This window comes from Phenylobacterium sp. VNQ135, from assembly GCF_049445735.1.
GTDB lineage: Bacteria > Pseudomonadota > Alphaproteobacteria > Caulobacterales > Caulobacteraceae > Phenylobacterium.
Map to the genome: position 1 here is coordinate 592142 of NZ_JBMSDS010000001.1, position 54901 is coordinate 647042.

At 69.0% G+C, this 54901-nt stretch carries 55 protein-coding genes (2 of these 55 cut by a window edge); 23 read left to right on the top strand and 32 right to left on the bottom strand.

Going from position 1 to position 54901, the window contains the following annotated elements; all coding sequences use genetic code 11:
• Both ACO2Q0_RS03170 and ACO2Q0_RS03175 read right to left on the bottom strand, forming a co-directional pair.
• Window positions 1-345, bottom strand: the 5' portion of a protein-coding gene (locus ACO2Q0_RS03170; RefSeq protein ID WP_423350023.1) for a hypothetical protein. 222 nt of this gene lie to the left of the window's left edge; the window shows 345 of its 567 coding nt (coding positions 1-345); the start codon lies at window positions 343-345; the stop codon falls past the left edge of the window.
• Window positions 346-364: 19 nt separating this feature from the next.
• Window positions 365-562 (bottom strand): hypothetical protein, encoded by a 198-nt coding sequence (locus ACO2Q0_RS03175; RefSeq protein ID WP_423350024.1) that lies wholly within the window; start codon window positions 560-562, stop codon window positions 365-367.
• A 315-nt stretch (window positions 563-877) separates the two neighbouring features.
• On the opposite strand from ACO2Q0_RS03175, the gene ACO2Q0_RS03180 reads away from it, so the two are divergent.
• The 3 genes from ACO2Q0_RS03180 to ACO2Q0_RS03190 are packed head-to-tail and all read left to right on the top strand — an operon-like array spanning window position 878 to window position 2494.
• Complete coding sequence (locus ACO2Q0_RS03180; RefSeq protein WP_423350025.1) at window positions 878-1522, top strand: LexA family transcriptional regulator; 645 nt, start codon at window positions 878-880, stop codon at window positions 1520-1522.
• Between the two features lie 47 nt (window positions 1523-1569).
• Entirely contained in the window at window positions 1570-1902 is a 333-nt protein-coding gene (locus tag ACO2Q0_RS03185) for a hypothetical protein (protein ID WP_423350026.1), read from the top strand.
• A gap of 40 nt (window positions 1903-1942) precedes the next feature.
• On the top strand, window positions 1943-2494 hold the full coding sequence (locus ACO2Q0_RS03190; protein ID WP_423350027.1) for an SOS response-associated peptidase: 552 nt from the start codon (window positions 1943-1945) through the stop codon (window positions 2492-2494).
• Here ACO2Q0_RS03190 and ACO2Q0_RS03195 read toward each other — a convergent pair whose 3' ends face one another.
• The 3 genes from ACO2Q0_RS03195 to ACO2Q0_RS03205 all read right to left on the bottom strand — a co-directional run bounded on the left by ACO2Q0_RS03195 (window position 2495) and on the right by ACO2Q0_RS03205 (window position 4237).
• Window positions 2495-2701: a DUF3126 family protein gene (locus tag ACO2Q0_RS03195; RefSeq protein WP_257838872.1), complete on the bottom strand. Its 207-nt coding sequence runs from the start codon at window positions 2699-2701 to the stop codon at window positions 2495-2497.
• 64 nt (window positions 2702-2765) lie between these two features.
• Window positions 2766-3593, bottom strand: coding sequence for a serine O-acetyltransferase (gene cysE / locus ACO2Q0_RS03200; RefSeq protein WP_423350028.1), 828 nt, complete (start codon window positions 3591-3593; stop codon window positions 2766-2768).
• A gap of 29 nt (window positions 3594-3622) precedes the next feature.
• Entirely contained in the window at window positions 3623-4237 is a 615-nt protein-coding gene (locus tag ACO2Q0_RS03205) for an NUDIX domain-containing protein (RefSeq protein WP_423350029.1), read from the bottom strand.
• Between the two features lie 95 nt (window positions 4238-4332).
• Between ACO2Q0_RS03205 and ACO2Q0_RS03210 the strand changes: the two genes are divergently transcribed.
• Window positions 4333-4944 carry a nitroreductase family protein gene (locus tag ACO2Q0_RS03210; RefSeq protein WP_423350030.1) on the top strand — a complete coding sequence of 204 codons (612 nt, stop codon included), beginning with the start codon at window positions 4333-4335 and terminating at the stop codon, window positions 4942-4944.
• 193 nt (window positions 4945-5137) lie between these two features.
• Here the strand turns inward: ACO2Q0_RS03210 and queF are convergent, their stop codons facing one another.
• Entirely contained in the window at window positions 5138-5593 is a 456-nt protein-coding gene (gene queF / locus ACO2Q0_RS03215) for a preQ(1) synthase (protein WP_423350031.1), read from the bottom strand.
• 56 nt (window positions 5594-5649) lie between these two features.
• On the opposite strand from queF, the gene ACO2Q0_RS03220 reads away from it, so the two are divergent.
• The 4 genes from ACO2Q0_RS03220 (at window position 5650) to ACO2Q0_RS03235 (ending at window position 9786) form a co-directional block, all read left to right on the top strand.
• Window positions 5650-6447: an SDR family NAD(P)-dependent oxidoreductase gene (locus ACO2Q0_RS03220; protein WP_423350032.1), complete on the top strand. Its 798-nt coding sequence runs from the start codon at window positions 5650-5652 to the stop codon at window positions 6445-6447.
• 170 nt (window positions 6448-6617) lie between these two features.
• Entirely contained in the window at window positions 6618-7316 is a 699-nt protein-coding gene (locus ACO2Q0_RS03225) for a TorF family putative porin (protein WP_423350033.1), read from the top strand.
• 210 nt (window positions 7317-7526) lie between these two features.
• Entirely contained in the window at window positions 7527-9464 is a 1938-nt protein-coding gene (locus tag ACO2Q0_RS03230) for a polysaccharide biosynthesis protein (RefSeq protein WP_423350034.1), read from the top strand.
• Between the two features lie 55 nt (window positions 9465-9519).
• Window positions 9520-9786, top strand: coding sequence for a hypothetical protein (locus ACO2Q0_RS03235; RefSeq protein WP_423350035.1), 267 nt, complete (start codon window positions 9520-9522; stop codon window positions 9784-9786).
• A gap of 12 nt (window positions 9787-9798) precedes the next feature.
• Here the strand turns inward: ACO2Q0_RS03235 and ACO2Q0_RS03240 are convergent, their stop codons facing one another.
• A complete protein-coding gene (locus ACO2Q0_RS03240) occupies window positions 9799-11649 on the bottom strand; it encodes a phosphoenolpyruvate carboxykinase (GTP) (RefSeq protein WP_423350036.1) in 1851 nt (616 codons plus the stop codon).
• A 262-nt stretch (window positions 11650-11911) separates the two neighbouring features.
• Here ACO2Q0_RS03240 and ACO2Q0_RS03245 point away from each other — a divergent pair, with 262 nt between their 5' ends.
• The 5 genes from ACO2Q0_RS03245 to ACO2Q0_RS03265 all read left to right on the top strand — a co-directional run bounded on the left by ACO2Q0_RS03245 (window position 11912) and on the right by ACO2Q0_RS03265 (window position 17967).
• On the top strand, window positions 11912-12448 hold the full coding sequence (locus tag ACO2Q0_RS03245) for a sigma-70 family RNA polymerase sigma factor (RefSeq protein ID WP_423350037.1): 537 nt from the start codon (window positions 11912-11914) through the stop codon (window positions 12446-12448).
• Between the two features lie 97 nt (window positions 12449-12545).
• A complete protein-coding gene (locus tag ACO2Q0_RS03250; protein WP_423350038.1) occupies window positions 12546-13529 on the top strand; it encodes a FecR family protein in 984 nt (327 codons plus the stop codon).
• A 42-nt stretch (window positions 13530-13571) separates the two neighbouring features.
• Window positions 13572-15956: a TonB-dependent receptor gene (locus ACO2Q0_RS03255; RefSeq protein ID WP_423350039.1), complete on the top strand. Its 2385-nt coding sequence runs from the start codon at window positions 13572-13574 to the stop codon at window positions 15954-15956.
• A 101-nt stretch (window positions 15957-16057) separates the two neighbouring features.
• Window positions 16058-16870 carry a glycosyltransferase family 2 protein gene (locus ACO2Q0_RS03260; protein WP_423350040.1) on the top strand — a complete coding sequence of 271 codons (813 nt, stop codon included), beginning with the start codon at window positions 16058-16060 and terminating at the stop codon, window positions 16868-16870.
• A gap of 86 nt (window positions 16871-16956) precedes the next feature.
• Window positions 16957-17967, top strand: coding sequence for an NAD-dependent epimerase (locus ACO2Q0_RS03265; RefSeq protein WP_423350041.1), 1011 nt, complete (start codon window positions 16957-16959; stop codon window positions 17965-17967).
• On the opposite strand, the gene ACO2Q0_RS03270 is transcribed toward ACO2Q0_RS03265, so the two are convergent.
• A complete protein-coding gene (locus ACO2Q0_RS03270) occupies window positions 17964-19190 on the bottom strand; it encodes a M24 family metallopeptidase (RefSeq protein ID WP_423350042.1) in 1227 nt (408 codons plus the stop codon). The genes ACO2Q0_RS03265 and ACO2Q0_RS03270 overlap by 4 nt on opposite strands.
• Before the next feature lie 216 nt (window positions 19191-19406).
• Window positions 19407-20714: a nucleotide sugar dehydrogenase gene (locus tag ACO2Q0_RS03275; protein WP_423350043.1), complete on the bottom strand. Its 1308-nt coding sequence runs from the start codon at window positions 20712-20714 to the stop codon at window positions 19407-19409.
• A gap of 226 nt (window positions 20715-20940) precedes the next feature.
• Between ACO2Q0_RS03275 and ACO2Q0_RS03280 the strand changes: the two genes are divergently transcribed.
• Window positions 20941-21435: a DUF4402 domain-containing protein gene (locus ACO2Q0_RS03280; protein WP_423350044.1), complete on the top strand. Its 495-nt coding sequence runs from the start codon at window positions 20941-20943 to the stop codon at window positions 21433-21435.
• Window positions 21436-21438: 3 nt separating this feature from the next.
• Here the strand turns inward: ACO2Q0_RS03280 and ACO2Q0_RS03285 are convergent, their stop codons facing one another.
• The 14 genes from ACO2Q0_RS03285 to ACO2Q0_RS03350 all read right to left on the bottom strand — a co-directional run bounded on the left by ACO2Q0_RS03285 (window position 21439) and on the right by ACO2Q0_RS03350 (window position 35550).
• Window positions 21439-23328 carry an AGE family epimerase/isomerase gene (locus tag ACO2Q0_RS03285; RefSeq protein WP_423350045.1) on the bottom strand — a complete coding sequence of 630 codons (1890 nt, stop codon included), beginning with the start codon at window positions 23326-23328 and terminating at the stop codon, window positions 21439-21441.
• Window positions 23325-23678, bottom strand: coding sequence for a hypothetical protein (locus tag ACO2Q0_RS03290; protein ID WP_423350046.1), 354 nt, complete (start codon window positions 23676-23678; stop codon window positions 23325-23327). Before ACO2Q0_RS03290 ends, ACO2Q0_RS03285 begins: the two co-directional genes overlap by 4 nt.
• Window positions 23675-24481: a sugar phosphate isomerase/epimerase family protein gene (locus ACO2Q0_RS03295; RefSeq protein ID WP_423350047.1), complete on the bottom strand. Its 807-nt coding sequence runs from the start codon at window positions 24479-24481 to the stop codon at window positions 23675-23677. The genes ACO2Q0_RS03290 and ACO2Q0_RS03295 overlap by 4 nt, the downstream gene beginning before the upstream one ends.
• A 1-nt stretch (window position 24482) precedes the next feature.
• Entirely contained in the window at window positions 24483-25265 is a 783-nt protein-coding gene (locus ACO2Q0_RS03300; RefSeq protein ID WP_423350048.1) for a pyridine nucleotide transhydrogenase, read from the bottom strand.
• Entirely contained in the window at window positions 25262-26341 is a 1080-nt protein-coding gene (locus tag ACO2Q0_RS03305) for an NAD(P)/FAD-dependent oxidoreductase (protein ID WP_423350049.1), read from the bottom strand. The genes ACO2Q0_RS03300 and ACO2Q0_RS03305 overlap by 4 nt, the downstream gene beginning before the upstream one ends.
• Complete coding sequence (locus ACO2Q0_RS03310; RefSeq protein ID WP_423350517.1) at window positions 26338-27342, bottom strand: glycosyltransferase; 1005 nt, start codon at window positions 27340-27342, stop codon at window positions 26338-26340. Before ACO2Q0_RS03310 ends, ACO2Q0_RS03305 begins: the two co-directional genes overlap by 4 nt.
• A gap of 84 nt (window positions 27343-27426) precedes the next feature.
• Complete coding sequence (locus ACO2Q0_RS03315) at window positions 27427-28212, bottom strand: hypothetical protein (protein ID WP_423350050.1); 786 nt, start codon at window positions 28210-28212, stop codon at window positions 27427-27429.
• Between the two features lie 109 nt (window positions 28213-28321).
• Entirely contained in the window at window positions 28322-28741 is a 420-nt protein-coding gene (locus ACO2Q0_RS03320) for a DUF4112 domain-containing protein (RefSeq protein WP_423350051.1), read from the bottom strand.
• Window positions 28742-28784: 43 nt separating this feature from the next.
• On the bottom strand, window positions 28785-31385 hold the full coding sequence (locus ACO2Q0_RS03325) for a polar localization protein TipN (protein WP_423350052.1): 2601 nt from the start codon (window positions 31383-31385) through the stop codon (window positions 28785-28787).
• A gap of 120 nt (window positions 31386-31505) precedes the next feature.
• Entirely contained in the window at window positions 31506-31727 is a 222-nt protein-coding gene (locus tag ACO2Q0_RS03330) for a hypothetical protein (protein ID WP_423350053.1), read from the bottom strand.
• 109 nt (window positions 31728-31836) lie between these two features.
• Window positions 31837-32382, bottom strand: a complete 546-nt coding sequence (locus ACO2Q0_RS03335; protein ID WP_423350054.1) for a methylated-DNA--[protein]-cysteine S-methyltransferase — start codon at window positions 32380-32382, stop codon at window positions 31837-31839.
• The gene (locus tag ACO2Q0_RS03340; RefSeq protein WP_423350055.1) at window positions 32351-33868 is read right to left on the bottom strand and encodes an AlkA N-terminal domain-containing protein; all 1518 of its coding nucleotides are present in this window, start codon (window positions 33866-33868) and stop codon (window positions 32351-32353) included. The genes ACO2Q0_RS03335 and ACO2Q0_RS03340 overlap by 32 nt, the downstream gene beginning before the upstream one ends.
• A 94-nt stretch (window positions 33869-33962) precedes the next feature.
• Window positions 33963-34145, bottom strand: a complete 183-nt coding sequence (locus tag ACO2Q0_RS03345; protein WP_423350056.1) for a hypothetical protein — start codon at window positions 34143-34145, stop codon at window positions 33963-33965.
• 100 nt (window positions 34146-34245) lie between these two features.
• Window positions 34246-35550, bottom strand: coding sequence for a spinster family MFS transporter (locus ACO2Q0_RS03350; protein ID WP_423350057.1), 1305 nt, complete (start codon window positions 35548-35550; stop codon window positions 34246-34248).
• 282 nt (window positions 35551-35832) lie between these two features.
• Here ACO2Q0_RS03350 and cysD point away from each other — a divergent pair, with 282 nt between their 5' ends.
• Window positions 35833-36786, top strand: coding sequence for a sulfate adenylyltransferase subunit CysD (gene cysD / locus ACO2Q0_RS03355; protein WP_423350058.1), 954 nt, complete (start codon window positions 35833-35835; stop codon window positions 36784-36786).
• Window positions 36786-38690 (top strand): sulfate adenylyltransferase subunit CysN, encoded by a 1905-nt coding sequence (gene cysN / locus ACO2Q0_RS03360; RefSeq protein ID WP_423350059.1) that lies wholly within the window; start codon window positions 36786-36788, stop codon window positions 38688-38690. The genes cysD and cysN overlap by 1 nt, the downstream gene beginning before the upstream one ends.
• On the opposite strand, the gene ACO2Q0_RS03365 is transcribed toward cysN, so the two are convergent.
• From ACO2Q0_RS03365 to ACO2Q0_RS03385, 5 genes are all read right to left on the bottom strand, one after another.
• Entirely contained in the window at window positions 38687-39259 is a 573-nt protein-coding gene (locus ACO2Q0_RS03365) for a TetR/AcrR family transcriptional regulator (protein WP_423350060.1), read from the bottom strand. The two genes, cysN and ACO2Q0_RS03365, sit on opposite strands and share 4 nt — an antisense overlap.
• Window positions 39256-39675, bottom strand: coding sequence for an ester cyclase (locus tag ACO2Q0_RS03370; RefSeq protein ID WP_423350061.1), 420 nt, complete (start codon window positions 39673-39675; stop codon window positions 39256-39258). Before ACO2Q0_RS03370 ends, ACO2Q0_RS03365 begins: the two co-directional genes overlap by 4 nt.
• Window positions 39676-39750: 75 nt before the next feature.
• Complete coding sequence (locus tag ACO2Q0_RS03375; RefSeq protein ID WP_423350062.1) at window positions 39751-40770, bottom strand: zinc-dependent alcohol dehydrogenase family protein; 1020 nt, start codon at window positions 40768-40770, stop codon at window positions 39751-39753.
• Window positions 40771-40835: 65 nt separating this feature from the next.
• Entirely contained in the window at window positions 40836-41594 is a 759-nt protein-coding gene (locus tag ACO2Q0_RS03380; protein WP_423350063.1) for an N-acyl homoserine lactonase family protein, read from the bottom strand.
• A gap of 222 nt (window positions 41595-41816) precedes the next feature.
• Entirely contained in the window at window positions 41817-42980 is a 1164-nt protein-coding gene (locus ACO2Q0_RS03385) for an MFS transporter (protein ID WP_423350064.1), read from the bottom strand.
• Between the two features lie 80 nt (window positions 42981-43060).
• On the opposite strand from ACO2Q0_RS03385, the gene ACO2Q0_RS03390 reads away from it, so the two are divergent.
• From ACO2Q0_RS03390 to ACO2Q0_RS03400, 3 genes are read left to right on the top strand one after another with little or no spacing between them, the layout of a single operon-like run.
• Window positions 43061-44338, top strand: a complete 1278-nt coding sequence (locus ACO2Q0_RS03390) for an aminotransferase class III-fold pyridoxal phosphate-dependent enzyme (RefSeq protein ID WP_423350065.1) — start codon at window positions 43061-43063, stop codon at window positions 44336-44338.
• A complete protein-coding gene (locus ACO2Q0_RS03395) occupies window positions 44338-45759 on the top strand; it encodes an amidase (RefSeq protein WP_423350066.1) in 1422 nt (473 codons plus the stop codon). The genes ACO2Q0_RS03390 and ACO2Q0_RS03395 overlap by 1 nt, the downstream gene beginning before the upstream one ends.
• Window positions 45759-46100: a DUF423 domain-containing protein gene (locus tag ACO2Q0_RS03400; protein WP_423350067.1), complete on the top strand. Its 342-nt coding sequence runs from the start codon at window positions 45759-45761 to the stop codon at window positions 46098-46100. Before ACO2Q0_RS03395 ends, ACO2Q0_RS03400 begins: the two co-directional genes overlap by 1 nt.
• On the opposite strand, the gene ACO2Q0_RS03405 is transcribed toward ACO2Q0_RS03400, so the two are convergent.
• Window positions 46091-47329: a multidrug effflux MFS transporter gene (locus ACO2Q0_RS03405; RefSeq protein ID WP_423350068.1), complete on the bottom strand. Its 1239-nt coding sequence runs from the start codon at window positions 47327-47329 to the stop codon at window positions 46091-46093. The two genes, ACO2Q0_RS03400 and ACO2Q0_RS03405, sit on opposite strands and share 10 nt — an antisense overlap.
• Window positions 47330-47410: 81 nt before the next feature.
• On the opposite strand from ACO2Q0_RS03405, the gene ACO2Q0_RS03410 reads away from it, so the two are divergent.
• From ACO2Q0_RS03410 to ACO2Q0_RS03425, 4 genes are all read left to right on the top strand, one after another.
• Entirely contained in the window at window positions 47411-48391 is a 981-nt protein-coding gene (locus tag ACO2Q0_RS03410; RefSeq protein ID WP_423350069.1) for an alpha/beta fold hydrolase, read from the top strand.
• A 10-nt stretch (window positions 48392-48401) separates the two neighbouring features.
• Window positions 48402-49394 (top strand): prolyl aminopeptidase, encoded by a 993-nt coding sequence (pip, locus tag ACO2Q0_RS03415; RefSeq protein WP_423350070.1) that lies wholly within the window; start codon window positions 48402-48404, stop codon window positions 49392-49394.
• A 7-nt stretch (window positions 49395-49401) separates the two neighbouring features.
• Window positions 49402-49785 (top strand): nuclear transport factor 2 family protein, encoded by a 384-nt coding sequence (locus ACO2Q0_RS03420; RefSeq protein WP_423350071.1) that lies wholly within the window; start codon window positions 49402-49404, stop codon window positions 49783-49785.
• A 104-nt stretch (window positions 49786-49889) separates the two neighbouring features.
• Entirely contained in the window at window positions 49890-51323 is a 1434-nt protein-coding gene (locus tag ACO2Q0_RS03425) for a spinster family MFS transporter (RefSeq protein ID WP_423350072.1), read from the top strand.
• Window position 51324: 1 nt separating this feature from the next.
• On the opposite strand, the gene rodA is transcribed toward ACO2Q0_RS03425, so the two are convergent.
• The 3 genes in view from rodA to ACO2Q0_RS03440 are tightly spaced (at most 4 nt apart) and all read right to left on the bottom strand, a layout consistent with a single transcriptional unit that may run on beyond the window.
• Complete coding sequence (rodA, locus tag ACO2Q0_RS03430; RefSeq protein ID WP_423350073.1) at window positions 51325-52476, bottom strand: rod shape-determining protein RodA; 1152 nt, start codon at window positions 52474-52476, stop codon at window positions 51325-51327.
• Window positions 52473-54488 carry a penicillin-binding protein 2 gene (mrdA, locus tag ACO2Q0_RS03435; protein ID WP_423350074.1) on the bottom strand — a complete coding sequence of 672 codons (2016 nt, stop codon included), beginning with the start codon at window positions 54486-54488 and terminating at the stop codon, window positions 52473-52475. Before mrdA ends, rodA begins: the two co-directional genes overlap by 4 nt.
• 4 nt (window positions 54489-54492) lie before the next feature.
• Window positions 54493-54901, bottom strand: the 3' portion of a protein-coding gene (locus ACO2Q0_RS03440; RefSeq protein ID WP_423350075.1) for a hypothetical protein. Its footprint extends 104 nt past the window's final position; 409 of the gene's 513 nt are visible here — the last part of the coding sequence; its start codon lies beyond the right edge, outside the window; its stop codon occupies window positions 54493-54495.

The window sequence follows — 54901 nt, forward strand, 5'->3', positions numbered from 1 at the left end:
CCCGTTCGTGAAGGCGCCCTGCGGCCGGGCTTCCAGCGTCGAAGGCAGCGCCGGATCGAGCTTCGTCCGGCGGTAGGCCAGGCCGTAGCGTTCGCCCGCCGCCGCTTCCGCCGCCGTGACGCGCCCCTTCCGCATCAGCCATTCCAGGCCGGTCATCCGGCGCAGCGGCTGCGCCCGCGCCCGCCGCCCTGCGGGCTGCTCGAACGCGGCTCCTCGGCCGCGCGACAGCGCCACCGTCTCGGCGACGCCATCCATGACTGCGCGGGCCTCGGCGCGCGCCTGTTCCTGGCGCTCCAGCCGCAGCAAGGCCTCCCGCGCACGGCGGGCGACATCGTTCTTCGACATGCTGTTCTCCTGGAATTAGTCAGCGGCGCGCGCTGCGCGCCACTACGGCGTCCGCGAGCCGATAGACCGCCTCGCCCGCCTCTCGTTCGCCCTCGATGATCACCAGCCCGGCCGCCGTATGGGCCAGCAGCTCCCGCAGGAACTGGGCCCGTGCGGCCGGTTCGCGACGGCTGAGCGCCCGCGCCACCACCCGCGCCGCGTCCGGCGGAGACGTCATGACCGCAACGCCGGGTATCCGCCGGCCGCCGTGACCGATGCGACATGGCCATCATGGTCCGCGAACCGCGGCCGCATCTCGCCGCGCGTCGCGCTGCCGCGGAAGATCGCCTCCTGCTTGCGTCCGCGACTGACGCATAGACCCAGTTCAGTAGCGGCGCGCGAGGCGGGAGACCCGCCTCTCCGTAGGTTCGCATAGGCCAGCCCGGCCCAGGGATGCTGATCGCTCATGGATTTCTGTATATTATCTACATCTACATTGCGCAACGAATTTCTGCAGGTTATATACAGCGACGAGATGCCTCAGGACCTTCCCATGGACGGCCGCGCCGAACGCCTCCGCCGGGCCCGTATCGACAGGGGCTTCGAGACCGCCGCCGCGGCCGCCGACGCTTACGGTTGGAGCCGCAACACGTATGCGTCGAACGAGAACGGCAACGCGCCCTTCTCCTACCGCCGAGCGAAGGAGTACGCCGCCGCCTTTGGGGTCCGGCCCGAATGGCTCTACGACGCCGCCGGCCCGATGACCGGCGCGGCCGAAGCGGGCTTCGTCCAGGTGGTGGGCCGCGTGGGCGCCAATCCCGAGGGTGTCGTGCTCTTCGCGACCGGCCAGGATCCGGCCGAACTCGCGCCCATCCCTCCAGGCGGAACTGAGAAGGCGGCCGCTCTGAAGGTGGTCGGCCACTCCATGCGGGGCGTCGCCGACGACGGAGCCCTCATCTATTTCGAGGATCAGCGCACGCCGCCAACGCCGGACATGCTCGGCCATGTGGTGGTGGTGGAGACCGATACCGACGAGGTGCTGGTCAAGCGGCTCCTGCGCGGCTCGCGGGCCGGCCTCTACGACCTCGAGAGCGTCGCTGGGCCCATGCGCCACGACGCACGGCTACGCTGGGCCGCGCATATCACGGCGATCATTCCGCCATTCCAGGCTCGTCGCATCATTCGCGGCGCAGCTTAGATGCACAGATCGCTTGACTCGTGTTGTATATTTTATACATTAGCAGGATGAGCGAAGACGAGCGGCTTGAGGCCTTTCGCGCCCAGGCGCACGAGCGTGACTGCGCCGCCGTCCGTGGCGTCGCCTGGTCGGCTATGGGACCGGTTTCCTTTCGGCAACGCTCCACCGTCGCCCTGCAAGCAGATGCCTCCCGCCGGGCCGCCGCGCGCGACCTCTGGCGGAGCAGCGTCGCCGGGCGTGCGCTGACCGCCCTCTCCGAAGTGGAACGCCAGGCTGAGGCGATCCGGGCCGCCCTCTCCCGCGACCCAGCCCAGGACCTCGCCACCCGGGGCGCGGCGCTTACAGCTGCGGCCCAGGCCGTTCTACGCGCCCTGCGCTAGGCCGCTTGCCAACGGCGCCCCGGCCCGCCACCTCTGCCACATGTGCAACGAGTTCAGCTCCCAGCGCTCCCTCGACGATCTTCTGCTGGAGTTCGGACAGCTCAACCTGCCTCTGGAGTTCACCGGCGGTCGACCGAACCTGCAACCTCGCCCGTCCGTCCGCCCGACAGACCCTGCTCCGATCATCGTCGGCGAGGACGGCGGCGCGCGTCTCAAGGAGCTCCGCTGGGGCTTCCCAAACCCGAAGGGCGGTCCGGTGATCAACTTCCGGTCCGAAGGTCGGCGGTTCCCGACCGGACGGTGTCTCATCCCGATCGATGGCTTCTATGAGTTCACGGGCTCGAAGGCGCCGAAGTCCAAGTGGCTGTTCGAAGCGGTCGACGGGGCGATGCTGGGCGTGGCAGGCCTCGTCCGGGACGAGCGTTTCACCCTGCTGACCTGTGCGCCAGGGGCTGACGTCGCTCCCTATCACGACCGGCAGATCGCGATCCTGCCGCGCGCGCACTGGGCGGCTTGGCTGGGGCCGCCCGAGGAGCAGCCGCCGATCGAGCCCTTGCCCGTCGGCAGCCTCAAGGTGACCCAGGTCCGATGACTAGGGCAGGTCCTCGGCGAGAATGGCCATCTCGAACATGAACGAGCCGTCCTCGTCCTCATCCTGGAAGACGACGCCGATGAACTCCTCGCCGATATAGACTTCGCAGGAGTCCTTCTGCTTCGGACGCGGCACGAGGGTGATCCGCGCATTGGCGAAGGTCCCGCGCAGATGGCCTTCGATCTTGCGGATGGTCTTCTCGTCCACGCCAACGCTCCTTAAGTCCGAAAATCGGGCGCGAACCTACCGTCTCGGCGCGACCGAGGAAACCTCAGATCACGTAGTCGTACACAGCGTCGGCCAGTGTGTGGTCCATCCGCTTGGCCGGTTCTTCGCACGTGGGGCAGTTCACCAGCCGCGCCGGCACGCCGGCCGCCGTGCAGCCGGGCGGCACCGGCTTCAGCACCACCGAACCCGAGGCGATCTTGGCGTAGTCGCCGATCGTGATGTTGCCGAGCACCTTGGCGCCCGCGCCCAGCAGCACGCCCTTGCCCACTTTCGGGTGCCGGTCGCCGCGCTCGGCGCCGGTGCCGCCGAGGGTCACGCCCTGCAGCATGGAGACGTCGTCGCCGATCACCGCCGTCTCGCCGATGACGATGCCGGTGCCGTGGTCGATGAAGACGCCGCGGCCGATCTGCGTGGCCGGATTGATGTCAACCTGGAACAGCTCGCTCGAGCGGCTCTGCAGGTAGAAGGCCATCGTCTCGCGGCCCTCGCGCCAGAGCCAGTGTGCGACGCGGTGCGTCTGCAGCGCCAGGAAGCCTTTGAAGAACAGGAACGGCTGGACGTAGCCCTTGCAGGCGGGGTCCCGCTCGAACACCGCCTTCAGGTCGGCCTCGGCGACATCCACGATGCTGGGATCGCTGCCATAGGCTTCCTCGATCGTGTCCCGCAGGCTCATGGCCCGCAGCTCCTGGTCGCCGAGCTTCCGCGCCAGCTGGTACGACAGCGCGTCGCCCAGCGTCTCGTGGTTCAGGATCACCGCGGCCAGCAAGCTGGCGAGCGCCGCCTCGTTCTTGGCGGCGGCGTAGGCCTCGTTGCGCAGCGCGGCCCACACCGGCGGCGGGCTCGCAGCGCTGACCACCTCCAGACGGCTCATCGGCTCCTCCCGACCCATAGGCTTCTCCCTCAGCCTAACATGGCGCGCGCCAAGGCAGGCGCCAAATGCCCTTCACGCGCCATATGGTAAGCCCGCAGCAGCATCGCCACCGTAAGCACGTCCGGCATATGGCCGGCCAGCGCCGCCTCGAGCGCTTCGCGGAATGGGACCCGCGCCAGGGCCAGGGCTTCGGTTTCGTCGGCCTCATGCGCGCCGCCCGCCTCCGACAGCTCGAGCGCCAGGTAGCCGATCGCCCGCTCGTCGGTGATGGAGTTGGAGAGTTGGACCCGCATGAGCTCCCGCCACTCGGCGGCTTCCAGGCCTGTCTCCTCCGCCAGTTCACGTTTCGCGGCGTCCAGCGGGTCTTCCGCCGCGGGAGCGCCGCCCTCAGGGATTTCCCAGCTGTAGCCGCCGTGCGGAAGGCGGTGCTGCCCCACCAGCGTGACCGTGCCGTCGTCGTGCAGCGGCAGAACCGCGATGGCGGCGTTCTTGAAGCTGACGAGGCCGTACAGCGCTGGCCGGCCTGTGGGAGCGATCGCCTGATACTCCGTCAGGCTGATCCACGGGTTGTCGTAGATCGGTCGCCCTTCACCGCGCACCCAGGGCTTGCCGGACGCCTTGAGCCACACGGGTTTGCCGTTCATCTCTCGCCTCGGTTGCCGCCTTGTCTTGCAGATGGCGCGCGCCGCCCCATAAAGGGCGGGCCCCTTTCGGTTTCCTAAACGCAAAGTTCGCCCACTTGAGCCCTGTCCTGCCGCCCGAACCCGACTTCGGGGTCGCCCTGCCCGTCACGCCCGCCCCGGAGGTCCTGCGGTTCCTTGCGCTGCGCCGCTCCACGTCGGCGGTGACCCTCGAGGCGCCCGCGCCTGATGCGGCCGAGCTCGACCAACTCTTCCGCATCGCCGCACGCGCGCCCGACCACGGCAAGCTCGCGCCCTGGCGGTTCATCGTCCTGGACGGCGGCGACAAGGTCGCCTTCGCAGATCGGCTCGAGACCCTCGCCCGTAGCCGCGGAGACACGGGCCTCGTCGGCAAGCTGGCCAAGCTCCGCATCCCGCCGCTCGCCGTGGTGGTCGTTTCGCGGGTGAAGCCTGCGGCCATTCCCGAGTGGGAGCAAATCCTCTCGGCCGGCGCGGTCTGCACCAACTTCCTGAACGCCGCGCTCGCCATGGGCTATGGCTGCAACTGGATCACCGACTGGTACAGCTTCGATCCTGAAGCGCTCGACGTGCTGGGCCTGGGCGAAGGCGAGCGCGTCGCGGGGTTCATGATGCTGGGGACGCCGGGTGAGCCGCCGCTGGAGCGGGAGCGCCCCGACGTGTCCGGCCTCGTAAGCCGTTGGACACCCTGACCGCGAGAGGCCAGATACACAGCGGCCGGACGGCGCGCCGCGCCGCCCGGCCTGAGGTGACACGCCCGAGGAGAGTTGGGCACGTTCACCTATAGGCGTCTAAGCGCCATTTGGGAAGCCCGAAGAGCCTTTCCCGCTTTCGAGGCCTTAGCGAATGAGGCGGCGAACCGCGACCCCGCTCTGTCGCGCCCGCTCAGCCGCGACCGCGGTAAGGGGCCACCCCCTGGTCGGGCAGCCACACGCCCTCCGGCGCGGGGCCGCTCTGCCAGAACACGTCGATGGGAATGCCGCCTCGGGGGTACCAATACCCCCCGATGCGCAGCCACTGCGGCGAGAGCTCGCTCACCAGCCGGCGGCCGATGGCCACCGTGCAATCCTCATGGAACGCTCCGTGGTTGCGGAACGAGGCAAGATAGAGCTTCAGCGACTTCGACTCGACCAGCCAATCCTGAGGCACGTAGTCGATCACCAGGTGCGCGAAGTCGGGCTGGCCGGTCACGGGGCACAGCGAGGTGAATTCCGGCGCAGTGAAGCGCACGAGGTAGGCCGTGTCGGCGTGCGGGTTGGGCACGCGCTCCAAGATCGCGGCCTCGGGATTTTCGAAGCCCCGCACGTCGCGTCCGAGTTGGCTCAGATGGGTCTCTTCCATGCGCGCGGCTTTAGCGGCTACTAGGTCGCCAAACAACACGGCGCAGGGAGCGAGACATGGCTGGGGATTTTGCAGGGTTCGTGGTGGTGGTCACGGGAGCGTCCACCGGCCTTGGCCGCGCCGTCGCCGTCGAGACGGCGCGACAGGGCGCGGAAGCTGTCATCGTGAACTACGCCCGCAGCGCAGACGAAGCCGAGGAGACCGCGCGCCTCGTCCGCGAACACGGCGCGGAAGCCGTACTGGTGCAGGGAGACGTGGCTTCGGACGACGACTGCCGGCGCATCGCCGCGGCCGCCCAGCCGTTCGGTCGCATCGACGCCCTGTTCAACAACGCCGGGATCACGCGCTTCGCCGGCCATGCAGACCTCGATGCGGTTTCGGCCCAGGACTTCTTGGATCTCTACGCCATCAACGTCGTGGGGCCATATCAGATGATCCGAGCCTGCCGCAGCCTTCTCGAGGCGGCTCCTCGCCCCGGCGCTGTCGTGAACACCGCGTCGATCGCCGGCGTCACCGGCATCGGCTCCTCGGTGCCCTACGCGGCCTCGAAGGGCGCGCTCAACACCATGACGCTCTCGCTCGCCCGGGCCCTCGCGCCGAAGATCCGCGTCAACGCGGTTTGCCCCGGCTTCATCGACACGCCCTGGTTCGGCAAGGGCATGCCCGACGCCGCGGTGGAGAAGCTGCGGGCCAACGCCCAGGCGTCCACCCCGCTGCGCGCCGCGTCCACGCCGGAGGACATCGCCGCCTCGACGGTGTTCCTCGCCTCCCCCGCCTCCCGCCATGTCACGGGCGAGACCCTGCTGGTTGATGCGGGCATGCACCTGGGATTCGCGCCCACTGTCGCCCGCTGAGCGCTGCCCAAAATTGTGGCGCCGAGCCGCTGGGGCGCCCGAAGTTCGTCCAGCCCGTCCGCGGCTGGGCCTTAGCCGGCCCTCTGCGTTGATCTGACCGACCGCCGGTCGACGATGGCCGCGCACGGTCGGGCCGCGGTCGGATCGAGACATAAAAGGGGATAGAGACAATGAATAAGCTCAAAGTGTCGCTTCTGGCCGCCGTCGGCTCACTGGCCATCACGGGCGTCGCCCACGCTCAGGATGAGGGCCCCGTTTCGCTCTCGTTCAACGTCGGCGCCGCCACCGAGTACGTCTTCCGGGGCGTGAGCCAGACCGACGAGGATCCGCAGGTGTTCGGCGGCGTGGACGCCACCCTCGGCTCCATCGGCTACGCCGGCGCCTGGGCCTCCAATGTCGACTTCGGCGACAGCACCGATTTCGAGTTCGATCTGTACGCCGGCGTGAAGCCGACCGTCGGCGCGGTCAGCCTCGACATCGGCGTGATCTACTATGGCTACGCTGACCAGCCGTCCGGCGCGAACTGGGACTACTGGGAAGGCAAGGTCGCCGCTTCGGTGCCGGCGGGCCCCGCGACCCTGGGCGCCGCCGTCTATTACTCGCCCGAGTTCACCGGCAAGACGGGAGACGCCTGGTACTACGAGGCGAACGCCACTGTGCCGATCCCGAACACCAAGTTCAGCGTCTCGGGCGCTCTCGGTCACCAGACTATCGACCAGGCCGGCGACTACACGACCTGGAACGTGGGGGTCGGTTTCGCCCTGACCGACCATATCGGCTTCGACGTCCGCTATTGGGACACCGACGCCCACGAGTTCGGCAAGCTGTACGACAGCCGCATCGTCGGCGGGCTCAAGCTCTCCTTCTAGCGCCTCCAAGAGGGAGAATGGAACGCCGCCTCGGACATCACCGGGGCGGCTTTTCGTTTGCGCCGGCGGCCGCGGCTTCCTAATTAGACCCGCCGCCGGACATAGGGATCGATGCCGCTCGCGCCGTCCTATCCGTGTCTGTAGAGTTTCCTGGGCGGCCGCTTCCGGCCCCCATATTTGGCGAGTCGGAAGGTTAGCGGAGTGCGACGCATGGAGCGTGTGGCTTTCCGGGCCCAGACGGTCGTCGCGGACGTGGCTCTCGCGGCCGTGGCGTTTGCGCTCGCGTTCATCATCGCCCGCAGCCAGTTCGGTCTCGGCCTGGCCGACCTCCCCGGCGCGCATTTCGTCCAGCTTACATCCCTCTACGGCTTGCTGGCCGGCGTCTTCGCGCTGCTGTTCCGCCGCGAGCTGTCGCCTTGGCGCTATGTCTCGATTCCGGACGCCCTGGTCCTGGCGCGCAGCGCCCTGCTTACGGTCGGCGTCTTCCTGCTCGGCGTCTTTGTCCTGAACCGCGCCCAAGGCGTCCCGCGCTCGGCCCTGTTCATGGCTCCGCTGTTCCAGATGGTCTTCTCCATGGGGGTGCGCATCACCCGCCGCGCGCTGCATGAGCGGGCCCTGGAAAGCTTCTCGCCGTTGAAGACCGTCAGCGATCGGCTGGCTCAGGCGCCGACCCTGCTGCTCATCGGTCCGCCTTCGCTGGCCGACACGTACCTGCGCGATGTCGCGCGCAGCCATGATCGCACATATACGCCCGTCGGCATCGTCACGACGGAGAAGCGTGACGTCGGCCAGCAGGTCCGCGGCGTCTGCATCCTCGACACCCTCGAACGCCTGGACGAGGCGCTGGCCGAGCTCCGTCGTTGGAACCGCTACCCGCGCGCCATCCTATTCCTTGAGGAGCCCGCGCGCCTCAAGGGCCTCACCGCCGACCAGCTCGGCCGACTCAAGAACGACGGCATCCGCCTGCTCCGTCTGCCCTCGATCGTAGAGCTGCCGCAGCACGACAGCGTCACACTGCTGCCGATGCGCGACATCAACATCGAGGAACTGCTCGCCCGCGATCCCATCGAGCTTGACCGCGGAGCGATCGCCAAGCTGATCCGCGGCCGCCGTGTGCTCGTGACTGGCGCTGGCGGGTCGATCGGCGGCGAGCTCTGCCGGCAGGTCGCGGCGTTCGATTGCGCCCACCTCACCCTGCTCGACATCTCGGAGACCTCGCTCTTCGAGATCGACCGGGAAATGCGCGAGACCTTCCCGCACATCCCGCGCAAGGCGGTGATGTGCGACGTGCGTCAGGCGGCCCGGCTGACCGCCGCCTTCAAGGAGGAGAAGCCCGACCTGGTATTCCACGCCGCGGCGCTGAAGCACGTCTCGATGGTGGAGCACCATCCTTGCGACGGCGTGCTCACCAATGTCATCGGCACCTGGAACGTCACCGAGGCCTCGAAGGCCTGCGGCGCGGGCCAGATGGTGCTGATCTCCACCGACAAGGCCGTGGACCCGACCAACGTCATGGGCGCCACCAAGCGGATGGCCGAGGCGGTGATCCAGGCGCAGCAGTCCACCGGCAGGGGCACCCGCTTCTCCGCCGTGCGCTTCGGCAACGTGCTCGGCTCGGCTGGCTCGGTCGTGCCCATCTTCAAGTCGCAGATCGAACGCGGCGGGCCGGTGACGATCACCCATCCGGAGATGGAGCGGTTCTTCATGACCATCCCGGAGGCGGCGCAACTCGTGCTGCACGCGACCGCCACGTCCGCCGAGGGCGAGCGTCGCGACGCACGCCTCTTCCTTCTCGAGATGGGCGAGCCGGTGCGGATCCTCGACCTTGCCAGGCAGATGATCGCTCTCTCGGGCCGCACGCCCGGCCGCGACATCGAGATCGAGATCACGGGTCTCCGCCCGGGCGAAAAGCTCACCGAGGCGCTGCTCGACGAGACCGAGAGTTCGGTCCCGTGCGCGCCCAAGGTGTTGGAGGTCATCAGCAACTCGGCTTTGCGGGTCACGCCCAACCACCTCGCACAGCTCGAGGCCCTCGCCGCCACAGGCCAGGTGGAGGATGTACGCAACGCCCTCTTCAATCTGGTCGCGCAAGTCCGGGGCGAAAAGCCCGCGGGCTCTCCGAACCTGCGGGTGATCGCCGGCGGCTGATCGCCGCGCGCCGCCGCCCGTTTTCCGCCGCTTTCTCAACTCATAGGGGCGCGCCATGGGCTACGCCGTCGGTCTAATCGGTCTTGCCGCGCCTATGGCCGCGGTCGCCGCCATCTTCCGCTACACCAGCCGCGCCGAGCGCCGCCGCCGGCAGGCGCTCTTCCCGAGCTTGCATGCGCCGGAACAATCGGCGCCGCCCCAGCAACCCGTCAGGCTGGAAGACACTGACACCTTCGGGGCGTGGCAAGCGGGCTTCTCCAGCCAGTCGGAGAGCGGTGAATCGCAAAAGGCCGCGGACCCGCCGCGGCCTTCACGATCCTAAGCGACAGGCGGCCTACTCGGCGGCCACCACCTCGAGCGACTTGGTCCCTTCGAGGCGCTTCACCAGCGCGTCGTACTCGGCCCACAGGCCTTTGGGCGTGTGCTCGCCGAACTTCTGGTAGAACTCCGGGATCAGCGCCGCTTCCTGGCTCCAGATATCGGGATCCACTGTGAGCAGCAGGTCGAGCTGGCTGTCGCTGAGCGACAGTCCGGACAGGTCCAGGCTTTCCTTGGTGGGCACCTTGCCGATCGGCGTGTCGACCGCGTCCGCCCGCCCTTCCAGCCGCTCCACGATCCACTTCAGGACACGCGAGTTGTCGCCGAAGCCCGGCCACACGAACTTGCCGCGCTCATCCTTGCGGAACCAGTTCACGAAGTAGATGCGCGGCAGCTTGGCCGTGTCGGCCTTCTCGCCCATCGCCAGCCAGTGGGCGAAGTAGTCGCCCATGTTGTAGCCGCAGAACGGCAGCATCGCGAACGGATCGCGGCGCAGCTCGCCGATCTTGTTCTCGGCCGCCGCAGTCCCTTCCGAGGCCACGTTCGAAGCCATGAAGACGCCGTGCCGCCAGTCGCGGGCCTCGGTCACAAGCGGCACCGCCGAGGCGCGGCGGCCGCCGAACAGGATGGCCGAGATCGGCACGCCGGCCGGATCTTCCCACTCGGGCGCCACCACCGGGCACTGCGAGGCCGGAACGGTGAAGCGCGCGTTCGGGTGGGCGGCCGGCTCGTCGCTGTCAGGCGTCCAGGAGCGGCCCTTCCAGTCGGTCAGGTGCGCCGGCGGCTCGGCCGTCATGCCCTCCCACCAGACGTCGCCGTCATCGGTCAGGGCGACGTTTGTGAAGATGCAGTTCGAATGCAGGGCGTCGATGGCGTTCTTGTTGGTTTCGACGCCGGTGCCCGGCGCCACCCCGAAGAAGCCGGCCTCCGGGTTGATGGCGTAGAGGCGGCCGTCTTCGCCGAACCGCATCCAGCAGATGTCGTCGCCGATCGTCTCGGCCTTCCAGCCCTCCAGCGTGGGCTGGAGCATGGCCATGTTGGTCTTGCCGCAGGCGCTCGGGAAGGCGGCTGCGACATAGCGGACCTGGCCTTCGGGCGAGGTCAGCTTGAGGATCAGCATGTGCTCGGCGAACCAGCCCTCGTCGCGCGCCATGACCGAGGCGATCCGCAGGGCGAAGCACTTCTTGCCCAGCAGGGCATTGCCGCCATAGCCCGAGCCGTACGACCAGATCTCGCGCGTCTCGGGAAAATGAACGATGTATTTGGTCTCGTTGCACGGCCAGGCGACATCGCTCGCGCCGTCCAGCAGCGGCATCCCCACCGAATGGACCGCCGGAACGAAAAAGCCGTCCTCGCCCAGTTGGTCGAGGGCGGCTTGGCCCATCCGCGTCATGATCCGCATGGATACGGCGACGTAAGCCGAATCGGTGATCTCCACGCCGATGGCGCTGATCTTGGAGCCGAGCGGGCCCATGCAGAACGGCACGACGTACATCGTGCGGCCACGCATCACGCCCTTGAACAGGTCCTTCAGATCGGCCCGCATTTCGGTCGGATCGAGCCAGTTGTTGGTGGGGCCGGCGTCCTCGGCCTTCTCCGAGCAGATGAAGGTGCGGCTCTCCACGCGCGCGACGTCCCGCGGATCCGAAACGGCGTAGAACGAGTTCGGCCGCTTGGCGGGGTTCAGCGGCTTCAACGTGCCGGCGGCGACGAGTTCGGCCGTCAGCCGATCCCACTCCGCATCCGACCCGTCACACCACACCACGCGATCCGGCTGCGTCAGCGCGGCGATCTCGCCGACCCACTGGACGAGCTTGGCGTGTTTCGTCGGCGCGGGCGCAAGTCCCGGGACGGTGGGTTGGCTCATAGACGAAACTCCCTGGCCCCAACTGAAGCGCCGGACCGGGCCGAACGCTCCTTACACGTGAGCAACTCCTTAACCGCGGAACGCGCGTCTGCCTACCGCGAGGCGCGGCCTGGAGGCTGCGCCGTTGCATCAACGTCCGAAAACGCGGAGCGGCCCTCGCAGTTCACGCCCAATTGCACGAACTCACGTTGGGTGAGGGACGGGCGTCCGGGCGAATCGCAATCCCGTTGGCGGCATCCCCCGAATGGGGCATGTGTCGGCCATGGCCGGTCGGGGAAAGTCGGCAGCAGGCGATCCGCTCCTCGAGACATATCTCGAGCGACGGGCGAACCTTGTCCGCTTCTTCGCCGCCAGAGCCGGCTCGACCGCCGCAGCCGAGGATCTGGCGCAGGAGCTCTACCTCAAGCTGGCGGGGCGGGATCCTGGAGCTTCGACGGAAAACCCGACCGCCCTCATCTATCGGGCAGCCGTCAACCTGGTGCTGGACCGGGCTCGCGCCGAATCGCGGTCGCGCGGGCGCGAAACCGCCTGGCGCGAAACGGCCCACGCCACCCTCGGCGGCGAGGACGTGGCCGACCTGCCCCCGGCCGATCAGGTCGTGGCCTCTCGCCAGAGGCTGGCGCAGCTGGTGGATGCACTGGCCGGACTGCCGCCACAGATGCAGCGGGCGTTCCGCCTCCACAAGCTCGACGGCCTTTCCCACGCCGAGACCGCTCAGGCGATGGGGCTTTCGGTGAAGTCCGTGGAGAAGCACGTCAGCGCGGCGCTCAAGGCGCTCACGGCGAAGCTCGGCGCATGATCTACCGCAAATTGCATTGTCCAACTGGGGGGCGCTACCCGGCCGCGGCGTCTAACCTTTCAGGAGGCGACCGTTCGCGGAGTCGTGGGGAAGGACCATGAGCGAGCTGCGGCGATATGAAGGCGAGGACGCCCGGCGCGAGGCCGCGGCCGACTGGGTCGTGCGCCTCCGCGCGGACGAAATCGCCGAAGCTGACATCCTTGCGTTCGACGCCTGGCTCTCCTCGTCGCCCGAGAACGCCCGCGCCTACGATCAGGCGGTGGAGATCCTGCACGCGTATGTCCGGAACGCGGGGCGGGTCGCGGAAGGGCTGAGCCGGCGCCGCGCCGGTCTTTCAAGTCGTCGGCGAGCCTGGTTGGGCGCCGGCGCTGTCGCGGCTGCCGCGGCAGGCGCGCTATTCCTGGTTCCCCAGTTTCGCGCGCCTGAGACGCAGACCTACGCCACGGGCATCGGGGAGCGTCGCACCGTCACCCTGGCCGATGGCTCGACGGTCGACCTGAACGCTGCAACCCGGCTCTCCGTCACCCTGCGCCGCGACCGCCGGGACGTCACGCTTGAACAGGGCGAAGCCGTCTTCGACGTCGCCCATGACGCCGGCAGGCCTTTCGAGATCGCCGCCGGCGACCGCGCCGTCCGCGTGGTCGGCACCCAGTTCGACGTCCGGCGACGCGACGGCGATCTTTCGGTCACGGTGGCCCGCGGGGCCGTCGAGGTGCGCCCCGCCGGCGGCGCGGGCGGCCGGGCCTATCGCCTGCACCCGGGTCAGCAGCTCGAGCACCGCGAAGGCGCGGCTCAGGTTTCCGTCGGAGGCGTCGATCCCCAGGAAGTCCTGGGCTGGCGGACGGGCCGCCTCGTCTACCGCGAAGAGCCGCTGGGGCAGGTGGTGGCCGATCTGAACCATCAGTTCGCCACGCCGATGCGGATCGAAGATCCGGTCCTCGCGGCGACGCCGATCTCCGGCGTCCTCGTCCTGGACGATCAGGATGCGGTTATCCGTCGCCTGGCCTTGCTGGTTCCCATAAGCGCGGTACCTTCCGCGACAGGTCTGGTCCTGCGGCGCGAGGGCGCGCCCGTTCAGTGATCAGAGTCCTGATGGGGTTTAGGGGCGATCACACCTCGAGGCTTGCCTCTGCAGGCGTTGCTGGCCGGCGGACTGATCGCGTGCACCGCGACCGTCGCTGAGGCCGCCGATGCGCGCCTGCGGCTCTCCATACCGCCGAAATCCTATGCCGACGCCCTGATCGATCTCGGCATCCAGGCGAACGTTTCCATCGTCGGCACCTCGGCCTGCGGGCGCGGCGGACGAGTCGAACTCCATGGCGGCTACAGCCTGCAGGAGGCGCTTGGCCGTCTCCTGGCAGATGCGCCGTGCCAGGCCCGCCTGGTGGATCCCCGCACGGTGCGCATCACCCCATTCACTCCCGATGCCGCTCCGGCGCCGGCCCGGATCGCCGCGAACCAGCCGCTCCTGGTCTCCGAGCTCGTGGTGACCGCCGCGAAGCGGCCCGCCAGCCTCGACCTTCTGCCGGCCGGCGTCAGCGCGATCTCCCGCGAGCAGATCGCCGCAACCGGCGCCGCCGACGTCGGCCAGACGGTCGGCCAGGTCGCGGGCGTCCTCACCACCAACCTCGGCCCTGGCCGGGACAAGCTGCTGATCCGCGGGCTTTCGGACGGTGCGTTCACCGGCCGGGCTCGCTCGACGGTCAGCACCTACCTCGACGACGCTCTGATCAACTACAACGCCCCTGATCCCGACCTCCGGCTCGTCGACGTCGAGCGGGTCGAGGTGGTGCGCGGGCCGCAGGGGGCGCTCTACGGCTCCGGCGCGGTATCCGGCATCTACCGGATCATCACTCGCCGCCCCGATCTCGAGACCAAGGAGGCTGGCGCGGCCGCTACGCTCGCCCTGACAAGGGACGGCGAGCCGAGCCGCGAGGTGGAAGGCTATCTGAGCATCCCGCTCATCGGCGGGACGGCGGCGCTGCGCATCGCCGCCTACCATGACTATCGTGGCGGCTATCTCGACGACACCCGCACCGGTGAAAAGGACGTGGATCGCACGGTTCGGAACGGCGGCCGCCTGACGCTGCGGGCGCGCCTCGGCGACGACTGGGAGGTGAACCTCCGCGGCGCAACCCAGCATCTCCGCACGAAGGACGCACAGTACGTCTATCCCGCCATGGGAACGCAGCGGGTCTCGCCCTTCCGTGAAGGCCACGACAACGACTTCTCCCATGCCGCACTTGGCGTCTCTGGCCGCCTGGGCGAGGCGGAGGTCGCCTCCTACACCGCCTACGTGCGCCACACCTTCACCAGCCAGTACGACGCCACGGGCGCCGGCGTGTTCAACCGGCCTGGCGAGAGAGGGCTCTACGTCGAGAACACGCGGGTCAACATGCTGGTCGAGGATCTGCTGATCCGCTCCGGCTCCGGCGGACGCCTCGATTGGCTGGTGGGCGCCTTCGCCTCGCTGACCTTGGAGCAGTCGCCCTCGCGCGCCGACTTCATCGCCGCGAACGGCGCCCTCACCACCAGCTATCGCGAATTCCGCAAGGACCGGCTGGAGGAGGTCGCCCTCTACGGCGAGGCCGGCTACGAGTTCGCCGCCGGCTGGAAGGCCACGCTCGGCGGCCGCCTGTTCCGCAGCCGCGTCCGCACCTCGGCCGACGTCGACGTTTCGCCTACCGTGCTGCTCGCCACCTCCCGGGTCGTGGACTACGCTCGCTCATTCGACGGCTTCTCGCCCAAGATCGCCCTCCAGCGTGAGTTCGCCAACGGCAGCCTGGCCTACGCCCTGGTCTCCGAAGGCTACCGGCCCGGCGGCTTCAACACCGCCGGCGTGCAGCGCCTCCGCGCGGATCGAACGTTCTTCGAGCCCGATCGTCTGCGGAACTACGAGGTGGGCGCCAAGCTGCGCCTGTTCGAGGGCCGGATGGCCCTGCGATCGGCCGCCTACTACGACGAGTGGCGCGACATCCAGACGGACCAGTACCGTCTGACGGGCCTTTCCTACACGACGAACGTCGGCGACGCCCGCATCCTCGGCCTCGAAGCGGAGGTCGGCTACGACTGGGACTTCGGGCTCTCGCTGCAGGTCAACGCCCTGGTCACCGACTCCCGCGTCACCAACACCAATCCCTCGTTCACCGGGCCGGTCGCCAACGAGCTGCCGGGCATCCCCGAGGCCTCGGGCGGCATGGTCGCCATCTATCAGCGTGCTCTGCAGGGCGATCTGATCATGCGGTTGGTCGGGGAAGCCAGCTATGTCGGGCGGTCGGCCATCTCATTCGACGCCGATGTCACCCGCGACATGGGCGACTACGTCCGCGCGCGGCTCGCCGCCGAGGTGGCGACCGACGCCTGGAGCGCCGCCGTCTTCGTCACCAACCCGCTCGACGACGAGAGCGACACCTTCGCCTACGGCAATCCGTTCAGCTTCCGCACGGTCCGGCAGGTGACGCCGCAGCGGCCCCGAACCTTCGGCGTGCGGCTGGCCGCCAACTTTTAGACAAAATCCACCATGCCGGGCGGGGGGGCTCGCGCCTGGGCGGCGTCTTATCAGCAAGGCCCGGGAAGATCGGGCCGGGACAGGGCTGGAGGCGGGGCAAGGTGGTCAGGCTATCGGCGCTGGTTTGCGTGCGCGACGGGGAAGCCGACCTCGCCGCGTGCCTGCGCAGCCTCTCATTCTGCGACGAGGTCGTGGTGGTCATCGACCGCGGCGCCGAGCGCGCGCGCGAGGCGGCCCGGCGAGCCGGCGTCCGGGTGGTGGACGGCATCTTTCCACTGCCCAGCCAGGCGCGCACCGCCGGGGCTGAAGTCTGCACCGGTGACTGGATCCTGGAGGTGGAGCCCGACGAGCGGATCGACCGCGCTCTCGCCTGGGAAATCCGCGCCGCGCTGCAGATGCGCCCTGAGGGCGACTGGTTCGAGGTTCCGATCGACAACTACGTAGGGGAAGCCCTCGTGCGGCAAGGCTGGACGGGGGCGCTGGGCGCCGACCGGGGGGTCCGTCTGAGCCGGCGCGGGGTGAAGTCCTGGCGGCCGGGGCGGTGCGCGACCGCTGTCCTGGCGGGGGGAAGCGCCGGGGCGTTGAAGGGCGCGATCCGCCGTACGGCGGGCCGTGACCTGGGCCAGCTGGTCGCGCGGCTGGACCTTGAAACCGGCCTGGCGGCCGAGGACCTCGCGGATGTGGGCCGGGTGTCCGGCCTGGCCCGCGCCCTGCTCGCAGGAGCAGGAGCCACGCTCCGCAGCTACCTGATCCGCCAGGGTTGGCGTGAAGGGCGGCTAGGCCTCATCGTGGCGCTGCTTTCGGGCCTCCATCCCGTGCTCACGCAGATGCGCGCCGCCGAGCTGCTGTCCGCGCGGGAAGCCGAGGCCGCACGTCTTCTCGCCAATCCGCTGCGTCGCGCGGCGGTCGGCTAAACCCTCGACGCCGGTCGACTCTCCGGCATCCGGAAGCTACCCAGGCGTGCGCGCAGGGCCGCGCGCGACGGTTCTGGAGTGAGACCTTGGCCATCCTGGTGACCGGCTCGGCCGGTTTCATCGGCTTCCATCTGAGCCGGCGGCTGCTGGAGCGCGGCGAAGCGGTGGTCGGGCTCGACAGCCTGAACGCCTACTACGATCCCCAGCTCAAGGCCGCGCGCCTTGCAATCCTGGAACGCCACGAGGGCTACCGGCACGCCAAGCTCGATCTCGCCGACCGCGAGGGTGTCGCCGCCCTGTTCGGCGAGACCCGGCCAAGCGGAGTGGTAAACCTGGCCGCCCAGGCAGGCGTCCGCTACAGCCTGGAGAAGCCCGAGGCCTATGTGGACTCCAACGTGGTGGGCTTCCTCAACATCCTGGAAGGCTGCCGCGCCGTGCAGCCCCGCCACCTGATGTACGCCTCCACCAGCTCGGTTTACGGCGCCAACGGAAAGCTGCCGTTCAACGTCCACGACCACGCCGTCCACCCAATCACGCTCTACGCCGCGACCAAGCTCGCCAACGAGGCGATGGCGCACAGCTACTCGCATCTCTTCGGCGTCCCCTCGACCGGCTTTCGCTTCTTCACTGTCTACGGCCCGTGGGGACGGCCGGACATGGCGCTCTTCAAGTTCACCGACGCGATCCTCAAGGGGCGGCCGATCGACGTGTACGGCCAGGGCAGGATGCAGCGCGACTTCACCTATGTGGAGGACATCGTCGACGGGCTGGTCGCCGCGCTCGACCGTCCGCCGCAACCGAACCCCGCCTGGGATCCGCAAGCGCCCGATCCGGCGACGAGCGGCGTCGCGCCGTGGCGCGTCCTGAACCTGGGCGCCGGACGTCGCGTCGAGCTGATGCGCTACATCAAGGTGCTGGAGGAGAAGCTGGGGCGTAAGGCCGAGCTCAACCTCATGCCCATGCAGGCCGGCGACGTCGCCCGGACCGAAGCCGACACCGAGGAAACCCAGGCCGTCCTCGACTACCGTCCCTCCACCTCGGTCGAAGAAGGCGTCGGCCGCTTCGTCGACTGGTACCGCGAGTACTACCGGGTCTAGACCGGGCGATCGATCGAGGCCGGCGGCTGGGAGAACCACTTCGGCCCCTGCGTCGTCATGTAGATGCAGTCTTCCAGACGGATGCCGAACTCGCCCGGGATGTAGATTCCCGGCTCATTCGACAGGCACATGCCGGGCGCGAGACGGGTCCGCTCACCGCGCACGAAGTTGATCGGCTCGTGGCCGTCCAGACCGATCCCGTGGCCCGTCCTGTGCGAGGTGCCGGGCAGCCGGTAGTCGGGGCCATAGCCCAGCGAGGCGTAGTAGGCTCGGACGGCGTCATCCACCCTTCCCGCCTCGACGCCGAGTTGCGCCGTCTCGAACGCGATCTGCTGGCCGCGGCGCATCTGGTCCCAAACGGTCCGCTGACGTTTCGAGGCCTCGCCGAAGACGAGCGTGCGGGAGATGTCGGACTGATACCCCTCGAAGGTGCAGCCGCAGTCCATCAGCACCACCTCGCCGTCGCGCACCGCCTGCGGCTTCCCCGAACCGTGCGGATAGGCGCTGGCTTCCCCGAGCAGGATCAGCGCGAACTCCGGGGAACCGCCGAGCGCTCGGGTGGCGCCGTCCATGATCTTGCCGATGTCCCCAGGCGTCATGCCGCGCTCGATGCGCGGGACGGTGTGCCGGTAGGCCGCCACCGTGATGTCGGCGGCATGCTGCATCAGCGCGATCTCGGCCGACGACTTGATCATCCGGCAGGCGCGGACCACGCTCGCGCCGGAGCGCACCGTAAGGCCGGGCAGATGCTTCTGCAGGCCGTCCACGGCGAAGAAGCGGACGGTCTCCTCGACGCCCACGGCGCCCGAGGCGAGTTTCTTCTCCGTCAGCCAGCCGGCGACCAGCTTCAGCGGGTCCTCGTGCTCCTGCCACGTCCGGAATTCGCCGGGGATCGCCAGGGTCTCGCGGACCGACGGCTCCTCGAAGAACGGCGTGACCACCAGGATCTCGCCTTCGACGGGGATCACCGCCGCCGTCAGGCGCTCGCTGCGCCACCACTGCACCCCAGTGAAATAGACAAGGCTGGCGCCCGGCTCGATCAGCAACGCGGACAGGCCCTGCTCGCGCATAAGCCGCTGCGCCTTGGCAAGACGGGCCGCCCGCTCCGCCTGTCCGATCGGCGGCGGCGCATTTGGCAGCGGGGACAGGTCAGCGGCCGCGGCGGGGAGCGCAGCAGCGCTCAGCGAGGCGGCCCCGAGGGCGAGCAGGCGACGACGGTCCATGCGGCAAGCTGTCCCGAGTTCGCGGGCTGCGTCCAGGGTCGCCCGGAAACAAAAAGCCGCGCCCTGCGGCGCGGCCAGTTAAGGGAGGAAACGCCCCGAAGGGCAGGACCACCCTTGCGTGAGAGTGTGACAAGAGGAAGACCGGATCGCAGCATTTCGGAAGCGGCTCCGCCGGGCGCCTAAGTCTTGGGCGCCTGCCTGAAGCTTGAGCGAGGACTAGAGGCGGAGGTCGGCGGTCGCCTTCGGGAGCGCGGCTTTCACGTCGAACAGAACCGCGCCAGGTCCGCCTAGGCTGCGGATGGCGTCCGCCCCCATCTCCACGAACTGGCGGTGCGCGACGGCGAGGACCACGCCGTCATAGACGCCTGCCTGCGGCCGCTCCACCAGGTCCAGATCGTACTCGTGGCGGGCGTCGGCCGCCGAGATCCAGGGATCCCAGACATCCACCTCCACACCGTAGTCGGCAAGCTCGCGGACGATGTCGATCACCCGGGTGTTGCGCAGGTCCGGGGTGTTTTCCTTGAACGCCAGACCCATCACCAGGACGCGGGCCCCCTTCACCATGACGCCGCGCCGGATCATCTCCTTGACCAGCTCCCGGGCGACGTATCCGCCCATGCCGTCGTTGATCCGCCGACCGGCGAGGATCACCTCGGGATGATAGCCGAGGGCTTCGGCCTTGTGCGTCAGGTAATAGGGATCGACGCCAATGCAGTGGCCACCCACGAGGCCCGGCCGGAAGTTCAGGAAGTTCCACTTGGTGGCGGCCGCCGCCAGCACCTCCTGGGTGTCGATCCCGAGCCGGTGGAAGATGAGCGCGAACTCGTTGATAAGGGCGATGTTCAGGTCGCGCTGGGTGTTCTCGATCACCTTGGCCGCTTCCGCGACCTTGATGGAACTGGCGCGATGTACGCCGGCCGTCACCACAGAGGCGTAGAGCGCTTCCACGAAGTCCGCCGCCTCGGGAGTAGATCCGGCCACGACCTTGACGATGTTCTCGAGCCGGTGGTTCGGATCGCCAGGGTTCGCCCGTTCCGGGCTGTAGCCGACGAAGAAGTCGCGGTTGAACGCCAGACCTGAGACCTCCGCGACGATCGGGACGCAGTCCTCCTCGGTCGCGCCGGGATAGACGGTGGATTCGTAGATCACCACGCCGCCCGTTCCGATGGCCGCGCCCACCGCGCGGCTCGCCGCCTTCAGGGCTGTCAGGTCGGGCCGCTTGTGCTCGTCGATCGGCGTGGGCACCGTCACGACGAAGACGTTGCAGCCCTTGAGGTCAGCCGCCTCGGCGCTGAACGTCAGCTGCTCAGCCGCCGCGAGCGCCTCGGGCGGAACCTCGAGGGTGCGATCACGTCCGGAAGAGAGCTCGGCGATCCGGCTGGCGTCGATATCAAACGCGACGACCTCGTGGCCACGCGCGAAGGCCACGGCCAGCGGAAGGCCGACGTAGCCCAGGCCGATGACGGCGATCTTGGCGGGCGCCGCGACGAAGGGGTTCTGCACCATCGGGACGCTGCCTAGCACGGTTCGCGCCGCCTGCGTGAAGACCGGGGGTCTGCGTCCGACAAGACCGCCCGGCTGGGTTGCAGCGCGAGTATGTGTGGTTGGTGGCGGACGTGTGCGCTGTAAGCCTATTTTCAGGAGGCTGAGCTAATGCTTCGGCGCTCAATGGCCGCCCCTTCGCCGAGCGGCGAGCAGTGGAACGAAGCTGGTGTCGCCTCACATGCACGTGCTCCGAGCTGTCGCCGCCATGGCCGTTCTCGCCGCCGCAGGCCAAGCGATGGCGCAAGGCTCCGCTCAGCAGAGCGTCGCCGGCACCGGCACGATCTTCCAGCCGATCGTGCTCAGCAAGGTGACCGACCTCGAATTCGGAACCGTGGTGCGGCCGCTGGCGGGCAGCGGAACTGTCGCGGTCGATCCGGCGACCGGTCAGCGCAGCATCGTCGGCCAGGGATTCCTGGTGTCTTCCGGCGCGACACCGACGCGGGCGGCCTTCACGGTGGCTGGCGAAGGCGCGCAGACCTTCTCGATCAACGTCGCGCCCAGCCTGACGCTCACGCGCTCCGGCGGCTCGGAGACGCTCAACGTGAACCTCACGCCCTCGGCCGCCACGGGTACGCTGGCCGGCCCTGCGGGCAGCACGGGAACCGCCAGCTTCGGAATAGGCGGCCAGCTTCCCGTGTCGAGCGCCACGACGGTCGGCGCCTATGCCGGGACGTTCACGGTCACCGTAGCCTACAACTGAGGCCTAGCCGACGCCGCGCAGCGCGAGCACCGCTCCGAGGATGTGGTAGAACGAGGTCGCCGGCGCCGGTTCCTCCAGAAAGACCCCGTCCGCCTGCATCTTATCGCGCCATAGGCCGGGCGTCGGCGTCCGCAGATAGGCGGCCAAGCCGCGGGCGGCCGAAAACGCATCGGCCTCGGCGCCCAGGAGCAAGGCCGCCTTCAGACGTTCGGTCTGGGGCCAGAGACGCGCTCCGGCGTCGCGGATGCTGAGGTCGTCCCAGAGCGCGTTCACCGCCACCTCGCGGTCGCCGTCGACACCGGCCGCGCCGATCGCATAGAGCCGCTTGGCCGCGTCCCGGGCGCGCGCGTCGCCGCGCCGCCGCCCCCACTGCTCGAGCAGCCAGGCCCATTCGAACTGGTGGCCCGGTTCGACAAGCCCGTCCTCCCCTTCGACGGCGGACCATGTCTCGTCGAAGAACTCGCGCAGCATCCCGCTATCGGGGTGGATGAACCGATCGAGCGCGAGCCGTGCGATCTCGTCGGCCAGCGCCTTCCAGGCCGGATCGCCGTCCGCCGCTTCCCATGCGAGCGCCGCCTCGAGCACATGCATCTGGGCGTTTGCCTGGAACGGCCGTTCGCCCACTTCCCGGAAACCTCCGGCCGGATGCCGCAGCTTGTCCATGGCCTGCCGCAGGGCGTGGCCCGCCTGCGGCCAACGAGCCTCGGCGGGCTGGGCCCGATGAAGCGCGCATGCGGCCAGCATCACGAACGCCTGTTCGTAGAGGTGGCCCGTGCGGTCGAGCCCTGCGCCATCTGGCGAAAGGGAATAGGCGAACAACCCGTCGCGCCTTCGGCCATTCCGCACCAGGAAGTCGAAGCCCCGGATCGCCTGCTCCAGCCACGGGCCTTCGAAGCCCTCGGCCGCGGCGGTGGCGAACACATAGACCTGACGGGCCATGCTTCGCGTGCGACGGTGCGGTTCGTGCGGCCGCCCCTCCAGCGTCAGCGCCTCGCGGAAGCCGCCATTCTCGGGATCGACGCCAGCCGTGCTCCACAGCGGCAGCGCGGCGGTCCGCAGCCAGCCGGCGTACCAGTCCCGGGCGCCTGCCAGCGAGTCGAAGGGCGCTTTCGGCCGCACCGGGTCGAAGCGCCCGAGGCAGGCGCGAGCCAGCGTCTTCAACAGGGCCAGCTCGCCGTGGAAGGGCCGGATCTTCGTCGGCGCCTTCTGGTCCTTGGGATACCGGCGCGCCGTCGGGAGCTCCACGCATTGGAAGCCCAGACGCGGGGCGCGGTAGTTCATGTAGGCGAGCAGTTCGTAGTCGCGGAACACCGGCCGGAAGATGGACATCTCAGCGTTGGCCAGCAGTCGGCGGCTGTAGCCGCGGAAGCCCTGGGTGGTGTCCGTCCAGTGGAAGCCGGACGTCCAGCTCAGCGCCGGCGCGTGCACGAGCCGGATAGCGAGGTCCCGAAGCCCCGGCGTGTTCTCGGCTATGCCGCCCGGAACGTACCGGGACGCCTGGACGAAGTCGTAGCCCCGTTCCAGCGCCTGCACGAAGGCCGGGATCGCGTCCGGATCGTCCTTGTCGTTTCCGTCGATGGTGACCACGCCTTCGTAGCCGTGGTCGAGCGCGAAGGCGTAGGCGCAGAGCAGTTGGGCGCTGAGCTTGCCTGAACCGGTCTTGCGGATCAGGCCCACGACCCGGTGCTGGTCCAGCCGCTCAGGCGCCAGCGAACCGTCGGTCGAGCCGCCGTCGACGATCAGGATGTCGGCCAGGTCGGCGATGTTCAGCGCGCTCATCCGCGCGAGCAAGCGTCCGATCCGCTCGCCCTCGTTGATCACCGGGATGACGACGCAGTGGTCCTTGGTGCGGCCGGTCCACCGTTCGACGATGTGTTCGGGGACGTACCTCACGCGGGAGCCCGCGTCAGAGCCAGGACCACGATGCCGGCGAGCAGCAGCGAATAGCCGAGCCAATGCAACGCCGTGAACGTCTCCCGCAGCATCAGCGCCGAGCAGAGCCCGACCAGTACGATCGCCCCGGCCGTCGCCACCGGATGGGCCACATTGAGCGGCAGGCGGGTGACCGCTGCGGCATAGGCCAGGAACGCCACGCCATAGCTCACGGCGGCCAACCAGAGCCGGCCGTTGGTCGCCAGCACCATGGGATTGGAGAGATCGAGCGGGCTGTCGGAGCTCAGCTTGACCAGGACGCTGGCCGCCGCGTTCGCCAGGACCCCCACGAGGATCAGCAGCCAGGTCAAGCGGCGTCTCCATAGGCAGCGGTGACGGCGGCGACCGCCCGGGTCACGGCCGCCAGACCGTCGGGCTGGGTCGCCATCTCCACCGTGACGGTCAGGTCCGGACGCAGGCGGCGGATCGTCTCGGCCGCAACGGCGTGCGGCGCGCCCGCCTCGCCCACCGTCACAAGGCCCGGCTCGCTGGCGTGGGCGTGGCCGAAGAGGTCGGCGTGCGCGGCGATGACCGCGGCGGGGTCCTCGCCTTCCACGCCCATCGTGCCGACGTCGAGCTGCAGGCGCACGGCCGGGTGATCCACCGCGCGCACCATCGCGGCGGCTTCATCGGTGCGGACCATGAAGTTGCAGCCGTACATGGCCGGATTGGCCTCAAGGCACACGAGGACGCCGTGCTGGGCCGCCGCATCGCCCAGCCGGCGGAAGAAGTCCACGGCGATCCCCTGGGCCTTGGCCTCGTCGAGGCCGGTGCGGTCCCGCTGCTTCGGCGACCCGAACACCAGCGCCTGCGCGCTCAGGAGGCCGCCGACCCGGCATTGCGCGGCGAGCCGGTCCAGCATGGTCCCGTCGTCTTGGAAGAGGTTCAGCCCGGTCGTCCCGAACAGCAGGCCCTGCATGCCGACGATCTGGAAGCCGCGATCGGCCCACCAGCGGCGCACGACCTCGATCTCGGATACGGTCGCCGCCGCCGGATCGGCGAAATACTTGCCCGGCGCGACGTCCACGCAGGTGATCCCCGCCGCCGACAGCATGTCGGCCGCCGCCGGCTCGTCGGCGATGTCCCAGGCGATGTTGGAGACGGACAGGCGCATGTCAGGCCAGCGGCTTCGACGCGGGTTCGGACTGGGCATAGGCGCGGATCGCCAGCAGGCTCTCACGCCGACCGTATTGATAGTCGCCCTGCCCGCCGAACAGCGGCGCATGGCGGGTGCGCAGATCGTAGGCCGCCGGCGCGCGCCCCTCGACCTCGTTCTCGAACGTCCGGCCAAAGCCTTCGCGAGCCACCTCCGCCACCGAGAGCGGCTCCGCCGTCAGGTGCAGCACCTTCAGCCCCGCCGCCAGCGCCGTCTGCAGATCCGCCCAGAGGTTCACCATCGGGTAGAATTGATAGACCCCGCGCGCGTCGACGGACGCCAGGTTGTTGTCGTTCCTGAGGTCGAAGATCGCGTTCTTCCGCAGACCGGGGCCGACCAGGCCCGGCAGCCGGACGATGAGGACTTCCGGGAAATGATTCGCGGCCCAGCGCTCCAGCCAGCGTCGGTTGCGGCCATAGGCGCTTGGCGCCTGGGCGTCCGGATCGCTGTCCTCGTCCGCGCCGCGACTGTCGGCGAAGACGTCCACCGTGCTGATCAGGACGAGCCGCCGGGCGCGCGCCTGCTCCAGGTTGGCGGCCAGCCCCTCGAGTTTGGCGCGGTCGACCTCCGGCGCCCGGTCGGCGATCCACTTCTGGGCCGGCGCCCCTGCGCAGATCAGCAGGTCGGCCTCACATCCGCGGATACGTTCGATGTCTGTCGACCGGTAGGTCTGATCGAAGGATCGCTGGCGCAGCAGCGTCTGGCCCACGAAGCCGCTCCAGCCCACGAGCACATCGGTCATGGCAGCGCCTCCTCGTCGAGACGGGCCAGGACATCGAACACGTTGTCGATCTTGCCGCCCAGGACGCTGACGAGCCGGCCGCCCGGACCGCGGCGCTCGAACAGGATCGGCCGGCCGTCGTCGCCCTCGTTGCGCGCCAGCACCGTCTTCACGGTGAACAGCGACCCTTCGTAGCCTGCGCGCGCCATGGACGGCACGTAGCGGGCGGCGTCGCGCAGCATGCGATCGACGCGCGTCTCCTTCGCATGCGCGGTCAGCACCGCCCGCGGGTCCCGCTCGCCGGTCTCGGTCCAGCTCATGTGAGGCGTATAGCGGACGTGGCTTAGGGAATGCAGCCCGCGCGACGGGAACGGCATGCACGAGAAGAAGGGACCGTCCATTACGGTGATCCCTAAGCCGTCCAGTTCTGGCGGCGGGCGGACCAGCGCCATTTCGGTAAGTTCGTGCTTGAGCGCCAGAGGCGGACCAGAGGCGAGCGCCTGCAGCCGGCTGTAGGTGCAGTTGAACACCAGGTCGGCGCGGAAAGTCCGTCCGCCGGCTTCCACGGCGGCTCGGGCATCATCCACGCGCACGGCCTCGACCTCAGCGTTCAGCCGGACGTCGACGCCGGATCGCGCGAGCAAAGCTTCGGACAGGCGCGCCAGCCGCTCGGCGTCGAACGCGGCCTCGTCGGCGAGATAGGCCCGCGCCACGGTGCGCGGATTGAAGAGCGCCGCGATCGCCTCCGGGGCCGACGCCAACGGCGCGCCGATGTCGGCGCAGAACCGCTCCATCTGGCGCGGCGTCACCTTCGAATTCCGCGCCGCCAGGGCGTAGACAGCCTGGAAGCTCACGACGGCCTCGCCGTACTCGGCCAGGAACCGCGGATAGTTCACCCGGCTGCGATAAGCCGTCGTGAAGCTGCGGAGGTAATGATAGCCGGCGTGGACGCGAGCCTGATTCACGAACGAGGCCTCGCCCAGCAGACGCGGCCCCGCTTCGAACAGCGTCACGTCTGAGACGCCGCGCTCGGTCTTCAGGTAGGCCGCGATAGTGGCGCCATAGAAGCCGCCGCCGACGACGATGGCGGTGGTCATCTGGCCCGCTTCTGCGCCGGCTTGCGCTCGGCCTCGACGTTCAGCTTCGCGCGCCGCGTCATGACTGCGCTCGTGTGCTCGCCGGCGAGATAGTAGGACGGACCTTCCAGCGTCCAGACCAGCATCTGGGCGACGTATTCCACGAGGATGAACACCACCAGCGACAGCAGGAAGAACATCCCCGACTGCTGCAGCGACAGCGTCGTCCAACCCGGCATGACATCGGCCTTGAACAGCCGGATCAGGATCACGTAGCCCGAGTAGATCAGGTTGAGCGTCGCCCCGCCGATCGCCAGGGCCGAAGCAATGCGCAGCGGCAGCATGGTCTGGGCGAACAGCAGGTTGAGGCCGCGTCGGGCCTTGGCGCGCAGGCCCTCGCCGTCGTGCGCCGCACGCGGGCCGGCATAGTCGAGGCTGGCCTTCGGGAAGCCCGCGAGCGCGGGCAGCGCGCGGTAGCGGAGCGCGGGCTTGGGCTGCTCCATGAGGAAACTGACCACCCGCTTGCTGAGGATCCGGCAGCTGGCGCCCTCAACGGCTAGGTCCACGCCCACGAGCTTGCGATAGGCCGCTCGGAAAAGCCGGTCCAGCAGGCGTTCGGACCCGGTCATCGGCTTGAGCGTGGTGTTGCGGATCGTGACGAGATCGACGCCTTCCGCGATCTTTCCAATCGCCTGGGGCAGAAAACCGAGGTCCTCGTTCAGAGGGTCCAGCACCAGGACGTAGTCGCCCAGCGCGTTCTCCACGCCGGCCCAGACGGCGATCTCGAAATCGACCTCGCGGATCAGGCGATAGATCTGCAGGTTGGGCAGACCGCCCTCGCCCACAAGCCCTGCGTACTCCCCGGCCGAACCGTCGGTGGAGCCGTTGTCGACCACGACGATCTCGAAGTCCTCGACCTTGGCCGCCAACTCGGCGACGAGCGGCTCAAGAAGCGCGCGCACGCGGCCGCCGGTGTTCCGAAGCGGCACGACGACCGAAAGCAGGATCGGATAAGGCTGCACCAAGGCCGCGCCCCCTACGCGCTACCGCACGGATGCCGGATCGACGGCCGTTCGGCAAGGCGCGTGGAGGGCGGGTCCGCGGGTTCAGCCGAACTCGTAGGTGACGCCGCCTAGGGCGAGGTTGTTCACGTAGGCGTCGGTCGCGCCGTTCCCCGAGCCCAGCGCCAGAGACCAGCCCAGGACGACGCTGTCGGCGTCGAAATGCAGACCGCCGGCGGGCGTGTAGCCGTCGGCGTCGGACCAGTCGCTTAGCGTCGTCATGTTGGCGATCTGGTCGCGGTTCACCCCGAGCGAACGTTGCCACGCCGTCCAGTCGTCACCCGAAAGGTCCGCGGTCTGCCAGCTGTCCGTCGGAGCCGGGCTTTCGCCCTGGTAGGCCCATTCGAAGACCAGCTCACCGCGATCGCTCGTCGTCGTCAGGTCGCCGTCGGCGTCGACCACGAGGCGCAGCACCGGGATCACGTCGGTTCGGGTGGACTCGGCCACATAGTAGTCGAACCGCAGCGTGCCCAGGTCGCCCAGGGTGACCTGCTGGTCTTGATCGAGCCCGACGTTCAGCCGAAGCCGGCCGTTGTCGACGTCGGTGACAAGGTGCAGCGCCTCCTGCCCGCCGATGCTGTCGATGCTGATCTCACCCTGGCGCACTTCGGTGTTCAGGAGACCGCCGTCCGCCAGGACGGTGGTCGCGGAGGTGACGCTGGTCGTGGTCGGATTGTCGACGTCGATCCCGTCGATCCGCACGGTGTAAACGCCGTCTGACATCGCGTCGTCGGCATGCTTGAGGTGGCCCAGGCCCTTGCCCTGGCCGTGTTCGTAGTGGCCGCGACCTTGGCCCGGCCCTTCCTCTTCCACAAAGCTGATGATCGGCATGCAAGCGCTCCTCTACTGCCGGCGTGTCTTACCGGGCTGCTGCGAGAGATTGCGCCCTCCCCGGCTTCGAACTTTCCGGGGGCTCTTCGGTTATGTCATCCCCGCGACATTACGGGATCGGCCGCGGTCCGACGCGACGGGCGCGCCGCGCCCGCACCTCCTCATCCTCGAGGTCGGCCGGGCGGCCGTGCCGGCGCTCGATGTCCTTCTGCAGGGCCTTGGCGGCCATGGCGTGTCCAGGAAACAGCGTGTCGACGGCCCAGCCGGCCAGGGGCACGCCCGAGCTGATCGTGTCGAGGCCCAGCAGGAGCCCCATCTTCGCAAGAGTGCCGCGCGAGGCTCCGGCCTGAACCGCCTCGGCGAACAGGAGGGCCGCCGCGCCGACGGAATAGGCCGTGCCGGCCACAGGCACCCAGGCCAGCACGCCGTCGATGCCGATGCCGAACGGTCCGATGCCGACCATCCGGTCCGAAAGGATGCGGATGCGCTCGGCGCGCCGCCAGGCGGTATGGGCGCGATGCTCGTCCATCGCCGACTAACGCCGGCGATGGCGGCTCAGGTTCCCCGAGGTGCTAGAGCATCCCGCCCGCGGCCGCGTCCAGCAACAGGTACAGCCGCCCCGGCTCACCGGCCAGCAGTTCGACCATCAGGTGTCCCTGCGGATCGCGGACCACCGCATCGTCGATCAAGGTCTTGTAGCGGCGCAGGTACACCTCGGTCCTCCGCTTGACCTCGTCGTCGGTGAAGAGACGACGCGCGATGCGCCGCGTCGCGGCCGGCGCGAGCTTCTTCACGACCTGCCGCGCGCCGTCCTCGTCGCCGGTCTGGACCGCCGCGGCGATCTCCTCGATGCGGCCCTTGGGCAGCAGCTTGGCGGGATCGACCCCCATGCGAGCGAGTTCGGCCGCGAGGGCCGCCTCCAGGCGCTCGCCTTCGCCGTCGGAGCCGTCCAGAGAGGCCAGCAGGTCCTTCCAGGTCCAGGTGTCGCCGTCGGCCGGCGTTTCCTCGGCCTCGTCGTCGTCGGTCGCGGGGCTCGCCGCTCTGCCTCCGGCGGCGGCGAAGACGGCGGTGAACTCCCGGTCCGTGGCGGTGGGCGTCAACTTCAGTCGCGCACGCAGGCCGAGCTGCTGCGCCAAGGCGCCGCCCGGCGCCGGCGCTTCCGGCGCTTCCGGCGGCGCTTCGGAGGCGGCCGGCGCGTCCAGCTCCAGGGGCTCCTCATCGGCTGGCTCAGCCAAGATCTCGAAGGCCGGCGTGTCCGCATGAGGCGCTTCCGCGGGCGGCGAATCTGCCCGCGCAGAGGCAGCGGCCCTTGCGCGCGACGGCGGCGTCGGAAGCGGCGCCGGGGCCGAGGCCACGGTCCCCATCAGCCGCACGGCCTCGGACAGCATTTCGAAGTTGCGGCGGACCCGATCCTGGAACGCCGCGTCGATGGCCTGCGCCTCCTCGGCGGTGCGTCGGGCCTGCTCCATCAGCTCGTCCATGCCGTGGGCGACCGCGGCCTTGACCTGTTCGGCCTGTCCGCGGGCCGCGGCGGGCAGCCGCGAGGCCCGCTGCTCCAGCTCGCCCAGCATGGCTGACAGCTCGTCCAACGTCGCGCGCGCGGCCACAGCGCCCTCCTCCAGCTTCCGGGAGGTAGCCGCGCCGGCTTCCTCGACCATCCTGGAAGACTGCTCGACGAGCGCCCGGGCTTCCTCGAGCCGGGCCTCGAACACCTGGTTGGCCTTCTGGCCGGCGGTGAACGCGGCTTCCGAGAGCTGGTCCACCTGTTCGCGCGCGGTGGCGGCGTGGCGCGCGGCGGCTTCGCGGGTCTCCTCGGCGGCGGCGGCCAGCGCGTCGATGGCGGCCCGGGTCTGCGCCTCGAGCTTCGCCCGCTGGTTCGCGGCGGCGGCCGAGACCGCCTCGAGGGCATGAAGGGTGGAGAGGCCGAATTCCTCGCGCTCGGCCTTCGCCGTTTCCGCCAGATCGCGGAACTGCAGGGCCGCATCGGCCATCAGCTGTCGCAGCGCCTCGCCGCCCTTGGTGGCGCGGTCGCTCATCTCGGCGGCCGAGAGACGAGCCTGGCCGATGAATTCCGACAGACGGGCCGCGTGGGCTTCGGCCTCGCTGGAGAAGTTCTCGTGGTCCGAGCGCAGCGCGGCGGCGAGGGTGATCAGCGCCGCGCGCTGTTCCGAAAGCCCGCTCTCGACGGCGCGCGCCTGTTCAGCCACGCCTACGCCGGCGGTCTCCAGGCGCGCGATGTGACGCGTCAGATCCTCGCCCGCCATGCGCGCGGCGTCGCTGGCCTCGCCGGCGGCGGCGGCCAGGTCTGCGGCGCGGGCGCCGAGCGCGGTCTCGGCTTCCCGGATCTGCGTCTCCGCGAGGCCCGCTGCATCGGCGACCATCTTAGCGTGCAGGGTGATGGAATCGGCCACCCGGGTCGCCTGGGCGTCCAAGGTGTGGGCGAGTTCGCCCATTTCGCTGCGCTCGCGCCCTAGCGTACCGGCAAGTTCCTGGGCGGTGCGCACCGACTGGGCGGTGGCGCCGGCGAGCTTCTCGGTTTCCAGCGCCAGGGCGTCGCGCAGGGCCAGCAGGGTTTCGCGCGCGTCCTCCGCCGTCGCGCCCGCACGGGCGATCTCGTCGCGCACCGCCTGCGCCACATGGCCGGCGCGCGCGGCGGCGACGACGGCCGGCGTCAGCATGTCTTCGGCCATCGTCTTCGCTCGACGCGCCTCGAAGGCCAGCTTTTGGCCCTGCCGGATCATGAAGGCCGCGCCCCACACGAACGCCGCCGGTCCAATGGCCAGGAGCGCGAAGACGGCCATGGCGAAGCTATCGTTCTGCAGCGGCGCCACGCCGCCGCGATAGCCCACCGCAAACGCGATCGGGGCGATGGCCCAGAGGACCGAGACGGCCACAGCCGCCACCCAGATCGGCCAGCCCGACGGCGGCGCCAGTTCGTCCATGGTCGAGGGGCCGTAGGTCGGCTCCGGCTGGAACTCGGGCCTCGGCGCCGGCATGCGCGCGTCCTGCGTCGTCACCTGCGCGGCGGCGGGCGGCGGCTCCAGCGGCGGGAGGGCCTGCGCCTCGGCTTCGGCAAGGCTCTCGCGCACCGGTTCCGCATCGGCTTGCGACGCAGGCGCCAGCCCGGCCACAGCCCCGAAATCAGCCGGTTGTCGCCGCTTCGAGAACTTCATGCGCGGCAATCCCCTTCCCCGCTACGCTGCGGAAAGGATTACCCGCCCGGCGAGCGGACGCAAACAGCCGCCGCGAATCAGCAGGTCATTCGGGTCGGATTGTCGCGGGACCGATGAGCCTCAGGCCCGGACGACAACAGCCTTGCGCTCGTCGGGGCAGTCGACGGCGGCCTTATCGGAGACCTTCTGCGCCTTCCGGGGGGAGCGAGCCACGACGCGCTGTTCCGCCGTCGGAGCCGGCCGTTCGAAGGTCGGGGCGTCCAGGGTCACGCCGAAATGCGAGAAGGCGACAGCGGACGAATGCACGACCACCGCGGCCACAACTTCCGTCAATGTCGCCATCGGCCCTCTCCCGATCCCAGCGCGACTCCGCCGAGCGGTGTTATACGTCACGCCAAGCTTCGCCGCACCCGGCTCCGTTCCTTAAATTTCCGCAATGTTGCGGACCGCGTCAGGCGGCCACCCGGTCCTTGAAGGTCGCACCCTCGTGGGCCAGCAGCCACTTCTTGCGCGGCAGGCCGCCGCCGTAGCCCGTCAACGACCCGTCCGAGCCGATCACCCGATGGCATGGCACCACCACCGCCACGGGGTTCGAGCCATTTGCGAGGCCCACGGCGCGCACCGCCGCCGGCTTCCCGATCGCCCGGGCGAGCTTGGCGTAGGTCCAGGTCTCTCCCGTCGGGATATCGCAGAGCGTCGCCCAGACCTTCTTCTGAAACTCCGTACCGGCGCCGTCCCAAGGCACGCTCGACAGGGCATCGAGATTCCCGGCGAAATAGCGCTCAAAGGCCGGACGGGTCGGACTGCGCCCTTCCGCCAGGGCGGCCTTGGGATATCGGCGGCCGATCCACGAGCGCATGCGATCCTCGTAGTCGGTCCAGTTGAAGGCGCGAAGCACGCCTTCTTCGTCGGTGACCACCAGCGCGGTCCCGATAGGCGTCTGGATTCGATCGAGCGTCAGCGTCTCAGGCTGCGCGGCGGCTTGCGTCTTTGGCATCGCTCTTGGTCCTCTTGGTCTCGGATTGAGCCGCATCGTGGGCCCAGAGATGTTGGGCGGCGTAGGCGCGCCATGGGCGCCACCGCTCGCTGCGGGCAAGCAGTTCGTCTGCGGTCGGTCGGCGGCCGCTCTCGTCGGCCATGGCGCGCAGCAGGGCGATGTCCGCCCCTGGAAAAGCGTCGGGTTCGCGCAGCTCGCGCAGGGCGATGTACTGGGCCGTCCACTCGCCGACGCCGGGCAACGCCTTCAGCGCCGCGACGGCGCTCTGCAGGTCAGCCCGGGGCGTGAAGATCGCGGGGTCTTCGGCGACGGTGCGCGCGAGCGCCTCCAAGGCCGCGCCCCTGGCGCGGGGCATGCCCAACGCCGCGATGTCCTGCCCAACCAAGCGCTCCGGGGGCGGGAAGACACAGGTCAGGCCGAGTTTGGCCGCGGCCGGATCGTGGATCGGCTCGCCATACGCCTCGGTCAGCTTGCCGGCCAGGGCGCGCGCCGCGCCGACCGTGATCTGCTGGCCCAGTATGGCGCGGACCGCCAGCTCGAAGCCGTCCCATGCTCCGGGCGCACGGAGCCCCGGCCGCGCCGTCACCAGCGGAGCCAGCGCGGGGTCCTGGCTGAGGTGATCTCCGATCAGCGCCGGATCGGCCGCCAGATCGAACACGCGCCGGATCCGCGCGATCACCGCCGGCAGCGCCTTCAGTTTCGGGAAGTGGATCTCGGCGTTCAGGGCGTCGTCACCAATGCGCGGCGTCACCACCACCACGCCACGCGCGCCGTCGACCTCCAGCGTGCGGGCGTACCGCCGCGGCTCCACGCTCTCGACGCCAGGAATGGCCCGATCGGCCAGGAAGCGGATGATCGCGTCCCAATCGTACGGCGGCCGGTAGGGCAGTCGAACGACAATGCCCTCGGCGGCCGGAACGTCGTCCTGCCGCGAGCGGCGCAGCTCTCCCGGCGGGCGGCCGAACAGCTGCTGGAAGGTCTCGTTGAACCGACGCACGCTGCCGAAGCCGGCGGCCAGGGCCACCTCGCCCATCGGCAGGCGGGTCTCCTGGATGAGCTGTTTCGCCAGCAGTACGCGGCGGGTCTGGGCCACCGAGACCGGCGAGGCGCCGAGATGTTGCCGGAACAGCCGGCGGAGCTGTCGCTCACCGACGCCGAGCCGCGCGGCAAGGGCGTCGACGTCGCCCGTGTCCATGGCGCCGCCCTCGATCAGCGCCAGCGCGCGCGACACGGTGTTGGAAGTCCCCCGCCACGCGCCGAGGTCGGGCGACGCCTCCGGGCGGCACCTGAGGCAGGGACGGAAGCCCGCTTCCTGCGCCGCGGCGGCACTCGGATAGAACACCATGTTCTCAGGCTTCGGCGTCCGCGCAGGGCAGATCGGCCGGCAGTAGATGCCAGTCGTCTTCACGGCGCCGAAGATGCGTCCGTCGAACCGGTGGTCGCGGGTGACGAAGGCGCGGCGGCAGGCTTCGAAGTCCATGTCCATGGCCGCGAAGATGCGCCGCGTTCGCGCGCCAGTCTCGCGGTTTTCGGACACAGATCAGGTCATGTTCGCGGTTTTCGGACCACGAACGAAGGGCTCAGCCCGCCTTCGCAGCCTTGCGCGTGACCAGCTTCGGCGGGTTCACCGCGTTCGGCGTGTCGGCGCGCGGCCGCTGCCAGCGCCACTCGTACGGCTTCAGCCAAACCCAGCCGCCTTCGCTGAGCCGCTTCGGCGTCAGCGCATAGCTGCGGATCCACATCGGGTTGGAAGTCTCGCGCACGGAACTCTACTCGGGAATCAGGAACGCCCCACATCCGCACCATAGCCCGGCGCCGACCCTCAGGGGATGCGGCGCGCGCGCCTATCCACAGCTCAGAGCCTCAGCCGATCGCAGCCGCCAGGCGCTTGTCGCGGCTGATCGACCAGGCGGAGAGCAGGTGCGCCAGGATGGTGACCACGATGACCGGGATCAGCCAGGTGAAGCCGACGACCAGCGAGTTGTCGCCATGCTCTGCCTTCGCCATGTCCGAGATGCGGCCCACGTAGACCGGTCCGATCCCGAGCCCGATCAGGTTCAGGACGAAGAGCAGGATCGCGCCCGAAATGGTGCGGCGGTTCGGGGCGACCGCATTCTGGACGACGGCCAGGGCCGGAGCCAGGTAGCAGTTGTTGAGCAGAGCCGGGACCGCCATGCACGCGAGGGCGACCTGCCAGGTCGGCGCATACAGCAGGCCGACCCAGAACGGGATGGTGATGGCGAAGGCGATCGCCGGAACCCAGGCGAACCAGCGTCGATCCTTGGCGCCCAGCTTGTCCACCAGCCAGCCCGCGCCGAACGTGCCGATCATCCCGGTGATGCCCAGCACGAGGCTGTAGTATGCGGCCACCTGGGTCAGGCTCATGCCCTTCACTCGCATGAGGAACGGCGGGTTCCAGGTGAGGGCGGCATAGCCGACGAAGGCCGAGAGGCCGGCCGCGAGCGCCGTGAGCACGAGCGTGCGGTTGCTGAAGAAGCCCGCGAAGGCCGTGACGATCGACGGCGCTGCGTCGTGGCTGTCCTTGCCCTCGGCGAAGGCGTCCAGCCCGCCGCGCTTCGGTTCGCGGACGATGAACAGAACCGCGAGCGCCAGGATGATGCCCGGCACGCCCATGACGAAGAAGGCCGTGCGCCAGCCATGCTCGGCTGCGATCCAGCCCCCGAACGCCGCGCCGAACATGGACCCGGCCGGGACGCCAAGGGAGTAGATAGCGAGCGCCGTCCCCCGCTCCTCCGGCTTGAAGTAGTCCGAGATCAGCGAGTAGGACGGCGGCGATCCGCCGGCCTCGCCGATGCCGACGCCCATCCTGTACAGGGCGAGCTGGACGAAGTTGGTCGCCGTGCCGCACAGGGCGGTGAACAGGCTCCACAGAGCGCACGCGCCCGAGATGATCCAGACGCGGCGCGCGCGGTCGGCGAGCCAGCCGACCGGAATGCCGAAGCCCGTGTAGAACAGCGCGAAGACGATACCGCCAAGCATGCCCAGCTGGGTGTCCGTGAGGTTCAGATCCTCGCGGATCGGCTCAGCGAGGATCGAGACGATCTGCCGGTCGAGGAAATTCAGCGTGTAGACGACGGCCAGAAGCCAGACGACGAGATAACGGTAGCTGCCCGTAACCTTGGGCGCCTGCACGGCGTCGACGCTCATCGATTCCCCCTAGTCACCCGCAGGCCGGCTTTCCGGCTCGAAGAACGGGTATGCGTTTCCACCCCGATTGATGCCACGCGCGGCCACGGGCCGCCAGTCCGATTGCGTTTCAGGGCTGAAGCGCGTGGCGGGCCGTCCACTTTCGCTGGCCTGGGCCAGAGAATTCCTGGGGGCGGCTCACCTTGCCTGTGTCCGGCCCCTCCTCTAACTCAGCGACAGGGCCGGCCCGGGCGCGAGCGACTGCGCACGGGAAATCTTCAATCTTTGCTGTAAGGTCCTATCATGGACGCTCGCGTCCTCGCCCGTTCAACCGACCCCGCAGACGCCTTGTCCCGACAGACGCTCACCCACCTGCAGCGGCTCGAGGCCGAGAGCATCCACATCATGCGCGAGGTCGTCGCCGAGTGCGAACGGCCGGTGATGCTGTATTCGATCGGCAAGGACTCGGCCGTGATGCTGCATCTCGCAGCCAAGGCCTTCTACCCCTCCAAGCCGCCCTTCCCGCTTCTGCACGTCGACACCACCTGGAAGTTCCGGGCGATGTACGAGATGCGCGAGCGTATGGCCCGCGAGCTGGGCTTCGAGCTGCTGGTCCACAAGAACCCCGACGCGCTGGCCCAGAACATCAATCCCTTCACCCACGGCAGCGCGGTGCACACCGATGTCTGGAAGACCGAAGGGCTGAAGCAGGCGCTAGACAAGTACGGCTTCGACGCGGCTTTCGGCGGCGCCCGGCGCGACGAGGAGAAGTCACGCGCGAAGGAGCGCATCTTCTCGTTCCGCTCGGCCCAGCATCGCTGGGACCCGAAGAACCAGCGTCCCGAGCTCTGGAAGCTCTACAACGCCCGCAAGAACCCCGGCGAGAGCGTCCGCGTGTTCCCGATCTCGAATTGGACCGAGCTCGACATCTGGCAATACATCTTCCTCGAGAACATCCCCATCGTGCCGCTGTACTACGCGGCCGAGCGGCCGGTGGTGGAGCGTGACGGCACGCTGATCATGGTCGACGACGACCGCTTCCCGCTGCGCGATGGCGAAACCCCGCAGATGAAGTCGGTGCGCTTCCGCACGCTGGGCTGCTACCCGCTGACCGGCGCCGTCGAGAGCACCGCCGCCACCCTGCCCGAGATCATCCAGGAGATGCTGCTCACCACGACCAGCGAGCGCCAGGGGCGGGTCATCGACCACGATCAGGCCGCCTCGATGGAGAAGAAGAAGCAGGAGGGCTACTTCTGATGGCCCACCAGTCCGCTCTGATCGCCGAGGACATCCAGGCCTACCTGAAGCAGCACGAGGTGAAGAGCCTGCTGCGCTTCATCACCTGCGGCTCCGTGGACGACGGCAAGTCGACGCTGATCGGCCGGCTGCTCTACGACAGCAAGATGATCTTCGAGGACCAGCTTGCGGCCCTCGAAGCCGACAGCAAAAAGGTGGGCACCCAGGGCGGCGAGATCGACTTCGCCCTGCTGGTCGACGGTCTGGCCGCCGAGCGCGAACAGGGCATCACCATCGACGTCGCCTACCGGTTCTTCTCGACGGACAAGCGGAAGTTCATCGTCGCCGATACGCCCGGCCACGAGCAGTACACGCGCAACATGGTCACGGGCGCCTCCACGGCCGACGCCGCGGTCATTCTGATCGATGCGCGCAAGGGCGTGCTGACGCAGACGCGCCGGCACAGCTTCCTCGTCAGCCTGCTGGGCATCCGCCACGTCGTGCTCGCGATCAACAAGATGGACCTAGTCGGCTGGAGCCAGGAGACGTTCGAGCAGATCGTCGCCGACTACCACGACTTCGCCGCCCAGATCGGCATCCGCGACTTCACCGCCATCCCGATGTCCGCGCTGAAGGGCGACAACATCACGGAAGCTTCGGCCAACACGCCCTGGTACGCCGGGCCCCCGCTGATGCGCTGGCTGGAAGACGCGCCGGTCGAGGACGACCTGCAGGAAAAGCCGTTCCGCATGCCCGTCCAATGGGTGAACCGGCCGAACCTCGACTTCCGCGGTTTCTCAGGCCAGATCGCCTCGGGCATCGTGAAGCCGGGCCAGAAGGTGAAGGCCCTGCCCTCGGGTCGCGAGAGCACCGTCGAGCGCATCGTCACGATGCGGGGCGACCTCGACCAGGCGGTCGCGGGCCAGTCGGTCACCATCACCCTCAAGGACGAGATCGACGTCAGCCGCGGCGACGTCCTCGCCGCCGCGAGCGAGCCGCCGGAAGTCGCCGACCAGTTCGAGAGCACCATCGTCTGGTTCGACGACGAGGCCCTGCTGCCCGGCCGCCCCTATCTCCTGAAGCTCGGCACGCGCACGGTGACGGCCCAGATCACCGAGCCCAAGCACAAGGTGAACGTCAACACGCTCGAGAAGCTCGCCGCCACCCGGCTGGAGCTGAACGAGATCGGCGTCTGCAACCTGGCGCTTTCGGCGCCCATCGCCTTCGACCCCTACGTCGAGAACAAGGACCTCGGCGGCTTCATCCTGATCGACCGGCTGTCGAACCGCACGGTCGGCGCGGGCCTCCTGAACTTCGCCCTGCGGCGCAGCCAGAACATCCACTGGCAAGCCCTTGATGTTCATAAGGAAGCGCGCTCCGCCCTGAAGGGCCAGAAGCCGCGCGTCGTTTGGTTCACCGGCCTCTCCGGGGCCGGCAAGTCGACCATCGCCAACCTCGTCGAGAAGCGCCTGCACGCCGAGGGGCGCCACACCTACATCCTCGACGGCGACAACGTCCGCCACGGCCTCAACAAGGATCTGGGATTCACCGAAGAGGACCGCGTCGAGAACATCCGACGGGTCGCCGAGGTGGCCAAGCTGATGGTCGACGCAGGCCTGATCGTGCTGGTCAGCTTCATATCGCCCTTCCGCGCCGAGCGCCGAATGGCCCGCGAGCTGATGGGCGAGCGCGAGTTCGTCGAGGTGTTCATCGACACGCCGCTGGCCGAGGCCGAGAAGCGGGACGTGAAGGGGCTCTACAAGAAGGCGCGCGCCGGCGAGCTCAAGAACTTCACCGGCATCGACAGCCCCTACGAGCCGCCCGAAAACGGCGAGATCCGCATCGACACCACGGCGATCTCGCCCGACCAGGCGGCCGAGCAGATCTTCGCCTGGCTGGAAGGCGGCTTCGATCCGGGCATCTAGCCGCGGGCGGCGTCCACCAGAGCCCTGATGGCCCAGCGCTTCACGGCGCGGGCCTCGGCGGCGTCGAGCTGCAGCACGTCCTTGAAGACGACCATCGCCTCGGTGCCGATCAGCACGGCCAGCGCCCGGCTCAGCTTTGCACGCGCCGCTGGCGTGAAGTCGCCGCCCTCAAGGGCCGCCTCGATCAGCGGCGTGCGCCTGTTCTGCCGTCGCGGCGAACTCTCGCCCTCCAAGGCCTGGGCCATGGAATTGGCCAGCATCATCCGGAATTGCGGCTCGTTGGCCTCCAGCAGTGTGTCGAGCGCCGCGTCCAGCCGCTCCAGGCGGGCCACGGGATCGGCCGGCATGCCCTGGTAGAGGTCGCCCGGCTCGGGCATGGCCACGTCCAGGGACGCCTCCACCAGCAGCGCCTCGATGCTCGGGAAGTAGCGGTAGGCGGTGGCCCGCGAGACCAGCGCGGCTTCCGCGACCTCCTCCAGGCTGGGCTTGCGCCCTTCGCGGGTCAGCTTGGCGGCGGCCTCCAAGAGCGCCTTGCGCGTGCGCCGCCGCTGGTTCTCGCGGCCGCTCACTGCGGGAGCTGCTGAAAGATCGCGGCCATGTCGAGCCACACGTTCTCCCGGCGGATGTCGCCGTTGTCGGCGAACTCGACCACGTGCAGCAGCCGGAACTCCAGCGGACGATCCCGGCCCTCCAGGCCGAAAGGCCGGCCGACCGCCTTGCCACGCCAGAGGGACTCGTCGACCAGGAAGTCCTCGCCGTAGAGACGCCGCAGGCATTCGATCCGCCCGTCCGCCAGATCGGCGAACAGCGTCTCGTAAAACGGCCGCGCCCCGTCCCGCCCACGCGTCGGCCCCGTTGGCCAGCCGACAATGTCGTGCTCGGCGTCAGCGTGCATGGTCGCCAGCACGCCTTCCACGTCGTCCGCCTGTGCGAAGGCGAAGTGTTCGTCGATCTTCCGATCCATCTGCTCGCGCGTCAGCGCCATCTCGCAACCCTCCAGCTCGACTGTGGCGCGCGAGATAATGAGACATTTGTCTCACGTCAAGATGTACGTCTCAGATCAGAACTCCAGCACGATCTTCCCGAAGTGCTCGCCCGCGCCCATCGCGGCGATCGCGGCCTTGGCCTCGGTCCACGGCATCACCTTGTCGACGACAGGCTTGATCCGATGCAGGTCGATGAACCGGCACATGGCCTCGAACATGTCGCGCGAACCGACCGACAGCCCCTGCAGCTTGGCGGAGTTGCCGATCAGCGCTGTCGGATTGAACGGCTCCCCCGCCCCGGCGACGATGCCGATGATGGCGATGTGCCCGCCGATCCTGACGGCCTTCATGCTCTCCTGGATGGTGCCGCCGCCGCCCACCTCCATGATGAAGTCGGCGCCGCGGCCCTCGGTGACCTCACGGACCGGCTTCGACCATGCCGGCGTCTGCCTGTAGTTCACCAGGTGATGGGCCCCGAGCGCCCTGGCCCGCTCCAGCTTGGCGTCGGACGACGAGGTGATCAGCGTCCGATAGCCCGCCGCCCGCGCGAACTGCAGGCCGAAGATCGAGACCCCGCCCGTGCCCTGCAGGACCACCGTGTCGCCGGGCTCGAGCCGTGCATCCACGAACAGGCCGCGCCAGGCCGTCAGCGCCGCACACGGCAGCGTCGCGACCTCGTGGTCCGTGAGGAAGTCCGGGACCTTCGACAGGCCCTCCTGGCTGAACACCTGCAGCTCTGCGCCGGCCCCCGGCACGGGAAAGCCCAGGGCGCTCGACAGCTTCTCCAGCGTCGGCGGCCCCGACACCCAGTTCTGGAAGAACAGCGTCGAGACCCGGTCGCCAACCTTGAACCGCGTCACGCCGGGCCCGACGGCCTCGACATAGCCGCAGCCGTCCGAGAAGGGCGTGATCACGTCGTTCGCCGTCGCTGCGGCGCGGCCGTACATGCCGTGGATCATCAGGAAGTCGCGGTAGTTCAGCGAGCAGGCCTTCATCCGCACCAGCACCTGGCCGTGGCCCGGCGTGGGCTCGGGCGCCTCCATCACCCGGATGGCGTCGGGGCCCCAAGGGCTGGTCACCTGCAGCGCGCGCATCGTCTCGTTCCTCCGCTTGGAGGCATCATGGAGCCGCGTTCGGGCTCCGCAACGGTGTCGCCACGTCAGGTGCGGGCGGACGGCAGCACCGCGTTCGGGCCCCACTGGCCCGGGTCATGGCCGAAGACCATGACCGTGTCCGACCCGCGCATCGCCAGCAGCGCATCCAGCGAACGCCCCATCACTGCGTGGTCGGCGTGCGCCGGAAAGGCCCGGGTCTCCACCACGCCCGCGCGATAGCAGGCGTCGCCGACGAGGATGTGGTCGCCCTGGCCGCTCCGCACGCGCATCGACTGGTGCCCCGGCGTGTGGCCGAAACTGGGATGCAGCGTCACCGCGCCGTCGCCGAACAGGTCGTGCTCGCCGTCGATGAGCTTCACGTCATGCCCGAGATCGAAGAAGCGCCTGGGCAGCGCATAGCGGCGGCGCATCTCGGCATCGGCGCCCGCCGCCCACTCGCGGCTCTGCACGACGACCGTCGCGTTCGGAAGCTGGTGCAGGCCCCCGGCGTGGTCGAAGTGCAGGTGCGACAGGACCACGTAGCGCACCTTGCCCGGATCAATGTCCAGCCGCTCCAGATGCGCTGACGCCAGCTCGTGCGGCTCGACAGGCGAGTCCAGATCCTGGCTGCGCAGCCGCTCGCGATATGGATCGGCGGGATCGCACAGCTCCGCGTGCAGCCCGCAGTCGAACAGCGTCACGCCGTCCGGATGCTCGATGACATAGAACGGGATCGGTACGGCCACTCGCCCAATGTCCATGCCGAGCCCCGAGCCTGGACTGTGGAACTGACCGCAGACGCAGCCGAAGAGCCGGACGGTCATAGCGCGCTCCTCCTCGCCTTGCGGCCTACCGCGAGTGGGGTTGGAACAGCAGTTCACACGGAAGCAGGTCTTCTGGGAACTGCTTCGGCAGAATCCTTCCCGTCGCCAGCCCCGCGAGGAAATCGGTGAGCCCACAGTCGAAGGTCTCGAACTCCTGAAAACCTCGATCCCAGACGACCATACGCCACGTGTCCGGAGCGCCTTCGGTCAGCCAGAACACACCTAGATTGGATCGAGCCTTTGCACCCCGTAGAGCCTCACCGCCCCTAGCGTCCCCGCCACGCACATGGCCGCCATCAGCAGGTAGCCCTTCGCGCCGAAGTGGTCGAAGAGCGGGCCTGAGGCCAGGGTCGCGAAGCCCATCAGCACACCCGACGAAAGCGCCGAGTTGATGGTCTGGGCGGCCGACGCGTTGCGCGGCGTCGACAGCCGTTCGGTGAGCTGGAGAGCGGCCAGGAACGTGGCGGCATAGCTCAGCGCGTGCAGCGCTTGCAGTGGGAACAGCAGCGCCAGCGGCGGCGAGAACGCATAGGCGCCCCACCGCACGGCGCCCGCTGCGCCGCCCAGCACCAGCATCCGCCGCGCGCCGAGCCGCCGCCGCCATGGTTCCAGGAACCAGAAGAAGGCGATCTCGACGGCGACGCCCACGGCCCACAAGACGCCGGTGGTGCTTTCAGGGATGCCCTGCGCCTTCCAGGCCAGCGTCGAGAAGCCATAGTAGAACGCGTGCGCCGACTGGATCGCGCCCGCCGAGACCACCGTCAGCATGAAGCCGCCGTCGCGCAACAGCTCGCCCAGACCGGCCCAGCGGTCGGCGAAGCCGCGACGGCCGCCCGTCTCGTGCACGGGGTCGGGCGGCAGCAGCACCCACGCGGTCACCGCGGCCAGGGCCGCAGCCCCGGTGATCCACACCAGCACCACCTCCGCCGAGCCCCGGGTCAGCAGCCAGCCCACCACGAGGTTCGCCACGATGAACGCCGCCGAGCCGATGCCGCGCGGCCAGCCGTAGTTGAAGCCGTCGCGCCGGGCTCGCGAGAGCACGATCACGTCGGTGAGCGGCGAGATGGTCGAGAAGGCCGAGGATGCGGCGAACCACACAACCGCCCAGCCGGCGAAGCCCAGCGGCAGCGCCATCAGCCCGTACAGCACTGCGACGCCAAGACCGAGGAACACGAGGGCGGTGCGCCGCAAGGCGAAACTGTCGGCCCAAAGCGCGATCAGCGGCGCTGAGATGACCCGCACGAGCATCGGCAGCGACAGGATCAGCCCGATCTGCGCGCCCGAGAGGCCCTGGTGGGCGAACCACACCGGCATGTAGGGCGAACTCGCCCCCGTGCCGACGAAGATCGCCGCGTAGAACAGGCCCATCTTCACCGGGAGCGACATGGTCCGCCGCATACACGGAGTCGCCCGGGCCGCCGCGGCGACGTAAGCTCGCGCCAAGAACCAGAAGACGGGAGGCGGCGATGGACCGCGCGAACAGCCGGGATCGGGCCCTAAGGGACCGCGCCGAGGCGGTGATCCCCGGCGGCATGTACGGGCACCAGTCCACGGCCCTGCTGCCCGAGGACTACCCCCAGTTCTTCCAGCGCGGCGAAGGGGCCCACATCTGGGACGCCGACGGCCGGCGCTACCTCGACCTGATGTGTGCGTACGGACCGAACCTGTTCGGCTACGCGAACCCGGACATCGACGCGGCCTTCGTGCGCCAGCTCGGCCTCGGCGACACGCTCACCGGACCGACCGCGCTGATGGTCGAGCTGGCGGAGACGCTGACCGCCATGGTCACCCACGCCGAATGGGCGATCTTCTGCAAGAACGGCACGGACGCCACGTCCATGGCGCTTTCTATCTCGCGGGCCCACACGAAGCGCCGGGTCGTCGTCCGAGCCAAGGGCGCCTATCACGGCGCGGCGGCCTGGTGCACGCCGAGGCCCGCGGGCGTCATCGACAGCGACCGGGCCCACCAGGTCTTCTGCGACTACAACGATGTCGCCAGCCTCGAGGCCGCCGTCGCCGAAGCGGGCGACGACCTCGCCTGCGTCTTCGCCGCGCCGTTCCGCCACGACGTCTTCGTCGACCAGGCCGAGCCGGATCCCGCCTACGCCCACCGCGCACGGCAGTTGTGCGATGAGCGCGGCGCCCTGCTGGTGGTCGACGACGTCCGCGCCGGCTTCCGCCTCGCCCGCGACTGTTCCTGGACGCGGCTGGGCGTCCAGCCCGACCTGTCCTCCTGGGGCAAGTGCATCGCCAACGGCCACGCGCTGTCGGCGCTGCTGGGTTCGGACAAGGCGCGTGCGGCGGCCGCATCGGTCTATTCGACCGGCTCCTTCTGGTACCAGGCCGCGCCGATGGCGGCCGCGCTCGCGACGCTGCGGCTGATCCGGGAGACCGATTACCTCGAACGCATCACGGCCCTGGGCGAGCGCCTGCGCGCCGGCCTTGACGAGCGCGCCCGCGCGGCCGGCTTCGGCTTCCGCCAGACCGGACCCGCGACCCTGCCGCTCTTCCTCTTCGACGACGACCCGGACCTCAGGAAGGGCTTCTGCTTTGCGAGCGCCATGCTGGACCGCGGCGTCTATGTGCACCCCTGGCACAACATGTTCATGTGCGCGGCCATGACTGAGGCCGACATCGAAGCCGCCCTCGATGCCGCCGAAGGCGCCTTCGCCGAGTTGAAGCGCCGGGGCGGCGCCCTGCCGCCCGTGGAAAAGCTCGCCTTCCTCACCACCGGAGCCCGCTGATGGACGATTATTCCGAGTACGACGGCCTGGGCCTCGCCGAGCTGGTGCGCAGCCGCCAGGTGACGCCGGCCGAGCTCACCGAAGCCGCCATAGCCCGTATCGAGCGGCACAATCCGACGCTCAATGCCGTGGTCCACAAGGGCTACGACGACGCGCGCCGCTGGGCGGCCTCGGACCTGCCCGAGGGACCGTTCCGCGGCGTGCCGTTCCTCATCAAGGACCTGGGCGCACAGGTGAAGGGGTGGCCGCGCACATCCGGCAGCCGCTTCGCCCAGGTGGCGGCGGACGTCGACGACAGCGAGCTCGTCCGCCGATACCGCGCTGCGGGCGTGGTGCTGCTCGGCAAGACCAACACGCCAGAGTTCGGGATCCCGGGCGTCACCAACTCCGAGCGCCTCGGCTCCTGCCGCAATCCCTGGAATCCGGAGCACATCTCCGGCGGCTCCTCCGGCGGCGCGGCCTCGGCCACCGCCGCCGGCATCGTGCCCATTGCGCACGCCAGCGACGGCTTGGGCTCGATCCGCATCCCGGCCGCCTGCTGCGGCCTGTTCGGCCTGAAGGTCACGCGCGACCGGACCCCGATCTGCGAAGTCTCGGACGGCGCGCTCGGCTTCTCGGTGCATCACGTCGTCAGCCGCACCGTCCGCGACAGCGCGGCCATGCTGGACGCCACCGGCTATGCCCAGGCGGCCGACCCGTTCCAGGCGCCGGCGACGGACGGTCCCTATCTCGCGGAGCTGGAGAAGAGCCCCGGCAAGCTGAGGATCGCCTGGTCGGCGGAGACGCCCAGCGGCCGGCCGATCCCCGACGAGATGCAGGCCGCCCTGCTCCGGACGGTCGAGCTCCTGAAGGGCCTTGGCCACGACGTCTTCGAACGCGGCCTGGGGGTCGACTACCGCACGCTATATCGCGCCCAGTCCCTGGCCAGCGCCTCCAACTTCTCGGCCAATGTCCAGCGCTGGATCGAGGCCCTCGGCCGCGAGCCGGGCGACGACGAACTCGGCCCCCTCGCGCGCCGCGGCTACGAGGCCGGCAAGCGGCTCACCGGTCAGCAGGCGTTCTGGGGCTTCCAGCAGCTCCGACTGATGAACCGGCAAATCCTGGCGGCCTTCGAGGACTTCGACGCCTATCTTTCGCCGGTGATGGCCACGCCCGCGCCGCGCGCCGACTGGCTCGACCCGCTGACCGACGACCTGCGAGAGTTCGACCGCCGCCAAGCCGCCACCTACCCGTACACCCCGCCCTTCAACTTCACCGGTCAGCCGTCGATGTCCGTGCCGTTGTGGGAGTCGGCCGAGGGCCTGCCGATCGGCATGATGTTCAGCGGCCGCTTCGCCGACGAGGCGACGCTCTTCCGCCTCGCCGCCCAGCTCGAGAAGGAAGCGCCGTGGAAAGACCGCCGGCCGCAGGTGTGGGGCTGATGCGGGCCTTGTTGATCTTCGCCGCCCTGCTCGGTCTCGCCTGCGTCGGCTTCGGCGCCTTCGGAGCCCACGGCGTCAGCGACCCGAAGGCCCAGGAATGGCTTCGCACCGGCGCGCTCTACGGCTTCGTCCACGTGCTCGCCGTATTCGCCGCCGAGCGGTACGGCTCGCCCGTCCCGCCCGCGCTGTTCCTCGCCGGCGTCGTGGTGTTCTCGGGCTCTCTGTTCGCCATGGGCTTCGGCGCGCCGCGGTGGTTCGGCGCCATCACCCCCATCGGCGGCCTGAGCTTCATGGCCGGCTGGGCGGCGCTTGCCTGGGCCGTGGCGCGGCGTCAGGCCTGAGGCCTGGCGGGGACCTTCGGCAAGGCCAGCTTCCGCAGCGCAACGAACGATCCCGTGAGGGCCAGCAGCATGGCGATGGCCATCGGCCGCGGCGTGCCGTCGTGGAAGAGGCCGGCCAGGCTCGACGCCACCGCGCCCGCGCCGAACGAGAGGCCGCCCAGCAGCGCCGAGGTCGAGCCCGCCCGTTTCGGATCGACGCTGAGCGCCCCGGCGGTGGTGTTGCCGCCCATGAGCCCGTAGCTGGCGAGCACCAGGAACAGCAGCGGCAGCACCGTCCAACGCTCGCCGAGGCCGCTGACGGCGAAGAACGTCAACGCAAGCGCGAACACGAGAGCCAGTACGCTCACCCGGCTCAGCACCTGATCGGGCGTGCGCGTCCGCAGCAGCCAGCGGTTCACCTGGTTCGCACCGATGATCCCCACCGCGTTCAGGCCGAACACCCAGCCGAACGCCTGAGCCGAGATGCCGTAAGTCTCGATCAGCAGTTCCGGCGAGCTGGCGATGTAGGTGAAGAGCGTCGCGCCGTTGAGGGCGCCGGCCAGGGCGTAGCCGATCAGCCGAGGCTGCCGCAGCAGCGCTGCGTAGGCCTGCAGCGGACTCTCGGATTGCGCCAGTCGCGTCGTCTCCTCGCCACGGGTCTCGCGCAGGCGCAGGAAGGCGGCCGCCGCCAGCAGCGCGCCGAAGACGGTCATGAACCAGAAGTTCAGCCGCCATCCACCGAAGGTCAGCAGAAGCCCGCCCAGCAACGGAGCCAGGATCGGCGCGAGCCCCATCACCAGCATCAGCAGGCTGAGCACCCGGGCGGTGTCCCGATGGTCGAACTGGTCCCGGACGATGGCCCGCGAGACCACCCCGCCCGCGCAGGCGCCTAGCGCTTGGACGAAACGGCCCAGCAGAAGCTGCTCCGGCGTGGCGGCGAGCGCACAGCCGGCCGAAGCCAGCACGAAGATGACGACGCCCACGAGGATCGCAGGGCGGCGTCCGAGACGGTCCGCAGCGGGCCCATAGAAGAACTGGCCAAAGGCCATGCCGGCAAGGAATGCGGACACCGTCGCCTGCGCCTGCCCGGCGCTGGCGTGCAGGTCCGCGCCGATCGCCGGGAGACTCGGCAGGTACATGTCGATGGCCAGCGGTCCCATGCCGGTGAGCGCGCCCAGCATGATCACGAGCCCCCACGGCGTGGCGGTGGGTGGCGGAGTTGCGGGCCTGGCGTACGTCACGGGAAGCATGCCCTAGTGGCATCCTCGGTTCCGGCCAAAGCCCATTTGCGGCAAAGCTCCGCGGAGAGCCGATAAATCGGAGAGGAAGCCATGTCCGCACTCGAAACGATGATGCCAGCGCCGAACCGCGTTCGGGTGAACGGCGTGGAGATCGGCTACTACGAGGCCGGTCCGCGCGAGGGCGTGCCGATCGTGTTGTGCCACGGCTTTCCCGAGCTCGCCTTCTCGTGGCGCCACCAGATCAAGGCCTTGGCCGACGCTGGACGCTGGGTGATCGCGCCCGACCAGCGGGGCTACGGCCTTTCCTCCAAGCCCGGGGCCGTCACCGACTATGACATGGCCCACCTCACCGGCGACTTGGTCGGCCTGCTGAATCACCTGGGCGTCGAAAAGGCCATCTTCTGCGGTCACGACTGGGGCGGCATCGTCGTCTGGCAGATGCCGCTGATGCACCGCGAGCGCGTCGCGGGCGTCATCGGCCTCAACACGCCGTTCCTGCCGCGAGCGCCCGCCGATCCGGTCGCGATCTTCCGCCACCGCTTCGGACCCGACATGTACATCGTCTGGTTCCAGACCCCGGACGAGCCCGAAGCCGTCCTGGGGGAAGACGTGAGCAAGACGATGCGCTTCTTCATGCGGAAGCCCTCGGCGCTGCGCAGCGTGGCGCAGCCGTCCGAAGGCGGCTCCACCTTCGCCTTTCGCGATCTGCTGCGCGCCTGGGACGGCGAGACGGGCGGCGATCAGCTTCTGGGCCTCGACGAACTCAAGGTGTTCGTCGAGGCCTTCGAGGAGGGCGGCTTCTTCGGACCGGTGAGCTGGTATCGCAACTTCAGCCGCAACTGGGAACACCAGGCGGGCCTGCCCGGCCGAGTAGACGACTTGCCCTGCCTGATGATCACCGCCGAGCTCGACGCCGTGCTCACACCCGAGATGGCCGAGCCGATGAAGGGCCTCGTGGGCGATCTCGAAATGCACAACGTCCAAGGCTCCGGCCACTGGACACAGCAGGAGAAGCCGGACGAAGTGAACCGCCTGATCCTCGGCTGGTTGGACAGGCGCTTCCCGAAGTAGATTGGTCCGCATGGAACGAAACACGCCGTCGCCCGCAATCTCCTCCAGCCAGCACCGCCGCGGCTTGTTTCCCGACAACGAGCCGTTCGCGCAGGGCTGGCTGTCCACCGGCGGTCCGCACGAAGTGTTCTACGAGGAGTGCGGCAACCCGAAGGGCAAGCCATGCGTGATCCTGCACGGCGGTCCGGGCGGGGCGATCAACCCGACGATGCGGCGGTTCTTCGACCCATCGAAATGGCGGATGGCCCTGTTCGACCAGCGGGGCTGCGGCAAGAGCCGTCCGAACGCCAGCCTCGACGACAACACCACCTGGGCCCTCATCGAAGACATCGAGCGGCTGCGCGAACACCTCGGGATCGAGAAGTGGTGCGTATTCGGCGGCTCGTGGGGCTCCACCCTGGCGCTCGCCTACGCCATCACCCATCCGGAGCGGGTGGAGAGCCTGGTGCTGCGCGGCATCTTCCTGCTCACCGAGCGCGAGCTGCGCTGGTTCTACCAGGACGGCGCCTCGATGTTGTTCCCCGACGCCTGGGCCCGGTTCTGCGCGCCGATCCCGGAAGCCGAGCGCGGCGACATGATGGCCGCCTACCACAAGCGCCTGACCAGCCCGGACCGCCGCGTCCAGGCCGAAGCCGCGGCCGCCTGGAGTCAGTGGGAAGGCGACACGATCTCGATCCGCGGGCCGGAAGCGCGCCCCTCGAAGTTCAACGAGATCGACTTCGCCATCGCCTTCGCCCGCATCGAATGCCACTTCTTCGTCAACGGCGGCTTCTTCCCCTCGAAGAACTGGATCCTGGAGAACCTCGACAAGCTCAGGGGCATCCCGGGCTGGATCGTCCAAGGCCGCTTCGACGTGGTGACTCCCATGGAAAGCGCCTGGCGCCTGAAGTCGGGCTGGCCAGATGCGCGGTTCGAGGTGGTCTGGGATGCGGGTCACGCCTCCACCGAGCCGGGCATCGTGGACGCCCTGGTGCGGGCTACGGACCAAGCGCTGAAGCTCTAGGACCCCCATGAGTCGCGCCGAGATCGTCCGCGCCTACCTGAAGGCGATCGAGAGCCGCGGGGACTCGCTATCGTTCTTCACGGAGGATGCGGTGCAGGAGGAGTTCCCCAACGCGCTCGCGCCTTCCGGCGCGCGGCGGACGCTGGAGGACCTCCGCGAGGCCAACACGCGGGGCAAGAACGTCCTCACATCCGAGACTTACGAGATCATCAACCTGGTGGAGGCCGGCGACATCGTGGCTGCCGAGGTGCTGTGGCGCGGCGTGCTCGCGGTCCCGCTCCGTTCGCTCAAGCCCGGCGACGCCATGAAGGCGCGCCTCTCGGTCTTCTTCGAGTTCCAGGGCGACAAGATCCGGCGCCAGCGCAACTACGACTGCTTCGAACCCTTCTGACGCTCGCACCGTCGAACGCCATACCGGAATTTCGGCTCTTTCCCCTCACTCGAACGGTCGTTAGGTTCGCGCCAACGACTTACAACGAGGGGAAACGATCCAGCATGAGCGGGACCAGCAACGTCGCGGCCGCGGACGGTCATATCCACGGCTTCGGCTCCAAGGCGTACCGCAGCTACGTGCTGAACGCGCTCCTCCTGATCTACATCCTGAACTTCGTCGACCGCGGCCTGCTCTCGGTGGTCGCGCCGCAGATGAAGCCCGAGCTGGGCATCTCGGACACGGCCTTCGGCCTGCTGACCGGCTTCGGCTTCGCCCTGCTCTACACCGTCGTCGGCATCCCGCTCGCGCAGTTCGCCGAGACCCGGCATCGCGTCTGGATCATGACGGTCTGCGTGGCGCTCTGGTCGCTGATGACGGCGCTGTGCGGCCTGGCGGGACCGATCACGGTCGGCAGCCTGGTGATCGGCGGCTTCTGGATCCTGCTCGCCTGCCGCGTCGGCGTGGGCATCGGCGAAGCCGGCTGCACGCCGCCGGCCAACTCCCTCATCGCCGACTATTATCCGCCTAGCCGCCGCTCCACCGCCCTGGGCTACTACGCCATGGGCGTGACCCTCGGCGGCCTTCTGGCCAACGTCATCGGCGGCCCCGTGACCGACGCCTACGGCTGGCGCATGGCGTTCTTCGTCGTCGGTCTTCCCGGGCTCCTGGTCGCCATCGTGTTCAAACTGACGGTGAAGGAACCGCCGCGCGGCCACTCGGATCCGCCCGGGACCGTCCGCAAGGCCAAGCCGAAGTTCTCGGAAGGCCTGAAGGAGCTCGCCGGCAAGCCGTCGTTCTGGTGGATGACCGCAGGCGCGACGATCGCCTCGTTCTGCGGCTATGGCATCGCCTCGTTCCAGTCGCTGTTCATCAACCGCAGCTTCGATCTCAGCGCCGGCCAGGCCGCCGTCTACATCAACGCCCCGGTTGCGGCGGCTGCGGCCCTCGGCACGCTCGCCACGGGCTGGCTGGCCGAGCGGATGGTCAAGCGCCATCCGAACGCCATCGCCTGGCTGCCGGGCATCGGCCTCACCGCCAGCGTGCCGTTCTACTTCCTGGCCTTCACCACCCAGAACCTGGCGCTCTGCCTGCTCGGCCTGATCATCGGGGGCGGCATCAAGTACGGCTACCTCGCGGCTCAGTACACGATCGGCCAGGGCGTGGTCAGCGCCCAGGTCCGCGCCGTCTCCACGGCCATCCTGCTCTTCGTGATCAACCTGCTGGGCTACGGGCTGGGGCCGCTGTTCATCGGCGCTCTGAGCGACATCCTCTTCAGGATGAAGGTCGCCAACCTCGGCGCGGCGGAACTCACCCGCCACGCTTGTGAGGGCGCGGCGCGCAAGGCGCTCGGCGCGGCTGACCAGGCGGTCTGCGCCGTCGCCCATCCGGAGAGCCTGCAGCATTCGATGCTGATCACCTCGGCGCTCTACGCCGCCGCGGGGATCTGCTTCTTCGTCACCTGCCGCACGCTCAAGCGCGACATGGTCGCCCGCTAGATCAGAGGAAGCCGGAGCCCTTGGTGACTTCGGCGTAGCGGTGGACGCGCGCCGACTGCACCAGGCCGAAGCCGATCATGACGGTCAGCATCACGGTGCCGCCGTAGGACAGCATCGGCATAGGCACGCCCACGACGGGCGCTAGGCCCATCACCATGGCCCCGTTGATGAGCACGTAGAGCGTGAAGGTCGCCGTCACGCCGGCGGAGGCCAGGCGGGCGAAGTGCGAGTGGCTGAGGTAGGAGGCCCGCAGAGCCATGAAGATCGCGGCCGCGTAGAGCGTCAGGATCGAGACGCAGCCGACGAAGCCAAACTCCTCGGCCAGCGTCGCGAAGATGAAGTCCGTCTGCTTCTCGGGCAGGAAGTTGAGTTGGCTCTGCGAACCCAGGCCATAGCCCTTGCCCAACAGGCCACCGGAGCCCAACGCGATCATCGACTGCAGGATGTGATAGCCCGAGCCCGATGGGTCGCTCTCGGGATCAAGGAAGGTCAGCACCCGCTGGCGCTGGTAGTCGTGCATCACGAACATCACGAACGGCGGAACGACCGCCAGGAAGGCCGCCACGCCGGCGGCGATGATCTTCCATGACAGGCCAGCCAGCACGACGATCGCGGCCCCGGTCATCAGGATCAACATGGCGGTGCCGAGGTCCGGCTGGTGCGCCACCAGCAGGACAGGCACGAAGATCATGGCGGCCGGCACGAGCAGCCACCACGACAGCCGCGCCCGCTGCGCGGACGTCCCGTGATAGTAGCGGGCGAGCGCAAGCACGATGCCCAGCTTCATGATCTCGGAGGGCTGGAAGCTGAAGCCGCCGATGGAGAGCCACCGCTGCGCCCCCAGGCGCACGTCGCCCACCGCCTCCACTGCCACCAGCAACAGGAGGCCGATCCCGTAGATCGGGTAGGCCAGCGCGAACCACACGCGGATGTCGATCATCGCCAGGCCGATCATCAGCCCCAGGCAAAGCAGGAAGCGGATGAGATGTTTGGCCGCCCACGGATCCCAGGACGAGCCCGCGATGGAGAACAGCATCAGGGCGCCGGCGCCCGCGATGAGGCTCAGCACGAGGACGAACAGCCAGTCGATCTCGGCCAGCTTTACGATCAGCCGGTCGCGTTCGCCGGGCCGGGTCAGCGCCGAGACGGTCATGCGGGCCCTCGCGACGGTGTGGTGAGCGGCGCCCCGGCCGCGGGCGTCGGCGTGTTCGGCGGGCTGGCGAACACCGGCTCGTCGGGCACCGTGTCGAGCTCTGGATCGGGCCGGATTTCCGGCATCGGCACCGGCTTCTCGATGCGCGCGCGCAGTTCGGGATCCTTCAGCAGGGCGACCCGCATGATCTCGCGCGCTCGCGGGGCAGCAGCCGTCGAGCCGCCCATGCCGTGCTGGACGATCACAGCCAAGGCGTAGCGCGGCGCATCCAGCGGCGCGAACGCCACGAACAGGCCGTGGTCGCGAAGACCCCACGCACCGCCCTTGCCGCGCGATCCGCCCTTGTCGTAGTTGCGCACCTGGGCCGTCCCGGTCTTGCCGGCCATCAGGATATCCCCGAGGCCGAGTTGGCTCGCGGTGAAGGCGGTGCCGCCGGCCTCGGTCACGGCCGCCATGCCGCTCCGCACATACTCAAGATGCTCGTGGCTGAACGGAAGGTCGGGCGCCTCGGAGCCCAGGGGCAGTTCCTTGCCCCCGATGGACTTGATCAGCCGTGGGTTCAGCTTCTTGCGGCCATTGGCGAGGCGCGCGGTCATAACCGCGAGCTGCAGGCAGTTCACCTGCAGATAGCCCTGGCCGATCCCGTACGACAGGTTCTCACCCGGCCACCACGGCTGCTGGGCCGGTGTCCGGCGGAAGTACCGCTTCTTCCACTCGGGATCCGGAACGATGCCCTTCTTCTGGCCCGGGATGCCGATGTCGAAGGTCTGACCGAGACCGAACTCGCGGGCGACCTGCGCGATCCGCGTCGGCCCGATCCGCAGGGCCAGCGAATAGAAGTAGGTGTCGCAGGAGTTCTTGATCGCATCCCGCATGTTCTGCGGGCCGTGGCCGCCCTTCTTGTGGCAGTGGAAGAACCGCCCGCCGAAGTACATGCCGCCCGGACAGTTCACCCGGTCTTCGGGACTCACGCCGGCCACAAGTCCCGCCAAGGCGGTCATGGTCTTGAACGTCGAGCCGGGCGGGTAGAGACCCGACAGGCACTTATCCAGCAGCGGCTTGCGCTCATAGTTGGCCAGCGCGCGGTACTCGGCGCCGGTCAGACCGCGCACGAAGCGGTTCGCGTCGAAGCTCGGCGCCGACATCATGCAGAGGATGTCGCCGGTGCGGCAGTCCATCATCACCACGCCGCCGCTCTCGCCGCCGAACACCTCGAGAGCCCGGTTCTGGATGTCGACGTCGAGGGTGAGCTGAACCTCCTTGCCGGGCACGGCGGGGATGTCGCCGGCCTCGTCGTGGCGAACCTCGCGGCCGTTGGCGTCCACCTCGACCTTCTTCGCGCCGGGACGCCCGCGCAGGTCGAGGTCCAAGGCCTTCTCCACGCCCTGCTTCCCGATCCGGAAGCCGGGGTGGAACATGATCGGGTCCGCGTTCGGGCCGGTCTTCTCGATGTCGGACTCGTTGACCTTGGCCACATAGCCGATCACGTGGGCGAAGGCGCCGCCATGCGGATAGACCCGCACCTCGCCCATGTCGGCGGTGACGTTCGGCAGCTCGGCGGAGCGGACGTTGATGGCCGAGAACTGCTCCCAGCTCATGTCCTCCATGACCGAGACCGGCGCCCGCTTGGGCGCGCTGTTGATCTCGCGCAGGAGGCGTCGCCGCCGCGTGTCGTCCAAGGGCACGAACTCGCCGAGCGTCTGCAGTGTGGCCTCGGTGTCGAAGTCCTTGTCCTTGGACACCAGCAGCCGGAAGTTCGGCCTGTTGGCCGCCAGGATGGCCCCGTTACGATCGACGATCAGGCCGCGCGGCGCCGGCACCAGCTTGAAGTTGAACTGGTTCGACGTGGCGAGCTTCTCGTAGCGCTGGGTCTCCAGCAGCTGCAGATAGGCCAGTCGCCCGCCGAGGGCGGCGATGCCCAGTCCTGCGAACCCGCCCATGAGGATCGCCCGGCGGTGGAACACGCCCTGCCGCTCGTTGACTTCCTCGAAGAAGATTGCCGGCTCGGCCATCGGGCTAACGGAACCTCACGTCGGCGTCCTCGAACCGCTCGATCAGGCGGTCGGCGAACGGATAGAGGAGGAGTGTGGCGAGGAATTGCCAGAACAGGGAAAGCGGGCTGGGCATGCCCTTCACGTCCAGCATCGTGAAGAGGTACCCCGCGCCGAAGGCCAGCGTCGCCAGAACGCCGTACCAGCTCCACATCGCCGCTCGCCCCTGCCCCGCCATGAAGGCTCGGCCGCCGAGCGCGCCGCCATAGGCGATCAGCAGGCAGACCGCCCAGAGACCCAAGGGTCCGCCCCAAAGCAGATCCATGAAGAAGCCCATGAGCGCCACGCCGAAGGGCGCCAGCATCGAAGGCCGGATCGCCGCCCAGGCGAAAGCCACCGGCAGCGCGAACACCGGCTCAGGCAAGGCGAGGCCC

What these genes read in the sequence shown, in the direction of transcription:
- ACO2Q0_RS03300 (WP_423350048.1), bottom strand. Translation starts at nt 25,265, where the DNA reads ATGACCGATGTGCTCGTGGGCTGGAGCGGCTTCGTGGGCCAGACGCTG.
- ACO2Q0_RS03375 (WP_423350062.1), bottom strand. Translation starts at nt 40,770, where the DNA reads ATGCGCGCGCTGCAGGTGACCAGCCCTTGGGGCCCCGACGCCATCCGG.
- queF (WP_423350031.1), bottom strand. Translation starts at nt 5,593, where the DNA reads ATGGAAGAGACCCATCTGAGCCAACTCGGACGCGACGTGCGGGGCTTC.
- ACO2Q0_RS03280 (WP_423350044.1), top strand. Translation starts at nt 20,941, where the DNA reads ATGGCCGTTCTCGCCGCCGCAGGCCAAGCGATGGCGCAAGGCTCCGCT.
- ACO2Q0_RS03410 (WP_423350069.1), top strand. Translation starts at nt 47,411, where the DNA reads ATGTCCGCACTCGAAACGATGATGCCAGCGCCGAACCGCGTTCGGGTG.
- ACO2Q0_RS03205 (WP_423350029.1), bottom strand. Translation starts at nt 4,237, where the DNA reads ATGAACGGCAAACCCGTGTGGCTCAAGGCGTCCGGCAAGCCCTGGGTG.
- cysD (WP_423350058.1), top strand. Translation starts at nt 35,833, where the DNA reads ATGGACGCTCGCGTCCTCGCCCGTTCAACCGACCCCGCAGACGCCTTG.
- cysN (WP_423350059.1), top strand. Translation starts at nt 36,786, where the DNA reads ATGGCCCACCAGTCCGCTCTGATCGCCGAGGACATCCAGGCCTACCTG.
- ACO2Q0_RS03250 (WP_423350038.1), top strand. Translation starts at nt 12,546, where the DNA reads ATGAGCGAGCTGCGGCGATATGAAGGCGAGGACGCCCGGCGCGAGGCC.
- ACO2Q0_RS03350 (WP_423350057.1), bottom strand. Translation starts at nt 35,550, where the DNA reads ATGAGCGTCGACGCCGTGCAGGCGCCCAAGGTTACGGGCAGCTACCGT.
- ACO2Q0_RS03420 (WP_423350071.1), top strand. Translation starts at nt 49,402, where the DNA reads ATGAGTCGCGCCGAGATCGTCCGCGCCTACCTGAAGGCGATCGAGAGC.
- rodA (WP_423350073.1), bottom strand. Translation starts at nt 52,476, where the DNA reads ATGACCGTCTCGGCGCTGACCCGGCCCGGCGAACGCGACCGGCTGATC.
- ACO2Q0_RS03185 (WP_423350026.1), top strand. Translation starts at nt 1,570, where the DNA reads ATGAGCGAAGACGAGCGGCTTGAGGCCTTTCGCGCCCAGGCGCACGAG.
- ACO2Q0_RS03245 (WP_423350037.1), top strand. Translation starts at nt 11,912, where the DNA reads ATGGCCGGTCGGGGAAAGTCGGCAGCAGGCGATCCGCTCCTCGAGACA.
- ACO2Q0_RS03340 (WP_423350055.1), bottom strand. Translation starts at nt 33,868, where the DNA reads ATGGACATGGACTTCGAAGCCTGCCGCCGCGCCTTCGTCACCCGCGAC.
- pip (WP_423350070.1), top strand. Translation starts at nt 48,402, where the DNA reads ATGGAACGAAACACGCCGTCGCCCGCAATCTCCTCCAGCCAGCACCGC.
- ACO2Q0_RS03295 (WP_423350047.1), bottom strand. Translation starts at nt 24,481, where the DNA reads ATGCGCCTGTCCGTCTCCAACATCGCCTGGGACATCGCCGACGAGCCG.
- ACO2Q0_RS03390 (WP_423350065.1), top strand. Translation starts at nt 43,061, where the DNA reads ATGGACCGCGCGAACAGCCGGGATCGGGCCCTAAGGGACCGCGCCGAG.
- ACO2Q0_RS03305 (WP_423350049.1), bottom strand. Translation starts at nt 26,341, where the DNA reads ATGACCACCGCCATCGTCGTCGGCGGCGGCTTCTATGGCGCCACTATC.
- ACO2Q0_RS03230 (WP_423350034.1), top strand. Translation starts at nt 7,527, where the DNA reads ATGGAGCGTGTGGCTTTCCGGGCCCAGACGGTCGTCGCGGACGTGGCT.
- ACO2Q0_RS03425 (WP_423350072.1), top strand. Translation starts at nt 49,890, where the DNA reads ATGAGCGGGACCAGCAACGTCGCGGCCGCGGACGGTCATATCCACGGC.
- ACO2Q0_RS03220 (WP_423350032.1), top strand. Translation starts at nt 5,650, where the DNA reads ATGGCTGGGGATTTTGCAGGGTTCGTGGTGGTGGTCACGGGAGCGTCC.
- ACO2Q0_RS03335 (WP_423350054.1), bottom strand. Translation starts at nt 32,382, where the DNA reads ATGCCAAAGACGCAAGCCGCCGCGCAGCCTGAGACGCTGACGCTCGAT.
- ACO2Q0_RS03405 (WP_423350068.1), bottom strand. Translation starts at nt 47,329, where the DNA reads ATGCTTCCCGTGACGTACGCCAGGCCCGCAACTCCGCCACCCACCGCC.
- mrdA (WP_423350074.1), bottom strand. Translation starts at nt 54,488, where the DNA reads ATGGCCGAGCCGGCAATCTTCTTCGAGGAAGTCAACGAGCGGCAGGGC.
- ACO2Q0_RS03370 (WP_423350061.1), bottom strand. Translation starts at nt 39,675, where the DNA reads ATGGCGCTGACGCGCGAGCAGATGGATCGGAAGATCGACGAACACTTC.
- ACO2Q0_RS03240 (WP_423350036.1), bottom strand. Translation starts at nt 11,649, where the DNA reads ATGAGCCAACCCACCGTCCCGGGACTTGCGCCCGCGCCGACGAAACAC.
- ACO2Q0_RS03235 (WP_423350035.1), top strand. Translation starts at nt 9,520, where the DNA reads ATGGGCTACGCCGTCGGTCTAATCGGTCTTGCCGCGCCTATGGCCGCG.
- ACO2Q0_RS03225 (WP_423350033.1), top strand. Translation starts at nt 6,618, where the DNA reads ATGAATAAGCTCAAAGTGTCGCTTCTGGCCGCCGTCGGCTCACTGGCC.
- cysE (WP_423350028.1), bottom strand. Translation starts at nt 3,593, where the DNA reads ATGAGCCGTCTGGAGGTGGTCAGCGCTGCGAGCCCGCCGCCGGTGTGG.
- ACO2Q0_RS03380 (WP_423350063.1), bottom strand. Translation starts at nt 41,594, where the DNA reads ATGACCGTCCGGCTCTTCGGCTGCGTCTGCGGTCAGTTCCACAGTCCA.
- ACO2Q0_RS03175 (WP_423350024.1), bottom strand. Translation starts at nt 562, where the DNA reads ATGACGTCTCCGCCGGACGCGGCGCGGGTGGTGGCGCGGGCGCTCAGC.
- ACO2Q0_RS03315 (WP_423350050.1), bottom strand. Translation starts at nt 28,212, where the DNA reads ATGCCGATCATCAGCTTTGTGGAAGAGGAAGGGCCGGGCCAAGGTCGC.
- ACO2Q0_RS03395 (WP_423350066.1), top strand. Translation starts at nt 44,338, where the DNA reads ATGGACGATTATTCCGAGTACGACGGCCTGGGCCTCGCCGAGCTGGTG.
- ACO2Q0_RS03270 (WP_423350042.1), bottom strand. Translation starts at nt 19,190, where the DNA reads ATGGACCGTCGTCGCCTGCTCGCCCTCGGGGCCGCCTCGCTGAGCGCT.
- ACO2Q0_RS03190 (WP_423350027.1), top strand. Translation starts at nt 1,943, where the DNA reads ATGTGCAACGAGTTCAGCTCCCAGCGCTCCCTCGACGATCTTCTGCTG.
- ACO2Q0_RS03320 (WP_423350051.1), bottom strand. Translation starts at nt 28,741, where the DNA reads ATGGACGAGCATCGCGCCCATACCGCCTGGCGGCGCGCCGAGCGCATC.
- ACO2Q0_RS03385 (WP_423350064.1), bottom strand. Translation starts at nt 42,980, where the DNA reads ATGTCGCTCCCGGTGAAGATGGGCCTGTTCTACGCGGCGATCTTCGTC.
- ACO2Q0_RS03180 (WP_423350025.1), top strand. Translation starts at nt 878, where the DNA reads ATGGACGGCCGCGCCGAACGCCTCCGCCGGGCCCGTATCGACAGGGGC.
- ACO2Q0_RS03330 (WP_423350053.1), bottom strand. Translation starts at nt 31,727, where the DNA reads ATGGCGACATTGACGGAAGTTGTGGCCGCGGTGGTCGTGCATTCGTCC.
- ACO2Q0_RS03325 (WP_423350052.1), bottom strand. Translation starts at nt 31,385, where the DNA reads ATGAAGTTCTCGAAGCGGCGACAACCGGCTGATTTCGGGGCTGTGGCC.
- ACO2Q0_RS03400 (WP_423350067.1), top strand. Translation starts at nt 45,759, where the DNA reads ATGCGGGCCTTGTTGATCTTCGCCGCCCTGCTCGGTCTCGCCTGCGTC.